Here is a 41,212-nt window from a genome sequence, read left to right on the forward strand (position 1 = left end):
CCTTTCGATGGCCCGATTTGGCGATGGCGAATTTCATATGATCAATCAGACCGAACACCTGGGTTTTCAGGATATGGACGACGAGCTCTCGCAGCGTCTCCGTGCTATTCTGAGCAGCAACAGTGCGGTATGCATGATCTGCATCCCTTATGGCCTGCGTTCGGTACAACATCTCAATGCGCAGGGAAGTTTTTTCTGGCGGCAATTTGTGGTGTTTCATTACCGAAAATATATCCCTTACTTCAATTACTCGAGGCCCTATTACGATGCCTGTGTGACACGGCCTTATATGGATTGGCAGGATAAATCGCATTGCGGTAGCTTCTTTTCGAAGCTTAAGCAACTCTGGCAGGACAAGCGCATTTTAATTGTCGAAGGTGAGATGAGCCGCCTGGGCGTGGGCAACGACCTGTTTTCAGGGGCATCGGCTATCGGCCGTATTATTACCCTATCGCAGCAGGCCTTTAGCTGTTACGATGCCTTGCTGCTGGAAACGGAGCGCGTAGGCAGAGCCTATGACCTGGTGCTGCTGGCACTTGGCCCCACGGCTACGGTGCTTGCTTATGATCTTTCGCACTTGGGGTTACGCGCGCTGGATATTGGGCATGTGGATATCGAATACGAATGGTTTCTGCAGCGTGCTTCCAAAAAAGTAGCTATCCCCGGCAAATATGTCAATGAGGTCAAGGATGGAAACAAGCAGCATGACCGGGCAGATCAACGGTATGAGCAAGAGATTGTTAGCCGAATTTTTACACCCTAATGTATCCAACACGCATATGATGAAAATTTTACCCTTAGTCAGCATTATCACACCCGTCTATAACGCACAGGACACTCTCGAACGCACGTTACTGTCTTTACGCCGGCAGACCTACGGGCATATCGAATTTATCTGTGTAGACGATGCCAGTAGCGACCTCAGTTTGGCGATGCTCAAGGTTTTTGCCCATGCTGTGGACGGTCGAGAGGGGTTTACAGCCAAAATTATTTCCCATCCGCAAAACAAAGGCGTGTCTGCAGCCCGTAATACGGGGTTGGATCATGCTTCGGGCGAGTTTGTGCTATATGTCGATGCCGATGACAGCCTGGAGACCGATGCGGTAGAAAGTTGTGTGCAAGAAGCCTTGCGTACTGGAGCGGACATTGTATACTTTCAGTGGTGCCTTGCTTTTCAAAACAGCGAGCGTACCATGCAGCAGCCCACATGTGCAACTCCTTTGGAAGCCATACAGGCCATGCTGGCGGGGCGTATGCGCTGGAATCTGTGGTTATTTATGGTGCGTCGGTCGCTTTATGAGGCGTATTCCATCCGCTTTATACCCGGAGCCAATATGGGTGAAGACCTCTTGGTTACGCTAAAATTGTTTGTCCATGCCGCGCACATCTGTTTGCTGGACCGTGTATTGTATCATTACCGGCAGGATAATGCCGGCTCGATCAGCAAAACGTTCTCCACGCAGCATATGCGCGAAGTGGAAACAAATATCGGCGAGGTCGAGCGCTACCTTGGGGCAAGTCAGTATGCATCGGCTATCGGGCCTGGAATCGACTTTCTCAAATTGACAATAAAATTGCCTTTGCTGGTGACGGGGCAAAAATCAGATTATATCCGCTGGACCAACTGGTTTAGCAGTTCCGACCGCTATATCCTGCAAAACCGCTCGGCGTCGCTGCATACACGCCTCTTACAATGGTTTGCCTCCAAACGGCAATATTGGGCAGTACGAATGTATCACCTGCTGTTGATACGGGTTTTCTATGGTATCATCTATAAATAGCGCTATGATAAAAGGATTACTGATTTTTTTTGTTGGCCTGTTGGTCAGCGGCTATTTCTTCTCGTTCGGTTTTACATTTTTACCGCCCAGTGTCAATACCAAAATTATTTTGGCCGGTATTGGGGCACCCTTGCTGTTCGTCCAGCTGTTTCGCGCCCAACGGGTCGAAATTAGCCGGCCGCTGTTTTCGGCGACAGGTTTAGCCCTCGTTTTTTCGCTGGTCTGTTACATCGCTACCGATGTCAACCGCACCGATGACTTTGCCTATGCTACCTACTACCTCAGTTTTGCGATATGGCTTCTTGCGGGTTATACCGTCGTTATGGCCATCCGTCAGGTGCATGGCTATATCAATTTTCATATCCTCACGTATTATCTCGCGGCTGTTTGTCTGGCGCAGTGTATACTGGCCTTATGGATCGATAGCTCGCCGGGGGTGCAGTCGCTGGTCGATCGCTATATCGAGCAGGGGCAGGCTTTCGCTCAGGAGGTAGACCGCCTGTATGGCATCGGTGCTTCCCTAGACAATGCCGGGGTGCGGTTCTCGATCGTTTTGATCATGCTTTCCGCGCTGTTTACACGAGACCTGTTTCAGAAAAAGACCCTATTACTGACGGCCCTTTTATTGATTGTTTTCTTTGCCATCTTTATTCTGGGCAATATTATGGCGCGGACCACGTCCATTGGCGGGGTGATGGGGCTGCTGGCGATGTTTTTTTCCACGGGGCTATTCCACCGTATTATCCGGATAGAGTTTGTCCGTTTTTTTACCGTTCTTACTATTCTGCTGCTGGTGGCTATTCTGATCTCCATGTACTTCTATGCGCACAATGAGCTTTTCCGGGGATATATGCGCTTTGCTTTCGAAGGTTTCTTCAATTATTACGAGACGGGGGAATTTCGAACCGATTCGACCGACAAACTGAGCATGAATATGTGGGTTTGGCCCGACGATACCCGCACCTGGCTCATCGGTACAGGCCTTTTTGACGGCTGGATCTTTAACACCGACATTGGCTATTGCCGTTTTATACTCTATTGTGGTCTCGTTGGATTTAGCGTCTTTGCTGGCTTTTTTATCTTCAATGGATTGTCATTCCTATCCAGATACCGCTATTATAAGCTGTTGTTTCTGTCTTTATTAGCCTTTTCGTTTGTCATCTGGTTTAAGGTCTCTACCGATATATTTCTGATTTATGCCCTATTTTATTGCGTCGAAGGCGTGCAGGGCTCTTTGTTCACTTCCAAATCTACTGTCGAAAATGAAAATAGTCTATTCCATCTTGGGAACGTATAATGCTGGGGGCATGGAGCGTGTACTGGCCAATAAGGCCAACTACCTGGCACGGATGGGGCACGAGCTGACGGTTGTAACCACAGACCAAAAAGCCCGTGTGCCTCATTTTGAGCTCGATCCTTTGATCTGCCAGGTAGACCTTGCGATCAATTATACCGACGATGAGGGACTGGGTATTTTTAGTAAAATGCTTTCCTACAAGCGTCGGCAGCGTATCCATCGCGAACGGCTTGAAGCACTTCTTATGCCCTTAAAGGCCGATATTGTCATTTCCATGTTTGATCACGATGTCAGTTTTCTGCACGACATCACCGATGGGAGTAAGAAAGTCCTTGAGATTCACTTTTCAAGGTTTAAACGGCTGCAGTACGATCGCAAAGGGCTCTGGAAATTAGTAAATACCTGGCGCAGTGCCCATGATCTCACATTGGCGCGGAAATACGATCGTTTTGTGGTGCTCACTCATGAAGACCTGGTCTATTGGAAAGGATTGAAAAATAGTGTCGTTATCCCCAATGCCAATACCTTTTCAGTGCACCAGCGGGCGGCTCTTACCGAGAAACGAGCTATTGCTGTTGGGCGGTTTGATTATCAGAAAGGATTTGACCAGCTGATTGCGATCTGGAAGGATATTCATGCGCGCTGTCCCGACTGGAAGCTCGACATCTATGGGCAGGGGACCTTGAAAGCCGATATGCTGGCCCAGATCCATGCCTTGGGATTGGACGGGCAGATTGCACTCCACGCGCCGGTCAAGCACATTATGGACGCGTATATGCACAGCTCATTAGTCTTGATGAGTTCGCGCTACGAGGGGCTGCCCATGACACTGCTGGAGGCCCAGGCCTGCGGTCTGCCCATGGTCGCCTACGCCTGCAAATGTGGGCCCCGCGATATCATTAAACCCGGTAAGAATGGGTATTTGATCGCCGAAGGTGATGGTGCAGATTTTGCCAATAAGGCCTGCCGGCTGATGGAAAACAATTCGCTGCGGCAGCAGATGGGGCAGGCGGCATGGGAAATGGCCGAAAATTTCGATGAGGAACGTATTATGCGCCAATGGCTCTTATTGTTTGAGCGCTTAGTGAAAGGAGAGAAGCGATGAGCAAAACGATCGTTATTTCTGCTGTCAATCTGGTGGAGGCAGGTCCATTGGCCATCCTCAAGGAATGTTTGGCGTGCCTTTCTGCGCTGGCTCAGTCGGGCGACTACCGCGTTATTGCCCTGGTGTATCGGCGTTCACTGGCCGATTTCCCGCATATCGAATATATAGAAACGCAGTGGCCCAAAAAACGCTGGGTCAACCGCCTCTGGTACGAATATGTATCGATGCGTTCGATATCCAAAGCGATTGGTCCCGTTTACCTCTGGTTCTCGCTGCACGATACCAGTCCATCGGTGATTGCCGAGCGGCGGGCCGTATATTGCCATAATGCTTTCCCTTTTTATCGCTGGAAGGCGCACGATCTATTTTTTGCACCCAAGATCGCGTTGCTTGCGCTCTTCAGTACGTATATCTACAAGCCCAATATTCGGCGCAATAATTATCTGGTGGTGCAGCAGCATTGGTTGCGCAAAGCATTTCATCGGCTGTTTGCAGTGCCTACGGCTCACATTATTGTAGCCCCACCCGAAATGGCGACCCAGCAGGTTGCGGTTTCCCAAAAAGAGGAAGCGCCGGGCAGTTTCACCTTTGTATTTGCCGGGTCCCCCAATAGTCACAAGAATTTTGAAGTGATCTGCCGGGCAGCAGCACTGCTCGAACAGCAGGACACGGTACCCTTTAAAGTACATCTTACGGTGAAGGGCGATGAAAATACATACGCCCAGTGGCTGCATCGCAGGTGGGGACATCTGCAATCCCTGCATTTTATGGGCTTTGTGAGCCGTACGCAGCTCGAAGATTACTATGCCGGCAGCGACTGTCTGATTTTCCCATCAAAGGCCGAGTCCTGGGGACTGCCCATTACCGAGTTTTCCGCTTATGGTAAGCCGATGCTTTTAGCCGATTTACCCTATGCACACGACACGGCGGCAGGGAGTAAATGCGTGTCATTCTTTGATCCCGACGATCCAAAGGCTTTAGCAACACAAATGGGTGCACTGATGCGCGGCGACCGGTCTTTTTTGAAGGCTGTGGCTAAGGAACCATTGGCCCAACCCTTTGCGCTAAACTGGACAGATCTCTTTCATACGCTTTTAAAATAGGAGCTATTCATAAACTGTTAAACGCAAAAAAAATGATGAGAATATTACAACTTGGAAAATTTTATCCCATACGCGGCGGTGTAGAGAAAGTGATGTACGACCTGATGCTCGGTTTATCCGAAAGCGGAGTATGCTGTGATATGCTTTGCGCATCGACCGAAGATCACCCTGCCGCCGAAATACAGGTAAATCCCTATGCGCGGTTATTTGTTGTGCATACCTCCGTTAAAATTGCAGGCACCATGTTGGCTCCGGCAATGATCGCCAAACTCAGGAATATTGCTGGGCAATATGATATCATTCACATTCACCATCCCGATCCGATGGCCAGTCTGGCGCTTTACCTGTCGGGCTATCGGGGGCGGGTTGTGTTGCATTGGCATTCGGATATTTTAAAACAAAAGAACCTGCTCAAATTGTATAAGCCCTTACAGAATTGGCTGATCAACAGAGCCGAACAGATTGTGGGTACCACCCCCGTTTATGTCGAGCAGTCGCCCTTTTTACAACAGGTAAAGGCCAAAATCGACTTTATTCCCATCGGTGTCAACCCGATAGGCTACGACGGGGCAGCCGTTGCAGCACTCAAAAGCCGCTATCCGGGCAAGACCATTATCTTTTCCCTGGGTCGGCTTGTGGAGTACAAGGGCTATGCCTACCTCATCCAGGCGATGCAGCAGCTGGATGCGCGTTTTCACCTGATCATTGGTGGTAAGGGGCCGCTGGAGGAGCCGCTTCATCAGCTTATCGCAGACCTCAACCTGCAGGACCGCATCAGTATGGTTGGCTTTGTGTCCGATGATGACATTCCGACCTATTTTGGCGCTGCCGATATCTTTTGCCTGAGTTCCATCTGGAAAACCGAGGCTTTTGCCATTGTGCAGATCGAGGCCATGTCTTGCGGCAAACCCATTGTGTCGACCGCAATACCGGGCTCCGGTGTCAGCTGGGTCAACCAAGATCAGGTATCGGGACTCGTCGTTGCACCCGAAAATGCAACAGCGCTGGCTGCAGCCATTCAGCAGATCGGAACCGATTCTTGGTCTTATCAAACCTATGCCGAGGGGGGACGGAAGAGGTATCTAGCAAATTTTACACGCGAGAAAATGATCGCAAAATGTAGGAGGATTTATGAAAAATACTAAAATTCAAGCGGCCTTCTTGTTCCTCTTGCGCAGCGGACTTTGGGGCAAGAAACAGCAACATAACGAAAAGCAGTTCTTTCCCTTATCCGATGCGGAGTGGAGCGGGCTCTATCGCCGGGCGAACGAGCAGACCGTCCAAGGGATTGTTTACGACGGACTTTTGTGCCTAGACAAGGACCATTTGCCGCCGCGTCAGCTGCAGATCAAATGGTCGGTGCAGATTGACCGGATCGAACGGAGCCATCGCCGTACCAATAGCCAGATTGCCGAGCAGTATGCCTTTTTCAAAAAGCGTAAACTCAGTCCACTGCTGTTGAAGGGGCAGGGCGTCGCGGAGAGCTACCGCTTTCCCGAACATCGCGTCTGTGGCGATATCGACTGGTATTTTGAAACCACGCGCCAGTGTACCCTGGCAGGCCTCCATCTCATCAAAAACCGCATCCCTCGCGTCCATGTTGGCGGGCAGGTGTATCGTTGGACAGCAAGTGAAATGGATCTGCATGACCGGCTTTTCGATCTCCACAATCCTTTTTGCAAGCGATTATTGAACCAGTACAGGAAGGATTTCCCCGATACCACCCTGTCTATATCCGGGCAGGACGTCGCCGTGTTGGCGCCACAGGTTCAAGTTGTTCAGGTGACGGCACATATTCTCAAGCATTCCCTGGCTTTTGGCATTGGGCTTCGTCAATTCTGCGACCTGGCGGCACTTTATCACCGTTACCGGCACCTGCTGGATGGCGTGCGGTTAGAGCAGCTTTACCGCAGGATCGGCCTGTTGCGCTGGATTGCTCCGGTGCATCAGTTTTTGGTCAATGAGCTTGGCTTGGCAAAAGACAAACTTCCGTTTACCAGCCCTGCTGGCGGCTCCGGAATGGATATCCTTCAGGAAGTGTGGCAGAGCGGCAACTTTGGTTTTTACGATGAAGCTTATGTACAACGTATTGACGGCACTTTTTTGGCGCGTAAAGGACGTACCGAAGCCATACTGCGACGTATTGTCCGCTATTTTCCCTACGTTCCGAAAGAAGCTTTCTGGTTCCCGATTATTCATTTTTTAAACCGACGCGGCGCATAATCCAATTTAGAAGCCGCGTACGGCATATGCATATAAAAACAAACGATTATTACGATATGAAAAGACAAATTTTAGCAATGATTTTACTTGGTGTTAGCCTACTGAGTTCGTGCATGTCACCCAAGAAAGTGGTCTATGTCAATGACATGGTACCCAATATAGCCTACCGGGCGCTGGAAGTACCGATGTTAAAATTACAGCAGAGCGATCGGCTTAGCATTACCGTGAGTGCGAAAAATCCTGAGCTCGCCGCACCTTTCAATGTGATGGGCGGTAGCTACACGGTTGTAGAGAAAGAAAATAGCTTGAGTGGCGGCTCGGCCGGTAGCGGCGGTCCAAGTTACCTCATTGATCAGCAGGGCAATATTACCTTTCCGATCCTGGGCAACCTGCACCTCGAAGGGTTGACGCTGGAGCAGGTCCGCGATCTGCTGTCGCAGCGCTTGTCCGACGGTGGCTATATCAAAGATGCCATTGTGAAAGTCGAACTGCTCAATCTTAAGGTCAACGTGATGGGCGAAGTCAACCGTGTAGGCATTATCGATGTGCCCGACTCGCGTATCAATTTGCTTGAAGCCATTTCTAAAGCTGGCGGACTCACCCGCAATGCGGCTTCAGACCGTGTAACGGTCATTCGTGAAGAAAATGGCGTCCGAAAAAAGATGCTGACCAATGTGGGGTCGCAGGATATTTTTGATTCCCCGGCGTACTACCTGCAGCAAAATGATATTGTGTATGTAGAGCCTATCGCTGCGGAGAATACGCCCCGCGAAGATCGGAGCTGGCGCTTCACCACCATTGCTACTGGTATCGTTACCGTGATCTTGACCGCCATAAACTTGCTTAAATAGTCAACGATGAAAACAACACACTATAATCAGTTACAGAAAGACAAATCGATCAATGTGCTGGATGTTTTGGCACATCTGCTCTACCATTGGAAATGGTTTGCACTGTCCATTCTTGTTTTTGGGTCGTACTACTATTATCAGTATGCCAAATCACCGTTTATCTACCGCAGTGCCGAAACGATTATCATCAAAACACCGATGAATACCCCGCGTACGGCACGCATCTCGCGCACCAATGAAGCCTATAATTCCATTAGCGTGGCCAGTGAGATCCTGCAGCTCAAGTCGAAAGAATTGATGCGGCAGACGGTTACCCGTATCGGGGCCGAGATGAGTTATTCGGTTGCCGCAGGATTGCGACGCAACGAGCTTTACACGGCTAGCCCGATCAAGGTGAGCGTTCCCCATACAAAGCCTGAGGATTCCTTTTCTTTTACGGTCACACCAGTTGGCGGTACGGAAGTATTGTTGAGCAATTGGAGCCACGGTGAAGCCACGTTGGAGGTGAAAGCCACCTTAGGCAAACCGGTTAATACCCCCCTTGGGCAGGTTACGGTGCAGTCGGCCCTAACCCCCGGCAAAGCACTTCCGGAGCAAGAGATCAAGGTAGAGAAGTTTGCGCTGGAGCGTATGGTTAATTATTTTATCTCGACCATTACCATTACCCAGATGGAAGAAGATGCCTCCCTGCTGCAGGTTGTTGCAGAGGATACCAATCCGCTGCGTGCCACCGCCCTTATTGGGGAGATGATCAATGTGTACAATGAAGTCGCCTTGCAGGACAAAAACCAGATTGGCGTAAACACCGCTAATTTTATTCGGGAGCGGCTGGCCATCATTGAGCAGGAACTGGGTTCCGTGGAATCAAATATTGAAAATCTGCGGACACAAAATCAGGGTATGGATGCGTCCACGGTGGGCACAGCCTATTTTGAAGACAGCCGATTGTATCAGGCCGAGCGCAGCAAAGTAGAGACCGATATCAACCTTGCGCAGATGATGCGCGGCTATCTGGCCGACGGCAGTAAGAAAAATGAGCTGATTCCAAACAATACCGGACTGGTAGATGCCAATGTAGAAACCCAAATCAACGATTACAACACGACCTTGCTTCGTCGCAACCGCCTTATTGAAGGCAGCAGTGATGCCAATCCGGTGGTTCAGGATCTGGACCGGGCCTTGCAGTCCATGCGCGGCAATATCGGGCGGGCAGTAGACAACGCCATCGGCGGATTAAGGATCAAGGCCGGCAATATGAAGAAAGAAGAGCAAGCTGCACGCGGCAAAGCGATGCAGGTACCGCAAAAGCAACGGGTGATGCTCTCTGTAGAGCGGCAGCAAAAAGTAAAAGAAGAACTTTATCTGTATTTGCTGAACAAGCGCGAGGAGAATGCCATTAACCAGGCCATGACCGAAGACAACATCCGCGTTATCGATCCAGCCATTGTGACGTACGATCCCGTTGCCCCGAGCAAGATGCGCAAGTTGGGCTTAGGGATGGGCATAGGCCTGATATTGCCCGCGATTGTGATTATGACCCTGTCCATTCTCGACACCGGTGTTCGGCGTCGGCAAGATATCGAGGAAGCCATTGATGTACCGCTGTTGGGCGAAATTCCATTGGTCAACAATCGGCGTTTATCGCAGCACAACATTTTGGTGAGCGGTATGGGCAGAGACCCCCTCACGGAGGCTTTCCGCATCCTGCGGACCAATATGAGCTTTATGTCGCGGGAGGGTAAGCATCCGCAGACCATTACCCTGACCTCCTTTATTCCGGGCGTGGGGAAAACCTTTACGTCGCTGAATCTATCCAGCACCTTATCTTTTTTAAATAAAAAAGTGATCGTTGTGGATATGGATCTGCGTAAGGGAACATTGAGTGACCGCATGGGCATTATACACGGCAAGGGCCTGAGCCACTATCTTTCCGACATCAACCTCGAACTGGACGCCATTATCCATTACAATTTGCATGGTGAAAACGTAGATTATATCTCCATTGGCATGGAGGCACCCAATCCAGTAGAGCTCTTGCTGAGCAAGCGGCTGGACCAGTTGATTGCCGATTTGCGTAGCCGCTATGATTACATTATCATCGATGGCGTACCCACTGGCATTGTTGCCGATGCCACAGTGGTAGACCGTGTTTCTGACCTGACTTTATTTGTTATCCGGGCAGGTAAAATGGATAAGCGGCAGTTGCCGGAGATCCAAAAAATCTATGCCGAGAAGCGACTTTCCAATCTGGCCATTATTCTGAATGGCCTCAAGTTGGGGCAGTCCGGTTACGGTTATGGCTACGGTTACGGCTATGGGTATGGCCGGGATGAGCGAAAAAATGGCTTGGGTAAACTGCTTCGTTCCATTCGAAATAGCTTTACCGGCAGCAAAAAGCACCGATAAATATGCGCGCCGCGACCGTACCCTACCGGTCGGTTGCGGCTTTTTAGCACATTAGACAGTAAGAGAAACCATGCTAATGAAAGATAGAAGAGCATTTATGTTACAAGTTGCCCGTGAAGTGCTCACGGGGCGGATTTCTGTTGAAGAAGCCATGCAGCGAAGTAAGGTCAAAGATAAGCGTACCATTGTGAGCTGGCTGAAACGCGCGATGAAAGAGCATCCGGCGGAGCAAGAACTCGACCTGACGCTCGATACGGATTGCTGTGCAGCCGATATCAGCAGTAAGTCGACCGAAGAAAAAATCACAAAACTCGAATCCGAACTGGCGGGTGCCAAGCAGCGAAATGTAGAGATGCTGCATTTTCAGCAGATTTTGACCAATAAAATTAACGATCTTGAAGTATTGATCCATTATGCAGAAGAGACCTATCAGATCGATATTCTTCCGCGCAAACAGAAGAAAGCCAAATGACTGCGCTGTTTTAATCCAGGTAAATGCGCTGCTGGCACCGCTCTGCCAAATGAAGGTCGTGTGTTACAAAAAGGCATAATTTATTTTTGCCATACTCCAATAGGCGCTGTATCAGTGCATCCGCGGTTGTGCGGTCTAAGGCCGAAGTGACCTCATCGAAGAGCCAAATATCGCCGTCATGCATCAGGCCACGCGCGATAGCAATGCGCTGCGCCTGTCCTTCCGATAGGCCGATACCAGACTCGCCGATGTGGGTATTTATACCATCGGGGAGATCAAAGACAAATTCAGCCCCAGCAATGCGCAACGCTTCCTGCATATCCAGGGGACTATTTTCGTTGGCGTGTAGCATTATATTTTCACGAATTGTGCCGCTAAAGAGCGAATTGCCCTGCGGGATATACGCAAAATTGATGCGGTGGCTGGCAGACAGCGGCCTTTCGCCATCCCCATCCCGAAGTGTAATCTGTCCCTTTTCCGCTTTCAGTAGTGCAAGCAGCAACCGGATCAAGGTTGTTTTCCCCTTTCCACTAGGCCCGATAATGGCGGTAGGTTCCCCTGCTTTCAGGGAAAGATTTAAATTTTGCAACACCCATTTATCTTCATAGCGGAACGAGAGATCGTTTATGCGGAGCTCCTGCGTATGCTGCAGGCGTTGCTGTGGCACTTGCGGTTCCATTTCACCCGCCTGCAGTTCCAGTAGTCGATCCGCGGAGACGCGGAACCTGACAAAGCCCGGAATATAGGCGATCAATGCAAGTATAGGCGACTGTATGCGCGCAACCAATTGGAGGAATGCGGTCATTGTACCAAATGAAATCAGGCCCGATTGCAGGCGATAGATGCCCCAGATAAAGGCGATGAGATACCCTGCGTTCATGGCCACTTTCATAGCGCCCTGTGTGTACGTGGAGAAGTTGATCTGGCGCATTTTTAGCGCGAAAAGTTGCGCCTGGCTCTCGGTCAATTTTGCCCTTCTTTTCGGAAAAGCGCTCATTGCCCGTATGAGCAGCCGAAAGCGTAGATTTTCCTGCAGCACGTTCGCGAAGTTACTTTCCTCCGCTTTGACTTCCTGGCTGAGCTTTCGCATTTTGCGGAAATAAAGCTTCGAAAAGACAAAGAGCGGTGATATGGCCAGGATCATCAGGGCCAGCATCGGATCCATATACCATAGAAATCCGACCGAGGCCAGTAGCTGGATTGCCGTTAATACAAAAGACAGTAGCGTATTGGCGATGGTATTGGCCACTTCCTCGCAGTCCGTCTGAATACGGATCTGTATATCGCCCGTATGCCAGTTTTTGATCAGCTTCCATACGGAGAGCATTTGTGCGTCGAGCATGTGGCGCTGCAGTTCGAGCGTCAGCATCAGTTTGATGCGCTCCATCAGTCGCCCGGAATAACCTTTGATGCCAACGTTAAGGGCAATGGTGGCTATAATGCCGATCAGCAGCCATTTTAGCGGAAGCTGACCCGGCATCGTTGCCGTATCGACCGCTTTTTTGGATAAGTACACAAAGAGCAAGGAGAGGACGATGCAGATCAGCTCCAATATAAAATAAAGCGACAGGCGGCTTCGATATCCTTTGCTGATGGACCATGCCCAGTGCAGGTGCTGTTTCAGGCTGCTGCTGATCATTTGCTATTCTTCGAGCAATCCCTGTTTTCGGAAATCCTGGAGTAACACTGCTGCATCAGATGCAGCCTGATCTTTACTGACCTCATAATTTTCAAGGAGTAAGTCTACGATGGTGTCCGTATCAAAATCTTTTCCTTTGAGTTCTTCCCAAAGCCAGGCCGCCGAACTGTTGAGTGTATATACCGTTGACAGGTCTACCATGTCCTGGCTGGGGTCAACTATCAAATGATCTGAACCTATGGTTCTTAAAATTAAATCTGATCTTAATTTCATACTATTTAACTCTTATAATAAGTGATAGCGCTATGTTGGCTATATTCTCAAACATAAATAAATTGTGCCTTAAATACANNTGTATTTAAGGCACAATTTATATTTTTTTATATTTTATTTCAGCGGTTTGCTGTAATGTCTGTATGCATGTAAAGCACGATCTTGCTGATGAATCATTTTACTGTTGCTTCAATGCCCTGATGGTTTCACGCAAACCTTCCTTTGCTGTTTTTGGCAAACGTTCGATTGCAAGTTCAACTTTTATTTTTTTATTTGAAACCACCAGATTACTGGTTAGTTTTTTTAGCCGCCAGGTATTCAATGGAAATACGCTACTGCGGTCACCAATTTTTGATAAAAATGAAATGATACGTTTTGGTAGCGGAAAACAAGGGATTTTTAAGCCTGTTTCCTGTTTCATGATATTTACGATTTCATTTGACGATAAGGTTTCATCGTCGGACAGGTGATAGATTCCTGAATTGATCTTTTCATGCTGTAAAAGAATCTGTTCGACGAAGAAGCAGAAATTATCAACGGACAGAAAAGAGCGTTTATTTTTAAATCGGACCAGCGGATAAGGAATTCCTTTGCTGACTATCGAAAATAACTGTTTTAAATTACCTTTATCGCCTGCACCGTGTACCATGGGAGGACGCAAGATAATCAGTTTCTTGTCTGCAGGCAACTTCTGGCTCAACAGCCATTCTTCGGCCGCTTGTTTAGATCTACCGTAAGGTGAGACGGAGTTATACGAAGCATTTTCCGAGAGGGATTTGGCCGATTCTACCTCTTCAATCGCTGCGAGGGAGCTGATATGTATAAGTAACTTCGCCTGGGAGGAAATAAATAGGCTAAATGCTTTTTTTGCCAGCTCAAAGTTTGCAAAGAAGAAATCATCTTCCGTTGCCTTCCCCGTAAAATCGTGTGCTTTGCCTACTAAATTGATAATGCAGTCGGTTGGAAAATTCTCTTTCGACCAACTTAGATCTCTCATGGAAACAAATTCACATTGAATTGGATCCTTGAGTTTCTTCTTTAAATGACTTCCTAAGAAGCCGCTACTTCCTCCTAAAACTAATACTTTCATGCTATTCAACCTCTTAATTCATTATGCTGTTAAATGCTAATTACCGCTAAATGAAAAAAAACACCATGCAAAACTTGATATGACCTTTTGAAAATTCTTTTCTTACACTTTCTAATAAACAATTTGTCGTTATGGCTTAAGATTATTTAACAATCTAGACCCAATATAGAGTAGAAATAATAGATTAACACATTGCATATTGTGGTACGTAATATCTGTTAACTAAATTTCTTCCCTCATAATTATAGTTAGTATAATCGATGCAAATATACATTTAATAATTTATAATTATTTACTCAACGTTAAATCTATCCAAAATGCTACACTACTTTTGGATTTTTTTATAATACATTGGTTATTAGTGTTTTTTGTTTCGTCTAGTTGATGCGTTAGTCGTAACTCCTATGTTTTATGTTTTATTCGGAAATATAATTGATTAAGAACAACTAAAACGCGTAAAAGTTTTATTAAAATTGTTTTATTCGTGGAATCGCATGGGATGTAATAAATTTAAGCTTAATTCTTTAGAGTAAGCGATTTAAATTTTATCAGTATGCGGCGAAGCAAACGGATATGATACCAGGCCAAGCCCCGTAGCCTTGGCCACGTGCTGTGGATTGGTATTGCTCCCTCTTTATCCTTTGGATAATGCATATAGGCAACTGCGATGATGTCGGATTCCGCTATGTATTCGTGGAGGACAAGATTCCCATCCCCGGCCAATACATATTGGCCCTTTTTCTTTGCTACCAAGCGGTGAAAGACAAATTTTCCCTTGTCTTTGGCGAGTATATTACTGCCCAGTGGGAGCGGTTGCCCCTGGTAGGCCCGTAGCATGACCGTATCTCCGTCATCTATAAATGGACGCATACTTTGCCCCTTAATGCGGATGCGTACTTCTTTGCCTTCCTGCAGCATCCGCTGCACTTCAGCGAAATAATCTGCGTTGGAGACAATTTTTGATTTACTTTTTCCGGTCTGGTCTTCCATTACTTCTTGGTATTGACAAAATACTGAATTACGGGTTCCAAATAAGTATCTTTCAATATGACTTTTTTGTTTTCATCCAAAAGATAGATCGTTGGCGATGCTTTGAGGTCGTATAGGTTGGCCGACAAAATCTGGCGATCAGTATCCAATCCATTGATCCATTGATACGACAACTCCGATTGGTACTGTTTCCATTTGCTGCGGTCACCCCAGGGGTCTATGGCCAACACCTGTATCTGCAGCTGTGTAAACAGCTGAACGAGCTGCGGATTGTCCCGAAGCTGGTGGATTGTTTCTTTACAATGCGAACAGTCCGGATCGTAGAACATTAACAGCATAAATTTTGCATCCGTCTCCGACAGCTTTTGCTTTTGACCATTGGGCAGTTCAAAGCTGAAGTCGGTTGCTGTATGTCCAACGTTATTTTGGCGTACGAGTGTATAGATTGGGCGGTAAGCCTCTTTTTCCAGATCAGTGAGCCTATCTGTGCTGATCAGGTAGCGCAATACCGATTCATAAGCCCTATCGTTGCGCATGGGCGAATTGCCATCATACAGGTAGTGTTCGTATTGTTTAATGAAATAGTCAAAACTGGTACGGTTGACTTTGGCTTTGTCGAGCATCATCGCCACCGCCTTATCCCGCGTGGCCGAGTCAGGCGTTTTTGTCAAAAGCCCCAGAAAATCGGCCAATTGCTGTTCCCCTTTTTCCGGATTCTTGACCAGAACCGTATCCTGCATGTCAAATTGATCCCAAAAATGAAACAAGGCGCTATCTGCCGCACTGATCGATGTTACATTTTGGGCGCCTGCTTCCTTCTTTTCCTTGTTGTTACCCGTACAGGACCAGGATAATAGGAGTGCGCTCATCGCTAGGAAGAGTGCGGTCGATATACGTTTAAAATTAATCCTTTCCATGTATTTTAATCCCAATGCTATAACCGTTTAATACAATATAATCATAAATTTTCAGTGCGCCACAGCTGGCACCTCTCTTTACTCAGCTCCGAGCGCGCGAAACAGGTTTTTCTTTCCTTCCGAATCTTTTAGCGCATTGACATGATACTTTGCATCTAATAGGTTTGCGGCAGATTTTTTAGCGAGATAGCGATTGACATATTGAGCGGCATGTGCATAGGTAAACGCTCTGCAATCTATATTAACGCTGATGCCCTTGTCAAAATTGCCATAGGTAAGGCCTGTTACGGTTTCATTCGACGAGATTGATTTTATGCTGTTCGTATGCAATCCGCTGATATTCAATGTGAGTGCCGGGTAGTAGAAATCCGATTGATTGGGAAATTTGACTTTCACAATCAATTTATTCCCTTCGATGCGGCTGCTGATTATGCTGTTTTGTCGGTTGTAATTGTATTCATAATACTCTTCTTGCGAAGGAAACCACAAAATGTCCTTGCCGTCTTTTCCATAGGTATTGTTCAGCCAGAGCAGGAGCTGCGCCCAGTCATGATCCGTTTCGTGTACACCAATATGGACTGCCTCGCGGTGAGCCACATCTTTTGCTGCAGCATCGTTGACCAGTTTTTCTACCTCGGCGGCGTGATTGACAAATACCCGGGCCAAGGTCTTTTGCTGCAAGGGTGAGTTGACCTGATACGGGATGAGCTTATCGGCACCGGTCTGTGCAGTCATGGTCTGGATCGCTGGAAACCCAAGCGCAGCCTGCAGGTACGATTTATTTCCATTGGGCTCGGCCAAAAACTTGATGTTTCGCCCATTCAATCGTTTTTTAGTGATTTGTTGTGCCAGGTCAAAATGCTTGATTAGGGAGTCGACATTGTTGACAGCGGCGGTATTGAGGTCGTGGAATGCAATGGCATTGCCATCGTTGAGCATTTCGATCACATTGTTCCATCGAAGACCTGATTTCATGTAGAAGCGGAAGAAGTTTTCCGTAAAGCCTTTCTTTACGACAGTTGGGTCGTTCATAAACTCCCATTCCGGCGCCAGTGTGGTGGTAAAATGGAACCTCACCTCATTGCCAAAACCATTGGTACTGCCCAGTGTTTTGCCGAGTAGATAACTGTTGGGTGGCATATCATCAGCTTCCAGGTGCTCAATGTCAAAATAATATTTCCGTTTAATGTCCGAGCGGTCAATAGGTTTGCCATTAATGGCTGCCCAGGTCATGCTGAAAGCCGATTGCTTACAGTCGTCCTGTGTGAGCATAAATAATAAGCTCTTGTTATATTTTAGTGGCGGAATGTTTACAATTGGCGTTTCTGTTATCCCGTGTCCAGGTTGAAGTTCGATGATGATCTCCGCTTCTTGTCCGGTCTTTTCTTCACCAAAAGGATAGGCATACCGGTTTGTATTTCCGCTGTTATCTGGCGGTAATACCTCTTTTCCATCTCCGTTTTTATTGCCCGGGTAAAGATCTTTTTTTAGGCAAGAAGACAATAGGCTACATCCTAACGTAATAAGAATAGCCTTTGTGTAAATAATTTGGCGCATGCGCAAATATAGGCCTTATTAACGGATTAACTATTTCGTTAAATAAAAAAAATAATCAAATGATTCCCTGCTACACTATTGTGTAGCAATAGGAACAGATTTTACGTATTGTTACAATAGACTTTTTCCAAGCCTCGTTGAATAACGAATGAATTGCCCTAGAAAAGCCGATTCAGGAAATATTTCAATCATTTAATTAAATAGTTTTACTAATTTTGCGGCAAATACCGCGGTGTCGATGAAAAGAATAATATTATGGTTATGCATAGCAGGATTTGTGGGTACAGTACACGCACAGACCAATCCTGCGAATATAAAAGTAGACAATCTAAGTGACGCACAGATTGAACAGTATGTTAAACAGGCCGCTTTAATGGGGTACGACGAAAGCCAGTTAGATGGCTTTGCACGTGCACAAGGCGTTTCAGCTGTCGAAGTTCAAAAATTAAAAGAACGTCTGGCGAATATAAAACGTAAAAAACAGCAGCCAAATCCTTCACAAGGATCTTCTAACCAGTCGCGCAATACGCGCAGCAATGGCCGTCAGGTGGATGGTTACGCCAATGCAGATTCTTTGCAAAATAAGCAGACAAATAGAAGGGATTCGATGGAAAATGAAGAAGGGAAGCTGAAGATTTTTGGCTCAGACCTTTTTAAGAATAATGCCATCACTTTTGAGCCCAATCTGCGTATGGCTACACCCAGCTCGTACATTATTGGTCCCGACGATGAGATCCTGTTAGATATCACAGGCGATAACGAAGCCTCTTATCAACTTCCCGTAAGCCCCGATGGAACCATTAAAGTTGAATATGTCGGCCAGATCAATGTGGCTGGTTTATCCATTGCTGCAGCCAAAAGTAAAATAGAGCAACGTTTGAGCGGTACTTACCCCGCAATACGCTCAGGAAGAACGCAGGTGAGCGTTAATATTGGTAACATCCGTACCATCCGTGTAACTTTAACCGGGGCTGCCACCAAACCGGGCACCTACAGTTTACCTTCTTTAGCGACGGTGTTTAATGCCCTGTACGCCGCAGGTGGTCCCAATAAAAATGGTACCTACCGTAAGATCCAGGTGATCCGCGGCAATCGGGTGATCAGCACGATTGATGTGTACGATTTTTTAGCCAATGGTATTCAACAAGGAAATATCCGTTTACAAGATCAAGATATCATTCATATCCCCGTTTATGGTGCCAGAGTGCAATTTGAAGGCGAAGTCAAACGGCCCGCCATTTTTGAGACTGTACCTGGAGAATCCCTTTCTGATATCTTGCGTTATGCCGGCGATTTCACCGAAAATGCCTATAGTGCCAAGGTTAAAGTGTTACAGACTACAGGACGTGAGCGGAGTGTACAAGATATCTACGCCGACCAGTTTGCAAACTACACCCCCAAAAGTGGCGATCAATATATCGTAGAACCTATTTTGGATCGTTTTGCCAATCGTATCAGTGTTTTAGGAGCAGTATTTCGTCCCGGCATATTTGGTTTAGAGCCAGGCATGACGTTAAAGCAAGTGCTGGAGATGGCCGATGGCGTGCGTGAAGATGCTTTCTTGGAACGCGGTATTATTAATCGTCTTAAGGCAGATAATACCTCCGAATTGATCAATTTTAATGTACGCGATGTCCTTGCCGGAACTGCAGCAGATATTCCATTAAAAAGAGAAGATAAGATTGAGATTTCTTCCATCTTTGATCTAAGAGACGAATATAAATTTACTGTACAAGGCGAGGTCCGTTTTCCCGGTGATTTCCCATTTGCCAGCAATGCGACGCTGGGCGATCTTATTCAGAAAGCCGGTGGATTGACGGAGGGTGCTAAGAATGCCAGGGTAGAAATCGCCCGACGCATCAAAAATCTTGACGTAACCGATCACCGCTCATCGAAGACCATTTTGGTGGATATTAAAGAGGGTGTATTGACCGATCCTAATATGACATTACAGCCTTATGATGTGATTTCTATTTTAGGTGATGCCGGTTTCCGTACGCAGCGTCAGGTGAAAATTGAGGGCGAGGTGCTTTATCCTGGTTTCTATACCATCTCACGGGAAGACGAACGCATTTCCGATATTATACAACGTGCTGGTGGTTTAACTCCCTATGCCTATACAGAGGGTGCATCATTAAAACGCACAGGTATGTCTAAATTACAGGCAGCAGAGAAAAAGGAACAAGAGCGATTGAAGAAAGAACTGGAAAAGGATAGGCTGGATGAAGAAGGCAATCAAAAAGATACAAGCCTAGATCAGGATACTGAACGAAACTATGATGGTACGAAAGCAAAAAGTGCAGCTTTGGCAAAAGTATCACAACAAGGTACTTCAGAATCTGATATCGAGCCGAGTGACCTTGTGGGTATTGAATTGAATAAAATCTTAGAAAAGCCTTACGAGAAAGGTGACCTTTTGGTTTTGGATGGCGATATAATCAATGTTCCAAAGGAATTGGAGACAGTTAAGGTTGTGGGTGAGGTGTTGAATCCAAACAATGTGGTCTATGTGAAAGGCAAGAATTTAAAGTACTATGTGAACCAAGCTGGAGGGTTTACTGATAATGCGTTAAAGAAACGTGTTTTTGTACAATATGCGAATGGCGCGGTAAAAGGGAAAGCCGGAGGATATCCAGAAGTTAAACCAGGGGCTGAAATTGTGGTGCCTAAGCGTGCTCCAAGAGAAAGATTAAGCTCACAAGCGTGGATTGGTATCGGTACTGGTATTGCATCTACTTTAGCCATCATCATTAGTTTATTTAAATAGTTTAGTAGTGAAAGATAAACATAGTCAACTAAGGGGTGATGAAATGTCTTTAAAGGAATTTATCTTAAAGACACAAAGTTGGATCAAATACCTGTTTTCAAAATGGTACATCTGGATGATAGCAGGACTCATGGGGGGAATAACTGGATTTTTATATGCAAAATATCGCACTATAGAATATACTGCAACAACGACATTTGTATTGGAGACAGGAGAGAGCGCAGGCGGAGGGTTAGGACAAATGGCTGGCCTAGCAGCTCTTGCGGGGATCGATCTCGGTGGATCTGGCGGTGGTATTTTTCAAGGAGATAATCTCTTTGAGTTATATAAGTCTCGCAAAATGATTGAGGCCGTTCTGTTACATAAATCGTCCAGTGATAGCTCGTTGACACTCATGGATCGGTATATTTCCATGGAAAAGTTGGAAGATAAGTGGAAAGCTAAAAAACCTGAATTAATTCAATTGGATTTTTCGAAGAAAACACCTGCTAATCTTCAGCGTGACAGAGATAGTATTTTGCAAGCCGTTGTAAAAGATATTAATAAAAATAACCTTACCGTTGGCAAATTAGATAAAAAGTCAGGTTTGATAAAAGTTGACGTAAAATCTACTGATGAATTGTTTTCGAAAGAGTTCAACGAAGCTTTGGTAGCCCAAGTAAATGAATTCTACATTAAAACCAAGACAAAGAAATCTTTGGACAATATCCATATCCTGCAGCGGAAAACAGATTCTGTCAGGGCTGTGATGAATGGAAATATCTCAGCGGCGGCAGTAGTTGTAGACGCTACGCCGAATTTAAATCCAACGAGACAGGCACAACGGCTGGTGCCAACTCAAAGGTCCCAATTTTCGGCCGAAACAAATCGTGCAATATTGGGACAGTTAGTTCAAAACTTAGAAATGTCCAAAATGGCGTTAATGAAAGAAGCGCCATTGATCGAAAAGGTAGATGAACCTGTTTTGCCTCTGTCAGACGATAAAATTGGAAAGCTCAAAACAGCGATCTTGGTTGCCACATTATTTGGTTTTTTTGCAGTTTTTGGACTTATTTTACGTAAGGTATATATTAATGTTATTCGAAGTTAACAGTGATGAATATATTAAAACTTATAGGACGGGACAAAAAGTTGTTTGAAAACGACTTACTTGCATTTCAAACTGAACTTATTACGATAGTTTCAGCATCGAAGTTTTTAGTCATTGGAGGTGCAGGTTCCATTGGTCAGGCGACTGTCAAAGAAATTTTTAAGCGTAATCCGAAGAAGCTGCATGTTGTTGATATCAGCGAGAACAATATGGTCGAGTTGGTAAGAGATATTCGTAGTTCATATGGGTATATTTCAGGTGACTTTCAAACATTTGCGCTTGATATAGGATCGATTGAATACGATACCTTTTGGGAAGCGGATGGTGATTATGACTATGTATTGAATCTATCTGCCTTAAAGCATGTGAGGAGCGAAAAAGATCCTTATACCCTTATGCGGATGATAGATGTTAACATCTTCAATACAGATAAGACCTTACAGCAAGCCATTACAAAAGGTGTAAAAAAATATTTTTGTGTTTCTACCGATAAGGCTGCTAATCCCGTCAATATGATGGGGGCTTCAAAACGTATTATGGAAATGTTTTTAATGCGAAGAAGTAAGGATATAAAAATCTCTACAGCGCGTTTTGCCAATGTTGCTTTCTCAGACGGTTCGCTTTTGCATGGGTTTAATAAACGTATAGAAAAAAAGCAGCCTATTGTTGCTCCAAACGATATAAAAAGATATTTTGTTACTCCTAGTGAATCGGGTGAACTATGTTTGATGTCTTGTATATTTGGTGAAAATAGAGATGTTTTCTTTCCAAAGTTGAGTGAAGATCTTCATTTGATCACCTTTGCTGAAATAGCCACGCGATATCTTAATACGATAGGTTACACTCCTTATTTGTGCCGGGATGAAAATGAGGCACGTTATTTAATAGACACCCTACCTCAACAGGACAAATGGCCATGTTTATTTGCAGCGAGCGACACGACTGGAGAAAAAGATTTTGAAGAATTCTTTACGGAAAATGAGCTGCTGGATATGGAGCGATTTGAAAACTTAGGTGTGATAAAAAATGAACTAAACATTGAAGAAGAGAAGTTGCAGCATTTCGAATTCATCATTTCGGAAATGAAGCAAAACCGTAAATGGACAAAAAATGAAATTGTTAATCTGTTTTTTTATATGATTCCTGGCTTTGGTCACAAAGAAACAGGGAAGTATTTAGACGCAAAAATGTAATCAATGGATTATATCAATAAATTTACCTCCTTTGTAAGAGAGCAATACCGTACCGAAAGTTTTATTCCTTTACATGAGCCTCGCTTTAGGGGGAATGAAAAAGTATATTTGCTGGATACGATCGATTCGACTTTTGTTTCGTCTGTAGGAGAATATGTTAATGAATTTGAGCGTAAAATGGAAAGCTATACGGGCACGGCAAAAGCTGTGGCTGTTGTTAATGGAACAGCATCTTTACAAGTCGCTTTACGATTAGTGGGTGTCTCCAAGGGGGATGAAGTAATTACACAAGCCCTTTCTTTCATAGCTACAGCGAATGCGATTTCTTACAATAACGCTACACCAGTATTTTTGGATGTGGATCTTGATACCATGGGATTATCGCCAAACGCTGTTCAAAATTTTTTGGAAAATTATGGCGAATTGAGAGACAATGGTTGTTATAATAAATCTACTGGCAATAAGATTTCTGCATGCGTGCCTATGCATACTTTTGGATTTCCTGTACATTTGGATGAGTTGATTGCCATCTGTAATAGATGGAAAATTCCAGTTGTGGAAGATGCTGCAGAATCTTTGGGAAGTTATTATAAGAGACGACATACAGGCACGTTCGGCCAAGTTGGATGCTTTTCGTTTAATGGAAATAAAACTATTACTTGCGGAGGAGGTGGAGCATTAGTTACCCTTGATCTCAATCTTGGTAATCAAGCAAAACATCTTACTACTACTGCAAAAAAACCACATCCGTATGAATTTTTTCATGATGAAGTAGGATACAATTATAGAATGCCTAATTTAAATGCTGCCCTTGCCTGTGCTCAAATGGAAATGCTTGAGTCTTTCTTAGCGGACAAACGTCAATTGGCGGCCGAGTATATAGATTTCTTCAAATCTATTGATGTAAATTTTAGAACGGAAACAAATGACACCAAAGCAAATTATTGGCTGATGTGCGTTGAGTTAGATGATATCGATGAGCGAAATCTTTTTTTAAAGATTTCCAATGACAATGGTGTAATGACGAGGCCTATATGGACGCTAACCTATAGATTACCAATGTATCGTCATTGCTACCGCGATGCGCAAGTGAATGCAGAATTTCTAGAACAACGTATTGTAAATATTCCAAGTAGTGTACGATAATATCAATATAGCGATAATCGGTTATTCTGGTCATTCATTAGTCATACTGGATGCGGCTAGTGAAGCTGGGATTATTGTAACCAGTTACTGTGAAAAAGATGAAAAATCTTTCAATCCATTCAATTTGAAATATCTGGGAGATGAAAGTAGTGAACATTTTGACTGGAACATCGTAAGCAGTTTTATTTTAGGTGTGGGAGATAACCAGATACGAAAAAAGCTTGCCGCGTTGATTACGTCAGAGGGGAAACAATTGACTACAATTGCTCACCCCAGTGCACGTATTAGTAGCATGGCTAAAATAGGTTTAGGCAATTTTTTCGCTATGAACTGCGTTATTAGTGCTTTTGCGCGAATAGGAAATAATTGTATCTTGAATACTGCTTGTGTCATAGAACATGAATGTCATATATTCGATCATGTTCATATCGGTCCGGGCGCTATATTAACTGGTAACGTTACGGTCGGAGAATCGTCGTTTATTGGAGCAAATGCAGTAGTAAAACAGGGGGTGAAAATTGGAGAAAATACTGTGGTTGGTGCCGGAAGTGTGGTACTTCAAAATATTCCAAGTAATGAAGTATGGGCAGGTAACCCAGCAAGAAAAATTAAATAATGAAAAAAACGCTAATTATTGCCGAAGCAGGTGTGAATCATAATGGCGACATAAATAACGCGATTAAGCTTATTGATATTGCCGTGGAGGCTGGAGTAGATTATATTAAATTTCAGACTTTCAAAGCAGAGAAATTGGTGTCTAAAAACGCAAAAAAAGCCGATTATCAAATTCAAAATATGGATGGTGAGGAGGATTCCCAATATGCAATGCTGAAGAAATTAGAACTATCCCTTCAAGATCATGAAACGCTAATCAATTATTGTAAAAGTAAGGGAATACAATTTTTCTCTACCGCATTTGATTTGGATTCATTACAATATTTAAAAGATATAGGATTAGAGTTAGTTAAAATACCTTCTGGAGAAATAACGAATCTACCTTATTTAAGAAAAGCAGCAAAGTTGTTTTCAAAAGTGATATTATCAACAGGGATGTCAACCATGAATGATATTTCCTCGGCAGTCGAGGTTTTCAGAGCAGAAGGTGTTACAGACATAACTATTTTGCATTGCAATACTGAATATCCGACTCCCATGGAAGACGTCAACCTAAGGGCCATGCTAGCTATCAAGGAAGAATTTCAAACAGAAGTTGGCTATTCGGATCATACTTTAGGAATAGAAGTTCCTATTGCAGCAGTCGCCTTAGGTGCCTCAGTTATCGAAAAACATTTTACATTGGATAAAACGATGCAAGGGCCCGATCACGCGGCATCTCTTGAGCCTATAGAATTAATGAATATGGTTGCTGCCATACGAAATATTGAGTATGCGATGAAAGGGAATGGTCTAAAGGCACCTTCCCCGTCTGAATTAAAAAATATCGCAGCAGCACGCAAAAGTATTGTTGCCGCTAGAGGTATTAAAAGAGGTGAATTGTTATCGGAGGATAACTTAACTGTCAAAAGACCCGGAACTGGAATTTCACCTATGTGTTGGGATGAAATTATAGGTAAAATAGCAATTCGAAATTTTGATGAAGATGATTTAATCGAAGTTTAGATGAAAAAAATTTGTGTCGTTACTGCTACGCGAGCTGAGTACGGTCTTCTAAGACCTTTGATGGATTTAATTAAACATTCCGATAGGATGCTGTTGCAGATTATTGCGACCGGTACACACTTATCTGCTGAGTTCGGGCTTACTTATAGGCAAATTGAGGCCGATGGTTTTTTGATTGATGAGAAACTGGAAATTTTACTGTCTTCAGACACCTCTACAGGTATTGTGAAAACAATGGGCTTAGCTTTGAACGGAATGGCAGATATCATGCCGAGGCTCAAACCTGATATGTTGGTTATTTTGGGTGATCGTTATGAAATGTTAGCTATTGCCTCTGCGGCTACCATGTTTAAAATTCCTATTGTTCATATTCATGGAGGAGAAATTACAGAAGGCGCATATGATGACGCTATTAGGCATGCCTTAACGAAGTTGAGCCATTTACATTTCACTTCAACAAAAGAATATAGAAATCGTGTGATCCAGATGGGGGAAAATCCCGATACCGTATTTAACGTAGGGGCAATTGGCTTGGATAATATAAAGAATTTGAAACTATTAACACGGGGAGAGTTAGAGACTGAGCTAAACATCAGGTTTAAAAAATATAACTATCAAATCACATTTCATCCAGAAACACTTGGACAAGTAAGTTCAGCGGAACAATTTCAGATTTTATTAGACGCAATAGATCAGCAGGAAGACAGCTTTTTTGTTTTTACAAAAGCCAATGCGGATACGGATGGAAGAGTGATAAATCAAATGATCGATAAATATGTTGCCGATAATCCAGGTAAGGCGGCAGCGTATTCGTCATTGGGCACACTGCGATTTCTATCATTGGTTAAGGTTTGCACTGCTATAGTAGGAAATAGCTCTAGTGGTATTTTGGAAGCACCTTCTTTAAAAGCACCTACAATAAATATTGGCGACAGACAACGCGGACGTTTACAGGCTGCAAGTGTAGTAAATGTATCCTGTGAAGGAAAAGAAATATTGAATGCTTTTGAAGTCATCAAGACTTACAGTTTCCAGAAGAATTTAGATAATATAGTCTCTCCTTATGAAAATGGGGGTGCCGCTCAACAGATTCTGAATGTTATAGAATCCCATCTTGATCTTAAAGCCGTTAAAAAATTTTACAATTTAATATGAGTATTGTAGAGAAACATACCATTCACAAAGATTTGTCCATCAGAGATGCCTTGATTAAGTTGGATCTTATCTCACCATCATCGATTTTATTTGTTGTGGATGAAAAAAACTTATTGCTTGGATCTTTAACTGATGGAGACCTGCGGCGTGGGTTTATAAGAGGTCTGGACTTTGAAAATAATTTGTTGGATTTTGTACAGCCCAACCCGGTTTTTATCGGTGAGCGAGAATACGATCTCAATAAACTGGACCAGTTTCGAAAAGATCATTTAAAGATCATACCAATTATTAACAGTGAAAGACAGATTATAGATATACTTGATTTTAGTCAGCGTAAGACCCTCATTCCTGCTGATGCGGTATTAATGGCCGGTGGTGAAGGAAAACGCCTACGTCCACTGACTGAGAAGACGCCTAAACCGTTGCTTCTCGTTGGCGAAAAGCCAATTATTGAATATAATATTGATAGGCTAAAAGAAGTTGGTGTTCATACCATTAATATTAGTATAAATTATTTAGGAGATCAACTCGAGCAATATTTTGGTGATGGCAGCCAAAAAGATATTCGAATCAACTATGTACGAGAGACCAAGCCTCTGGGAACGATAGGTTCGGTCCTACTTGTTGAAGATTTTGACCATGAGGATATAATTGTCATGAACTCTGATCTATTAACAAATATTGATTTTAATGATTTTTTCAAAACATATCAAGAAGCTAAAGCGGACATGATCGTTGCCACAACGTCCTATCATGTAGATGTGCCTTATGCCGTGTTGGAAGTAAATGAAAATAATGCAGTCAAATCACTGAAGGAAAAACCGAGATATACTTATTATTCCAATGCAGGCATTTATATTTTAAAGAAGAATTTACTTTCTATGATTCCGCGAGATAAATTTTTCGATATCACGGATCTTATGGATCGTATTATTGAAATGGACCTTAAATTGGTGACTTATCCGATCAATGGTTACTGGTTGGATATTGGGAAGCATGAGGATTTTAAGAAGGCTCAGGAAGATATTAAACATATTAAATTTTGAAAATGGAAAAGAAAATATTGGTTATAGGACTTGGATCAATGGGCAAAAGGCGTGTTAGAAATTTGCAGGCGCTTGGTTATAAAAATGTATATGGTTTTGATTTGAGGTCTGATAGACGATTAGAAGCTCAGCAAAAATATGGTATTGATGTGTACGATGATTTTGATTTGGCCTTAAAAGAGTCTATTGCAGCATTTATAATTTCTGTTCCTCCAGATCTTCATCATATTTATATGAAAAGAGCTGTTGAGCTCGGAATCCCAGCTTTTATTGAAGCGAGCGTGGTCGATACCGATATGGAATTTCTTATTGAAAAAGCGAAAGATAAGTCGGTGTTATTGGCTCCGTCATGTACTTTACATTTTCATCCTGCGATAAAGAAAATAACCCAGATTGTTTCTAGTAGAGAGCTTGGATCAATTTCTAATATATTATATCATTCGGGGCAATATTTACCAGATTGGCATAGTTATGAACCTGTAAGCGAATACTATGTTTCTAAAAAGGAAACTGGGGGAGGCCGTGAAATTGTTCCATTTGAACTGACCTGGATAACCATGCTTTTTGGATTTCCTACGCGTATTGTAGGGCTTTACAAGAAAACTATTAACATTGAAGGGGCAGCAAATATAGACGATACTTATAATCTATTAATGGATTATGAAAACATGATATTTAACCTATCCGTTGATGTCGTTTCCAGGTATGCGACAAGAAGGCTGGTAATAAATGGGAGCGATAAGCAGCTGTATTGGAATTGGGATGACAATCTAATTAAGATATATGATCCTGTATCGAATGTATGGGAAGAAATCGCTTATGAAACGCTTTCCGCAGAATCAGGTTATAATAAAAATATTACTGAACAAATGTATATCGATGAAATGGACATGTTTACCAATGCGGCTTTTAACGCTAAAAGTTATCCAAACTCGTTGGAGCATGACCATAAGGTGTTAAAAGTTTTGTATGCAGTAGAAAATTCAGATGATAAAAATATAATTTCAACTTTCTAGGATGTCTACAGGAATTTTTATTACAGCTAGGTTAGGATCTACACGCTTAAGACAGAAACATTTGATAAAAGTCGATGATCTTACCTTTTTGGAGTGGCTTCTAAAAAGAATGGAGTCTGAATTTATTTCTGAATTGGAAAGTAATCAAGCTAAAATCTTTATAACAACTTCAATAAAGACAGAGAATAAAAGATTTGAGGATTTTTCAGGTCAACATGTAGAAGTTTTTTATGGATCAGACGATAATATTCCTTTAAGGCATCTTCAATGTGCTCAGGCGCACGGTATAGAAAATATCATCGCTATTGATGGTGATGATATTTTGTGTTCGCCTACTGCTGCCAGGCTAGTCTTGAATGAACTTATCTCAAATCGGCCGATTGCGAAATCAATGGGTTTACCACTAGGGATGAACGTTATGGGATATAAATCAGAATTTCTAGCGCGCGCATTGACGAACAAAAAGAATAAAACTTTAGAAACAGGATGGGGCAAAATATTTGATATTGAACAATGTCATAATGTGATAATGACAAGCCAGCCTTCTTATGAAAGTTTGAGAATGACATTAGATTACGAAAAAGATGCAGTTTTTTTTGAAACTACCATTAAGTCGCTAGGTAAGCAGATCCTGTTGCTGAAGGATGAGGATTTGATTCGTCATATTCTTTCAAATGGATGGAACAGTATCAATGAAGAACTGAATGATGAATATTGGAGCAATTTTAATAAGCAAAAAAACGACGAAAATTAGACGCTTTAAAGAAAATGAACTACAAAGAGAGATTACACGAACTAATTCCTGGGGGAGCACATACATATTCGCGTGGAGACGATCAGTTCCCAGAAAATGCACCATCAATATTAGAAAGAGGGGAGGGTTGTTATGTTTTCGATGATCAGGGACGTAAATTCTTAGATTTTGGAATGGGATTACGGTCCGTTAATATCGGATATGGAAATAAAGAAATTGCTGACGCATGTTATGCTGAAATTCTAAAGGGGAATAATCTGACGCGGGCTTCTATGACGGAGCTAGCTGCGGCTGAATTAATGGTGGATTTATTGCCTTCCGTCGAGATGGTTAAGTTTGCCAAACATGGCTCTGCTGTCACTAGCGCTGCAGTAAAGCTTGCCCGTGCTTATACAGGTCGAAAATATGTTGCTGTGCCATTTGAACAACCATTCTTTTCTTATGACGATTGGTTTATTGGTTCAACCGTTCTAGAGCGTGGAATTCCAAGCGAATTCGGTCAATTTACATGCAAGTTTCATTATAATGATATCCAATCGTTGCAGCTGTTGTTCGATCAATATCCGGGTCAAATTGCAGGTGTGATTATGGAGCCTACAACAACCGTAGGACCGGTTAATGATTTTTTACATCAGGTGAAAGATCTATGTCATCGTAACGGAGCAATATTTATTCTTGATGAAATGATTACCGGATTTCGCTGGGACCTGAGAGGCGCGCAATCTTATTTCGATATAGAGCCGGACCTCTGTACTTTTGGTAAAGCAATGGCGAATGGTTTTGCCGTAGCGGCATTGGGTGGTAAGAGAGAAATAATGAAAATTGGCGGTATCCTGGAAGAGGGAGCTGAACGTGTTTTCTTAACTTCAACGACGCATGGAGCAGAAATGAGTGCGTTGGGAGCATTTATCAAAACAGTGGAAGTTCTTCAGCGCGACAATGTTGTGCAGCATTTTTGGGATTTTGGGAAAAGATTGACGGACGGAATGAATAATATTTCCAGCGGTCTAGGTCTCGCAAATAATTTCTATGTGGAAGGATTTGCCTGTTCACCAAATTATGTTGTGAAGGATGCTGAGCACAATATTTCTTTACCGCTAAGGACATTGTTCGCACAGGAAATGATCACAAATGGCGTAATGATGCCGTATTTGGCGCTGTCACATGCCCATCAAGATAAAGAGCTGACGCTAACTTTAGATGCGGTACAAGCTTCTTTGGAAGTAGTTAAGAAAGCATTGGAAGGTAATATTGAGGAGTTTTTAAAATCAAAAGTTATTAAACCTGTTTTTAGAAAATATAATTAACCGCGGATATAATTGGTACAAAACAGGTTTACGTAAAAATAGATAATTATGAGTTCATTAAATGGTAAAGTAATTATTCTGACCGGTGCTTCAGGTTTAATTGGTTCGCTAACAGCTGCAGATTTAGCAAAAAAGGGAGCCCTTGTTATAGGAGCAGATATAGTTCAAAGAGAGCATGCGGAAAGAAATGTTGATTTTTTCCAGAGCAATGTTGCCCAAAGACATGACATTGATCGATTGGTAGCGTATGTGCTAGACAAATATGGCAAAATTGACGGATTAGTTAATTTGGCCTATCCGAGAACAGCTGATTGGGGAACACGATTTGAGGATATTCCTTTTGAGTCTTGGCAGGAAAATGTCGATATGCAACTCAATGCTGTTTTTTACATTTGTCAACGGGTATTAGCGGTTATGAGAGACCAACAATCGGGTGCGATTGTAAATATCGCATCTATTTATGGTGTCGTTGGCAATGATTTTTCCCTCTACCAGGAATATGGAGGAACTTCTCCTGCAGCTTATGCTGCAATAAAAGGTGGCGTGATCAACTTCTCTAAATACTTGGCCTCGTACTATGGTAAATATAATGTACGTGTGAACTGTGTCTCGCCTGGCGGTATTATAGACGAGAAAAATCAGCATCCGTCTTTTATCAAAAGATATAGCGATAAATCACCATTAGGTAGGATGGGACGTCCTGATGAGATCGCGCCCGCGATTAGCTTTCTATTGTCAGATGATGCTTCTTTTATCACCGGTCATAACTTAATGGTAGATGGCGGTTGGACTGCTATTTAGTGGCAATAAAAGAATTTTGATTACAATTCAAGAGCCTATAATTAATTTCTAAATCAGAAGGGAAGGGAGACATGAGAATAATAATAATGGATCATGAGCCATTTCATGAGCGTAAAATAGATTTCTATTTCATTGAAGATTTTCAAAAGAAAGGGTATAAGGTGGAGTATTGGTCATTGTGTGACGTCCTTCCTTATATGAGAAAAGCGAAATTTAATTATCGTATTGAAAAAGAATATGTTAATTACATTAATACTTTAAATGAATTGTTTGAAAAGCTGGAAACATTAAATCCTAAAAATGATTTATTAATCGTTGAATTTTGGTATTTATATAGCACAAAAAGAATCTTTGAAAAAATTACTATCAATGGATTAAAGTGGATAAGAATAGATTATTACTTAAATCCAACAAAATCTTTGATACAAACGCCATCTTTTATTGATAAACTAAAAGCATTGAATTTTAAAACTTTGTTTGATAGATCGATAAATTGGGCTTTTAATCGTTTCGCCAATCACGAGTTTGAAATACCTGATCTTTTATTTATTACCGGACAAAGTCAAGAGTATATTAACCGTGCTAAGAAACTGGTGTCATTGGATTATTTTGATGTGATAGAATATGAAAAAAAGAAGGACGGAATATCAATCCTAGGTCAGCCCTACATTGTTTATCTTGATATGATGATACTGGATCATCCAGATATCATTATGCTAGGTAAGGAAAATATGATTTCCAAATCAGCATACTATAAGGAAATTAACGAGGTTTTTGACAAAATTGAGCGATGTACTGGTTTAAAGATTGTGATAGCTAGCCATCCAAAAGCTGTATATAAAAATGAATTTGGGGATAGATTAGTCCTTGCCAATAGGACCGCTGAGCTTGTTATTCATTCAGAAATGGTTATTACGCATGGAAGTTTGGCAATTAGCTATGCTCTTTTAGCGGGGAAGCCGATTATCTATCTAAACTTTGCGAGATTATTTTTAAAGAATGACTTTTTAAAGTCGGTATATAGAAATATGCAATTGGGAAAAGATCTAATCGGTGCTACAATAATTAAAGAAGATGTTACATGTGAAAATCTAAACGTAAGTGTAGATTTTGAAAAGTACCAAAATTATCTCACCAACTATTTTTGTAAAGCGGAAAAAAATATTTCCAATTTTAACGTTGTATTTAAGGAAGTTTTAGACTTGATGGATGAAAATTAATAGTATTTTTAAAAGTAGTTTATTAAAATCCAGTTTGATATATACATTTTGCGATGCTGTAAATAAAGCTGTACCATTCTTAATATTGCCTTTATTAAGTTATTATTTAACACCAAGTGATTATGGCATCATAGCTAATTTCAATGTACTACTTGCCATTGTCACTATTTTCATTACATTAGGGGTAGATGGGGCTGTAAGTGTCAATTATTATAAATTTACTAAGGATGATTTAGCGCGTTATATCTTTAACGCATGTTTGCTAACAAGTATAATGACAATTGTGATAATTGCAATCTTTTCATTGTTTTATCACCTAGTTTATGATTTTGTCAAAGTTCCCCGCCACTATCTTTTTCTTTTAGTGCTGATGGCTTTTGGTACGACTATAACTTCAATCAATTTATCATTGTGGCGTCTGGAGGAAAAAGCCCTTAACTTTGGTATCTACGAAATTTTACAAACGATTGTAAATATCGGCGTCTCGTTGCTGCTGGTCATCTCATACCATATGGGATGGGTAGGACGCGTAGATGGTATGCTTGTCGCGGCGATGTCATTTGGTCTGTTTAGTTTAGTTCTGCTGTATAGGAGAGGTTATCTTAAAATTGATATTGACAATCTTTATATAAAAGATATTCTCTATTTCGGTGTCCCGCTGATTCCCCACGCTCTTAGTTTCTGGATAAGATCGGGCATTGACCGAATCTATATAACTAAATTTATAGATGAGAGTGCAACAGGTTTATACGCAACAGGCTTTCAATTTGGAACCCTTGTTTCCTTCTTGACATTGTCTTTTAATAATGCTTTTACTCCTTATTTGTATAAATCGTTAAGCACTGTGGATGAGGAAGAATTGAATAAAAATAAAATAAAATTGGTTAAAATTACTTACTACGGTATTGGCATTTTGATCATATCTTGTTTGCTTTTTACACTTTGTTCTAATTTTATTCTGGAAACTTTTTTTTCATCAAAATATATACAAGCAAAAGAGTTTGTGTTTTGGGCAATACTGTCGCAGACTTTTCAAGGGATGTATTTACTCTTTGTCAATTACATATTCTTTGTTAAGCGTACTAAGACGTTAGCCTCAATAACTTTCTTTTGTGCGTGTTTACAACTGCTTTTGAGCTATTTTGCAATAAAAAGTTATGGTCCGTTAGGAGGTGCATATTCCACTGTGATCATTAGCTTTATTAATTTTATTATGGTAGCTTTTTTTAGTAATAGGGTTTACGCCATGCCTTGGCTTTTGTTTTTGAAAAGTAGAAAGGGGAAATAGATAAAAATGAATATCGTTTTATTAAGTAGTAATATCACAAATGCCGGTGGAACAGAAAGGATAGGCATAGGACTGGCAAATGAATTGATAAATTCGGTTGCGTCTAGTGTAACTATTATTAGTTTTTTTGGCTCCAACACGCCTTTTTTTGATGTTGATAAAAGGATACGTATAGTAACGTTATTTCAGCGGGAAGTGCCTCTTTTTATTCTTTTTCCAAAACTCATATGGAAATTGAGGCGGATTTTTAAAAAGTGTCCAGAAAGATCTATTGTACTTAATATTGGTGCCCTGTTGTGTCCTTTTTCAATAGTCGCCAACGTGGGATTATCGCACCGTAATATCGTTTGGGAACATTTTAATGTCTCATTAATTTTTAAAAGTTTCAAAGAGCGTTTTGCACGCTATATGGCAAGTAATTATGCCGATGCTATCGTTACTTTGACGTTGAAAGACAGAGAGATGTATTTGACAAACTTTGCCTGTAAACCAAAAGTTAGTGCTATACCAAATTTCCTAACACTTGACATTAAATCTAATTTTCATTTAAAATCTAATAAGGTTGCTCTAGCTGTAGGTCGATTGACAGAGCAAAAAGCATTCTATCGCCTGATCAAAATATGGTCTAAACTACCTTCTCATCTGCAGGATTGGAGGCTCGATATTGTTGGTGACGGCGAGGATGAAGCAGTTTTGAAAGAGCTAATTGCTGATTATAAGCTCGACAATGTTAATTTAATAAAAACAACTTCTACTATTGAAGATCATTATGAGCAAGCATCTATCTATTTGATGACATCACGTTGGGAAGGATTGCCAATGGTGTTGATTGAAGCCCAGTCTTACGGTCTTCCCATTATTAGTTACGATTGCCTTACGGGACCCCGCGATATAGTAAAAGATGGATATAATGGTTATTTAGTGCCTGATGATCAAGAGGAAGAATTTGTTGCTTCCCTTACTCGTACTATGGAGGATGATAAGCTAAGGGAAGAGTTCTCTTTAGCCGCTAAGGGAGATAGTACAAGGTTTAATAAGACGGCTGTTATTGAATCTTGGCTTCAACTATTTAAAAGTATCTAATATTTCTATTATGATTTGGTACTGGCTTATATTCGTAATTGTTTTAATTTTTTGTGTTATCGATGTTTTTAAGATAACGATAAGAACTGCCTACAAAAAATTAATAATGCTCGGTCTGATAATTTTATTGGGCCTATTTGCCGGATTAAGGTTTGAATGCGATAATGACTATCTGGAATATGTTCGCATATATAACCAGGCGCCAACACTATGGGAATTTTTTGTGGGAGGATATAATTTGAGTGATGTTTATGGAGAACCATTTTTTGTTGTTACTAATGTTGTTTTTAAATCGATTAAGGCTCCCGAATATATTTATCTTACTTTTGTCGCCTTTTTAAATTTGTTTTTTCTTTATAAAGTTATTGTAGGATTCTCCAAATACTGGTTTCTTTCCCTTTTTCTTTATGTATCATTGATGTACTTGGGTGGTGGTTTCACACAGATCAGGTTCGGCGTAGCGACTACGTTAGCTTGGTATGGTCTGCTTAAATATTACAGTGGCAAGTCATGGCAGTCGGTATTGATAATTATTTGTGCGACTATGTTCCATATCAGCGCTATTGCCATTTTTATTATATATATAACCAATCGTGTATTGAAATTGAATACAATGGGCGTATTAGTCGTTTCTGGATTGGCAATAATGGTTACTTTCTTCTCCTTAAGCGATATATTTGGTAGACTTTTAGGGGTTTTACTTGGTGATAGTCGATATATAAGCTATTTGACCGGAGAGGATTATACAGAAAAAGCAAATAGTTTTTCTATCTATTTTTATTGTTTCAATATATTGATTTACTGGTTTTTTCGGGAGCAGATAATAAAAGATATTGGCGAAAATCGATTTGTGTTTTTTTTAAAGGTTGGACTGGCGGCTGTGTTGTTTGGAGCTGTTTTTAATCAAATGGCGATATTATCACGTTTTGGTTTAATCATGCAGTTTGTGTACATCTTTATCATTCCTCATACCATAGGGCTTCGACCAGTGAGACTATCTATGCTAATTCTTTTGTTTGTCTATGGAATTTTTAGATACAATCAGTTTTTATCCGAAAATTCTTTTATTCAAAAATATCAAAACGTAATAACTAAATAAATAAAAAATGAGGATTTCCATATTGGTACCTGCATTGAAGAATGCCGGACCTATTTTAGTTGCAAGAGATATCATTTCAAATTTGGTCAACATGTACCCAAATGATGTAGTGTCTTTGTTTTATTTTGACCAGCTAGATGAACCTCTTAACGTGGACTGTCCTGCGTATTGGATTAAAGATAAAAGTAAACTAACACATCTTTTTACTAGCGATATTGTGCATTCACATGGTATACGACCTGATTATTTTATTTATAAAAATCGAAGTAAAATTAAAGGTAGATGTTTGAGTACACTGCATGGAATATATTACGAAGAATACAAACTTCAATATGGGCCTATAGCTGGGAAAGTGATAGAGACATTTTGGACGTATATTTTGCGAAAGCATAATAGCATAGTTGTATTGACAAATATCATGAAGCAGCATTATACGAAATCGATTCCTGTTGCTAAGATGACCGTAATTAATAATGGTCGCAATTTGAGTCATCATGATATTGATCCAGATGATAAAATAGTCTTTAAAAAATTAAAAGAAAATTATAAAGTCTTAGGTGTAGCTTGTGTAATGACAAAAAGGAAAGGGGTGCGGCAGGTTGTTGAGGTTTTGCCTTCGATGCCAAATTTTGCTTTAGTCGCTATTGGAGAGGGACCTGAGAAAGTTGCGTTAGAGGCTCGTGCAAAAGAGTTGGGAGTTGCTGATCGGTGCCATTTTCTTGGCTCTCGATTGGAAGGAAGCAGATATAATCGTTATTTTGACTTTTACATTTTTCCATCTTATATGGAGGGATTGCCATTAGCGTTGCTCGAAGCAGCAGGTGCGGGTAAAGCGATAATTGTCTCTGACATAAATATACACCGTGAAATATTTTCTGAAGACGAAGTTTCTTATTTTGATTTGGATAATCCTGAAGCGTTAATCGAGGCTATTCAAACTGCTGATTTAAATAGAGTATCACTTGAAAAGAATGCAAAAAAAGTTTATTTACAAAGGTTTACATCTTTTATTATGGCTCAATCATATTACAAACATTACAATACGTTATTAAAAGAAGGTAATTTTTAATTCCACAGAATTAGTTGAAGATAATTTAATAAATATGATGAAATTTTCCGTTTTAATGTCGGTTTATATTAAAGAAAAACCTGAGAACTTATCAGTGGCCTTGAACAGTATTGTGGATCAAACATATCCTCCCGACGAAATTGTTTTGGTGAAAGATGGGCCATTAACTCCGGAATTGGAGCGAACTATCAGTGAATTTGATCAAAAACATCCGCAGCTTTTGAACTTGATAAATCTTACAGAAAATACAGGTTTGGGTCATGCTTTGAACGTTGGACTGGAACATTGTAGCCATGAGCTCGTTGCACGAATGGATACCGATGACGTTAGCCGACCGCAACGTTTTCAAAAACAGGTTGAGTTTATGAGTGCTAACCCTGAAGTGGATGTGGTGGGAGCTAATATAGAAGAATTTCATAGTATACCCGGAGATCTGAATAGATTTAAGATGTCCCCTGAGTATCATGACGATATAGTAAATACAATCTATCTTCGTAATCCCTTTAATCATCCATCTATTATGATGAGAAAAACAGCTGTTTTACAGGCTGGCAACTATAGGGCCGATTTATTGCTGTTTGAAGATTACGCACTTTTTCTTACCTTATGGAAAAAGGGTGCTAGGTTTTATAATATCCAGGATACTTTACTCGACTTTAGGGTTGGAGACGGAGTTGAAACGATTAAGCGTAGAAGCGGATTGCACTATTTAAAAAAAGAAAATAAGTTTTTAGCTTATGCCCGTTCGATCAACGCTTTTAATGCTTCGCAACTTATAAAATACAGGTTATTCAAATTTCCAGTTCGACTGTTACCTCCAAAAATAGTATTATACATCTATAACACTTTTTTTCGAAAGTAAGTCTTCAATTTGGTGTATATGGCTATAGATAGGTCGTATATTGATTGAAAATTAGTAATTTTACTACAACTTTGGAGAAGTGACTATGCAATCAGGATTAAGTTTTACCGCAATAGATTTCGAAACAGCTACAGCAGATCAGAATTCGGCTTGTGCCATCGGGCTTGTTGTTGTTGAGCAGGGCATTATTGTGGAGGAGTTTTATTCCTTGATTCAGCCTCCTCAAAATAAGTACATGTGGCAGACTACGCGTGTGCATGGTATCCGACCTAAAGACACAGTGCAAGCACCTACCTTTAAAGATTTATTTCCTCAGATTTACCCTCTTATTAATAATCGTATTATGGTAGCACATAACGAATTGTTTGACCGTGGAGTGCTTCGCAAAACCATGAATTATTACAATTTACCTTACGAATTCCTTGGTTTGCATGAAAAATGGGAATGCACCTTCAAAATTTACCAAGGTAAAGGTTTTAAACCTGCGCGTTTGAACGCATGCTGTGAGGTACTTGGTATTGAACTTAACCACCATGAAGCGCTTTCTGATGCTAGAGCTTGTGCACAGTTATACCTAAGACATGGAAATGTTGCATCGCTCGTGTAATCTATTAAGTTCTTTTTGTTTAATTAGCTATTTGTCGCATTAGAACGACCCGAAGCCGTAGCCGCCGGAACTGTAATCCTAGCTGTAACCGAAAAGATCAAAATAGTAGAGAATACGAATAATTTATTGCATAAAAAGTCGATTTATTGAAAAATGATTGAATTACACAACCCCTAAGGTGATGGAAATGCTGCAACTCATATTATTAATTTTATTAAGAACCTTAATTAATGTCGTTAAATCTCCTCAAATTAATAAGTATATAATTTTCGAACCAAATCTTCACTCCGTTTGTTATTAGATATATCTTATCTTTGATAGATGAATACAATAAATTTTCTATTCCATTAAAATCAATGTGACTATGATGAATATTCCAGAAAAAGGGATGCGTATAGGTATTACGTTCAGTGCATTCGATCTACTGCATGCAGGGCATATCAAAATGTTGGAAGATGCAAAAAGACAATGTGACTATTTGATTTGTGGATTGCAGACAGACCCAACACTTGACCGTCCAGAAAAAAATAAGCCTGTTCAGACCGTTGTTGAGCGTTATGTACAGCTTAAAGGATGTAAATATGTGGATCAGATTGTTCCCTATGCTACCGAACAGGATCTCGAAGATATCTTACGTTCCTTCAATATTGATGTGCGTATAGTCGGTGATGAATACCGCGAGAAGAACTTTACGGGAAGAGCATATTGTGAGGAAAAAGGGATTGAGCTTTATTTTAATAGCCGAGATCACCGCTTCTCAAGTTCTGGCTTGCGGCGGATTGTGGCAGATGCCAGCTCAGACCATGAACCTGCCCTCAAAACTATCTAATGCACGCGCATCAACCTTTTAAGAACAGATTGTAAGATGAAAATTGGAATTACCTTTGGCGTGTTTGACTTACTGCACGCTGGCCATATTATGATGCTTGAAGAAGCAAAAAGAAATTGTGATTACCTGATTATTGGTTTAAATACGGATCCATCAGAAGTTTTTCCCGAGAAAGCAAAACCAACACAGACCATTGTAGAACGTTATGTACAGTTGGAAGGCTGCCGTTATGTGGATGAAATTATCCCCTATGAGACCGAGCAGGATTTGATTGATATCATCAAAGCTTTTCCGATTGATATCCGTATTATCGGTGAGGAATATCGGGATAAAGATTTTACTGGGCGTTCTTATTGCGTGGAGGAAAATATTGATATCTATTACAATAAACGCACACACCGTTTTTCCAGTGCAGGTCTGCGCCGTGTTGTTGCTGCTAAAGAAAGTGAGAAAAAATAAAAATTATGAGCAATATCATTCACGTTGTTTTAACAGGTGGTGTAGGGAGCCGTCTATGGCCACTTTCACGGAAAAGTTACCCGAAGCAATATCTTTCGCTTTTTAAGAATGGATCGTTGTTCGAAATGACTGTAAAGCGCAATCAATCGTTGTGTGGACAGGTGATTGTGGTTGGAAATCGTGATAATCATACCTTGAGTAGAGAGGTGATGGAAAACAATAAGATCGATTACATCGATATTGTTGAAGCAACTCCACGTAATACCGCTGCTGCAATTGCTTTTGCTGCCTTTGCTGCGCAGCCAGATGATATTTTGGTCGTTACACCGTCTGATCATGTAATTGTCGGGGATGAAGCGTATGCTGCGGCCATAAAGGAGGGTGTTGAAAAAGCGAATAAGGGCTATATTGTTACCTTTGGGATTCAGCCAACCCGACCTGAAACGGGATATGGTTATATCGAATATAAGGAGGACAAAGTATTGTCTTTCCGTGAGAAGCCAAACCAGGATACTGCGGAGGACTTTATCGAACGTGGAAATTTTCTGTGGAATTCGGGCATGTTCTGTTTTCGGGCAGATACTTTCTTGGCGGAACTTCAAAATTTTGAGCCTAAAGTGTATGCAACAGCCTATAACGCGTGGAAGCATCGGCAGAATGGCGAATTGGATCTTCAACTTTCGAAAGATATTCCTTCTATTTCCATTGACTATGCAGTGATGGAGCGCTCCAAGAAGATTCGCGTCGTGGCGACAAGTTTCCAATGGTCAGATTTGGGCTCTTTTGAATCGATGTATGATTACTTGAAACAGACGGGGCATCCTGTGGATGAGAACGGTAATATGGTTATCGGTACGGATATCTATACTGCATTTGTAGGTTTGCGCGATAGCATCCTTGTGCATACCAAAGATGCGATCTTGGTATTGCAGAAGGAGAAATCCCAAGATGTGAAAAAGATTTACAACACGTTAGAACGTCATCAGTCCAAGTTGATTGACTAACGGAGGTTGTGATGTTCAATTAACATGTAGTTCAAGTCAGTCTACTGTACAATATCCTGAAAAAAGATTAAAAATAAAGAGGCTGTCTCAAAA

At 41.8% G+C, this 41,212-nt stretch carries 38 protein-coding genes (1 of these 38 running past the window's edge); 32 read left to right on the top strand and 6 right to left on the bottom strand.

What is annotated here, in order from left to right; all coding sequences use genetic code 11:
* From B3E00_RS05110 to B3E00_RS05155, 10 genes are all read left to right on the top strand, one after another.
* Positions 1 to 763 carry the 3' portion of an SP_1767 family glycosyltransferase gene (locus B3E00_RS05110; RefSeq protein WP_293937353.1) on the top strand. 116 nt of this gene lie to the left of the window's left edge, so 763 of the gene's 879 nt are visible here — the last part of the coding sequence; its start codon lies off the left edge, out of view; it ends in the stop codon at positions 761 to 763.
* Entirely contained in the window at positions 726 to 1,781 is a 1,056-nt protein-coding gene (locus B3E00_RS05115; RefSeq protein ID WP_293937355.1) for a glycosyltransferase family 2 protein, read from the top strand. The genes B3E00_RS05110 and B3E00_RS05115 overlap by 38 nt, the downstream gene beginning before the upstream one ends.
* Before the next feature lie 4 nt (positions 1,782 to 1,785).
* Positions 1,786 to 3,078, top strand: coding sequence for a hypothetical protein (locus tag B3E00_RS05120; RefSeq protein ID WP_293937357.1), 1,293 nt, complete (start codon positions 1,786 to 1,788; stop codon positions 3,076 to 3,078).
* On the top strand, positions 3,044 to 4,183 hold the full coding sequence (locus tag B3E00_RS05125) for a glycosyltransferase family 4 protein (protein ID WP_293937360.1): 1,140 nt from the start codon (positions 3,044 to 3,046) through the stop codon (positions 4,181 to 4,183). Before B3E00_RS05120 ends, B3E00_RS05125 begins: the two co-directional genes overlap by 35 nt.
* A complete protein-coding gene (locus B3E00_RS05130) occupies positions 4,180 to 5,286 on the top strand; it encodes a glycosyltransferase family 4 protein (RefSeq protein ID WP_293937362.1) in 1,107 nt (368 codons plus the stop codon). Before B3E00_RS05125 ends, B3E00_RS05130 begins: the two co-directional genes overlap by 4 nt.
* Before the next feature lie 32 nt (positions 5,287 to 5,318).
* Positions 5,319 to 6,431 carry a glycosyltransferase gene (locus tag B3E00_RS05135; RefSeq protein WP_293937364.1) on the top strand — a complete coding sequence of 371 codons (1,113 nt, stop codon included), beginning with the start codon at positions 5,319 to 5,321 and terminating at the stop codon, positions 6,429 to 6,431.
* Positions 6,418 to 7,509 carry a nucleotidyltransferase family protein gene (locus B3E00_RS05140; protein ID WP_293937366.1) on the top strand — a complete coding sequence of 364 codons (1,092 nt, stop codon included), beginning with the start codon at positions 6,418 to 6,420 and terminating at the stop codon, positions 7,507 to 7,509. The genes B3E00_RS05135 and B3E00_RS05140 overlap by 14 nt, the downstream gene beginning before the upstream one ends.
* 56 nt (positions 7,510 to 7,565) lie before the next feature.
* Positions 7,566 to 8,360, top strand: coding sequence for a polysaccharide biosynthesis/export family protein (locus B3E00_RS05145; protein WP_293887071.1), 795 nt, complete (start codon positions 7,566 to 7,568; stop codon positions 8,358 to 8,360).
* A 6-nt stretch (positions 8,361 to 8,366) separates the two neighbouring features.
* Positions 8,367 to 10,766: a GumC family protein gene (locus B3E00_RS05150; RefSeq protein ID WP_293937368.1), complete on the top strand. Its 2,400-nt coding sequence runs from the start codon at positions 8,367 to 8,369 to the stop codon at positions 10,764 to 10,766.
* A gap of 76 nt (positions 10,767 to 10,842) precedes the next feature.
* Positions 10,843 to 11,238 carry a hypothetical protein gene (locus B3E00_RS05155; RefSeq protein WP_293937371.1) on the top strand — a complete coding sequence of 132 codons (396 nt, stop codon included), beginning with the start codon at positions 10,843 to 10,845 and terminating at the stop codon, positions 11,236 to 11,238.
* A 10-nt stretch (positions 11,239 to 11,248) separates the two neighbouring features.
* On the opposite strand, the gene B3E00_RS05160 is transcribed toward B3E00_RS05155, so the two are convergent.
* The 6 genes from B3E00_RS05160 to B3E00_RS05185 all read right to left on the bottom strand — a co-directional run bounded on the left by B3E00_RS05160 (position 11,249) and on the right by B3E00_RS05185 (position 17,704).
* Entirely contained in the window at positions 11,249 to 12,877 is a 1,629-nt protein-coding gene (locus tag B3E00_RS05160) for an ABC transporter ATP-binding protein (protein WP_293937373.1), read from the bottom strand.
* Between the two features lie 3 nt (positions 12,878 to 12,880).
* Positions 12,881 to 13,150, bottom strand: coding sequence for a PqqD family protein (locus tag B3E00_RS05165; RefSeq protein WP_293937375.1), 270 nt, complete (start codon positions 13,148 to 13,150; stop codon positions 12,881 to 12,883).
* A gap of 178 nt (positions 13,151 to 13,328) precedes the next feature.
* Positions 13,329 to 14,240, bottom strand: a complete 912-nt coding sequence (locus B3E00_RS05170; RefSeq protein WP_293937377.1) for an NAD-dependent epimerase/dehydratase family protein — start codon at positions 14,238 to 14,240, stop codon at positions 13,329 to 13,331.
* Between the two features lie 516 nt (positions 14,241 to 14,756).
* Positions 14,757 to 15,230 carry a S24/S26 family peptidase gene (locus B3E00_RS05175; protein WP_293937379.1) on the bottom strand — a complete coding sequence of 158 codons (474 nt, stop codon included), beginning with the start codon at positions 15,228 to 15,230 and terminating at the stop codon, positions 14,757 to 14,759.
* Positions 15,230 to 16,147, bottom strand: a complete 918-nt coding sequence (locus B3E00_RS05180) for a DUF5106 domain-containing protein (protein ID WP_293937381.1) — start codon at positions 16,145 to 16,147, stop codon at positions 15,230 to 15,232. Before B3E00_RS05180 ends, B3E00_RS05175 begins: the two co-directional genes overlap by 1 nt.
* A 78-nt stretch (positions 16,148 to 16,225) precedes the next feature.
* A complete protein-coding gene (locus tag B3E00_RS05185) occupies positions 16,226 to 17,704 on the bottom strand; it encodes a hypothetical protein (protein WP_293937383.1) in 1,479 nt (492 codons plus the stop codon).
* A 238-nt stretch (positions 17,705 to 17,942) separates the two neighbouring features.
* Between B3E00_RS05185 and B3E00_RS05190 the strand changes: the two genes are divergently transcribed.
* The 22 genes from B3E00_RS05190 (at position 17,943) to B3E00_RS05295 (ending at position 41,119) form a co-directional block, all read left to right on the top strand.
* Positions 17,943 to 20,471 (top strand): SLBB domain-containing protein, encoded by a 2,529-nt coding sequence (locus B3E00_RS05190; protein WP_293937386.1) that lies wholly within the window; start codon positions 17,943 to 17,945, stop codon positions 20,469 to 20,471.
* 7 nt (positions 20,472 to 20,478) lie between these two features.
* Positions 20,479 to 21,561 carry a lipopolysaccharide biosynthesis protein gene (locus tag B3E00_RS05195; RefSeq protein WP_293937389.1) on the top strand — a complete coding sequence of 361 codons (1,083 nt, stop codon included), beginning with the start codon at positions 20,479 to 20,481 and terminating at the stop codon, positions 21,559 to 21,561.
* A gap of 5 nt (positions 21,562 to 21,566) precedes the next feature.
* A complete protein-coding gene (locus B3E00_RS05200; RefSeq protein ID WP_293937392.1) occupies positions 21,567 to 22,754 on the top strand; it encodes a UDP-N-acetylglucosamine 4,6-dehydratase in 1,188 nt (395 codons plus the stop codon).
* Positions 22,755 to 22,757: 3 nt separating this feature from the next.
* A complete protein-coding gene (locus B3E00_RS05205) occupies positions 22,758 to 23,900 on the top strand; it encodes a LegC family aminotransferase (RefSeq protein WP_293937394.1) in 1,143 nt (380 codons plus the stop codon).
* Positions 23,890 to 24,516: an acetyltransferase gene (locus B3E00_RS05210; RefSeq protein ID WP_293937397.1), complete on the top strand. Its 627-nt coding sequence runs from the start codon at positions 23,890 to 23,892 to the stop codon at positions 24,514 to 24,516. Before B3E00_RS05205 ends, B3E00_RS05210 begins: the two co-directional genes overlap by 11 nt.
* On the top strand, positions 24,516 to 25,520 hold the full coding sequence (neuB, locus tag B3E00_RS05215) for an N-acetylneuraminate synthase (RefSeq protein WP_293937400.1): 1,005 nt from the start codon (positions 24,516 to 24,518) through the stop codon (positions 25,518 to 25,520). The genes B3E00_RS05210 and neuB overlap by 1 nt, the downstream gene beginning before the upstream one ends.
* Positions 25,521 to 26,675 (top strand): UDP-N-acetylglucosamine 2-epimerase, encoded by a 1,155-nt coding sequence (neuC, locus tag B3E00_RS05220; RefSeq protein ID WP_293937403.1) that lies wholly within the window; start codon positions 25,521 to 25,523, stop codon positions 26,673 to 26,675. It begins immediately after the preceding gene.
* Entirely contained in the window at positions 26,672 to 27,721 is a 1,050-nt protein-coding gene (locus B3E00_RS05225) for a nucleotidyltransferase family protein (protein WP_293937406.1), read from the top strand. Before neuC ends, B3E00_RS05225 begins: the two co-directional genes overlap by 4 nt.
* A 2-nt stretch (positions 27,722 to 27,723) precedes the next feature.
* Entirely contained in the window at positions 27,724 to 28,737 is a 1,014-nt protein-coding gene (locus tag B3E00_RS05230) for a Gfo/Idh/MocA family protein (RefSeq protein WP_293937408.1), read from the top strand.
* A gap of 1 nt (position 28,738) precedes the next feature.
* Positions 28,739 to 29,491 carry a cytidylyltransferase domain-containing protein gene (locus tag B3E00_RS05235; protein WP_293937410.1) on the top strand — a complete coding sequence of 251 codons (753 nt, stop codon included), beginning with the start codon at positions 28,739 to 28,741 and terminating at the stop codon, positions 29,489 to 29,491.
* Positions 29,492 to 29,505: 14 nt separating this feature from the next.
* A complete protein-coding gene (locus B3E00_RS05240) occupies positions 29,506 to 30,798 on the top strand; it encodes a glutamate-1-semialdehyde 2,1-aminomutase (protein WP_293937412.1) in 1,293 nt (430 codons plus the stop codon).
* A gap of 48 nt (positions 30,799 to 30,846) precedes the next feature.
* A complete protein-coding gene (locus B3E00_RS05245; protein ID WP_293937413.1) occupies positions 30,847 to 31,599 on the top strand; it encodes an SDR family oxidoreductase in 753 nt (250 codons plus the stop codon).
* A 71-nt stretch (positions 31,600 to 31,670) separates the two neighbouring features.
* Positions 31,671 to 32,819 (top strand): hypothetical protein, encoded by a 1,149-nt coding sequence (locus tag B3E00_RS05250; protein ID WP_293937415.1) that lies wholly within the window; start codon positions 31,671 to 31,673, stop codon positions 32,817 to 32,819.
* Positions 32,809 to 34,107, top strand: coding sequence for a lipopolysaccharide biosynthesis protein (locus B3E00_RS05255; protein WP_293937417.1), 1,299 nt, complete (start codon positions 32,809 to 32,811; stop codon positions 34,105 to 34,107). Before B3E00_RS05250 ends, B3E00_RS05255 begins: the two co-directional genes overlap by 11 nt.
* Positions 34,108 to 34,113: 6 nt before the next feature.
* A complete protein-coding gene (locus B3E00_RS05260; RefSeq protein WP_293937419.1) occupies positions 34,114 to 35,190 on the top strand; it encodes a glycosyltransferase family 4 protein in 1,077 nt (358 codons plus the stop codon).
* Positions 35,191 to 35,200: 10 nt separating this feature from the next.
* Entirely contained in the window at positions 35,201 to 36,289 is a 1,089-nt protein-coding gene (locus B3E00_RS05265) for an EpsG family protein (RefSeq protein ID WP_293937421.1), read from the top strand.
* Between the two features lie 7 nt (positions 36,290 to 36,296).
* Positions 36,297 to 37,358, top strand: coding sequence for a glycosyltransferase family 4 protein (locus B3E00_RS05270; RefSeq protein ID WP_293937424.1), 1,062 nt, complete (start codon positions 36,297 to 36,299; stop codon positions 37,356 to 37,358).
* A gap of 34 nt (positions 37,359 to 37,392) precedes the next feature.
* Positions 37,393 to 38,220 (top strand): glycosyltransferase, encoded by an 828-nt coding sequence (locus tag B3E00_RS05275; protein ID WP_293937426.1) that lies wholly within the window; start codon positions 37,393 to 37,395, stop codon positions 38,218 to 38,220.
* Between the two features lie 85 nt (positions 38,221 to 38,305).
* Positions 38,306 to 38,827, top strand: coding sequence for a 3'-5' exonuclease (locus B3E00_RS05280; protein ID WP_293937428.1), 522 nt, complete (start codon positions 38,306 to 38,308; stop codon positions 38,825 to 38,827).
* 364 nt (positions 38,828 to 39,191) lie between these two features.
* Complete coding sequence (locus tag B3E00_RS05285) at positions 39,192 to 39,656, top strand: adenylyltransferase/cytidyltransferase family protein (RefSeq protein ID WP_293937431.1); 465 nt, start codon at positions 39,192 to 39,194, stop codon at positions 39,654 to 39,656.
* A 36-nt stretch (positions 39,657 to 39,692) separates the two neighbouring features.
* On the top strand, positions 39,693 to 40,115 hold the full coding sequence (locus B3E00_RS05290; RefSeq protein WP_293937434.1) for an adenylyltransferase/cytidyltransferase family protein: 423 nt from the start codon (positions 39,693 to 39,695) through the stop codon (positions 40,113 to 40,115).
* Between the two features lie 5 nt (positions 40,116 to 40,120).
* The gene (locus B3E00_RS05295; RefSeq protein WP_293937437.1) at positions 40,121 to 41,119 is read left to right on the top strand and encodes a mannose-1-phosphate guanylyltransferase; all 999 of its coding nucleotides are present in this window, start codon (positions 40,121 to 40,123) and stop codon (positions 41,117 to 41,119) included.
* The last annotated feature ends 93 nt before the right edge of the window (positions 41,120 to 41,212 follow it).

This window comes from Sphingobacterium sp. UBA5996, from assembly GCF_002429765.1.
In the GTDB taxonomy this organism is placed as follows: Bacteria; Bacteroidota; Bacteroidia; order Sphingobacteriales; family Sphingobacteriaceae; genus Sphingobacterium.

Bases quoted from the DNA above. Each gene is read 5' to 3' on its own strand.
- B3E00_RS05130 (WP_293937362.1), top strand. From the start codon at position 4,180: ATGAGCAAAACGATCGTTATTTCTGCTGTCAATCTGGTGGAGGCAGGT.
- B3E00_RS05250 (WP_293937415.1), top strand. From the start codon at position 31,671: ATGAGAATAATAATAATGGATCATGAGCCATTTCATGAGCGTAAAATA.
- B3E00_RS05200 (WP_293937392.1), top strand. From the start codon at position 21,567: ATGAATATATTAAAACTTATAGGACGGGACAAAAAGTTGTTTGAAAAC.
- B3E00_RS05180 (WP_293937381.1), bottom strand. From the start codon at position 16,147: ATGGAAAGGATTAATTTTAAACGTATATCGACCGCACTCTTCCTAGCG.
- neuC (WP_293937403.1), top strand. From the start codon at position 25,521: ATGAAAAAAATTTGTGTCGTTACTGCTACGCGAGCTGAGTACGGTCTT.
- B3E00_RS05270 (WP_293937424.1), top strand. From the start codon at position 36,297: ATGAGGATTTCCATATTGGTACCTGCATTGAAGAATGCCGGACCTATT.
- B3E00_RS05285 (WP_293937431.1), top strand. From the start codon at position 39,192: ATGATGAATATTCCAGAAAAAGGGATGCGTATAGGTATTACGTTCAGT.
- B3E00_RS05170 (WP_293937377.1), bottom strand. From the start codon at position 14,240: ATGAAAGTATTAGTTTTAGGAGGAAGTAGCGGCTTCTTAGGAAGTCAT.
- neuB (WP_293937400.1), top strand. From the start codon at position 24,516: ATGAAAAAAACGCTAATTATTGCCGAAGCAGGTGTGAATCATAATGGC.
- B3E00_RS05140 (WP_293937366.1), top strand. From the start codon at position 6,418: ATGAAAAATACTAAAATTCAAGCGGCCTTCTTGTTCCTCTTGCGCAGC.
- B3E00_RS05280 (WP_293937428.1), top strand. From the start codon at position 38,306: ATGCAATCAGGATTAAGTTTTACCGCAATAGATTTCGAAACAGCTACA.
- B3E00_RS05120 (WP_293937357.1), top strand. From the start codon at position 1,786: ATGATAAAAGGATTACTGATTTTTTTTGTTGGCCTGTTGGTCAGCGGC.
- B3E00_RS05160 (WP_293937373.1), bottom strand. From the start codon at position 12,877: ATGATCAGCAGCAGCCTGAAACAGCACCTGCACTGGGCATGGTCCATC.
- B3E00_RS05230 (WP_293937408.1), top strand. From the start codon at position 27,724: ATGGAAAAGAAAATATTGGTTATAGGACTTGGATCAATGGGCAAAAGG.
- B3E00_RS05265 (WP_293937421.1), top strand. From the start codon at position 35,201: ATGATTTGGTACTGGCTTATATTCGTAATTGTTTTAATTTTTTGTGTT.
- B3E00_RS05290 (WP_293937434.1), top strand. From the start codon at position 39,693: ATGAAAATTGGAATTACCTTTGGCGTGTTTGACTTACTGCACGCTGGC.
- B3E00_RS05255 (WP_293937417.1), top strand. From the start codon at position 32,809: ATGAAAATTAATAGTATTTTTAAAAGTAGTTTATTAAAATCCAGTTTG.
- B3E00_RS05225 (WP_293937406.1), top strand. From the start codon at position 26,672: ATGAGTATTGTAGAGAAACATACCATTCACAAAGATTTGTCCATCAGA.
- B3E00_RS05165 (WP_293937375.1), bottom strand. From the start codon at position 13,150: ATGAAATTAAGATCAGATTTAATTTTAAGAACCATAGGTTCAGATCAT.
- B3E00_RS05125 (WP_293937360.1), top strand. From the start codon at position 3,044: ATGAAAATAGTCTATTCCATCTTGGGAACGTATAATGCTGGGGGCATG.
- B3E00_RS05235 (WP_293937410.1), top strand. From the start codon at position 28,739: ATGTCTACAGGAATTTTTATTACAGCTAGGTTAGGATCTACACGCTTA.
- B3E00_RS05275 (WP_293937426.1), top strand. From the start codon at position 37,393: ATGATGAAATTTTCCGTTTTAATGTCGGTTTATATTAAAGAAAAACCT.
- B3E00_RS05260 (WP_293937419.1), top strand. From the start codon at position 34,114: ATGAATATCGTTTTATTAAGTAGTAATATCACAAATGCCGGTGGAACA.
- B3E00_RS05205 (WP_293937394.1), top strand. From the start codon at position 22,758: ATGGATTATATCAATAAATTTACCTCCTTTGTAAGAGAGCAATACCGT.
- B3E00_RS05245 (WP_293937413.1), top strand. From the start codon at position 30,847: ATGAGTTCATTAAATGGTAAAGTAATTATTCTGACCGGTGCTTCAGGT.
- B3E00_RS05295 (WP_293937437.1), top strand. From the start codon at position 40,121: ATGAGCAATATCATTCACGTTGTTTTAACAGGTGGTGTAGGGAGCCGT.
- B3E00_RS05175 (WP_293937379.1), bottom strand. From the start codon at position 15,230: ATGGAAGACCAGACCGGAAAAAGTAAATCAAAAATTGTCTCCAACGCA.
- B3E00_RS05135 (WP_293937364.1), top strand. From the start codon at position 5,319: ATGATGAGAATATTACAACTTGGAAAATTTTATCCCATACGCGGCGGT.
- B3E00_RS05155 (WP_293937371.1), top strand. From the start codon at position 10,843: ATGAAAGATAGAAGAGCATTTATGTTACAAGTTGCCCGTGAAGTGCTC.
- B3E00_RS05115 (WP_293937355.1), top strand. From the start codon at position 726: ATGAGCAAGAGATTGTTAGCCGAATTTTTACACCCTAATGTATCCAAC.
- B3E00_RS05190 (WP_293937386.1), top strand. From the start codon at position 17,943: ATGAAAAGAATAATATTATGGTTATGCATAGCAGGATTTGTGGGTACA.
- B3E00_RS05150 (WP_293937368.1), top strand. From the start codon at position 8,367: ATGAAAACAACACACTATAATCAGTTACAGAAAGACAAATCGATCAAT.
- B3E00_RS05145 (WP_293887071.1), top strand. From the start codon at position 7,566: ATGAAAAGACAAATTTTAGCAATGATTTTACTTGGTGTTAGCCTACTG.
- B3E00_RS05185 (WP_293937383.1), bottom strand. From the start codon at position 17,704: ATGCGCCAAATTATTTACACAAAGGCTATTCTTATTACGTTAGGATGT.
- B3E00_RS05240 (WP_293937412.1), top strand. From the start codon at position 29,506: ATGAACTACAAAGAGAGATTACACGAACTAATTCCTGGGGGAGCACAT.